This is a genomic window from Roseateles saccharophilus (assembly GCF_031458095.1).
GTDB classification, from domain to species: domain Bacteria; phylum Pseudomonadota; class Gammaproteobacteria; order Burkholderiales; family Burkholderiaceae_C; genus Pelomonas; species Pelomonas saccharophila_A.
In genome coordinates this window covers 56,614-114,284 of sequence record NZ_JAVDXU010000007.1, presented here as the reverse complement: position 1 = coordinate 114,284, position 57,671 = coordinate 56,614, and the positions used below count along the sequence as shown (strand labels likewise).

The following is a 57,671-nucleotide window of genomic DNA, read 5'->3' as shown; positions in this document are numbered from 1 at the left end:
GACCGTCCTGGCACAAAAGAAGAAGGAGGCCACGAAATGACTGAGGCCCAAGTCCAAGCCAAGAACACGCGCACCCTGGTGGGCCGCGTGGTCAGCGACAAGCGCGCCAAGACGGTCACCGTCCTGGTCGAGCGTCGCGCCAAGCACGAGCTCTACGGCAAGATCGTGGCCCGTTCCCGCAAGTACCACGCCCATGACGAAAAGGGCGAGTACAAGATGGGCGACGTGGTCGAGATCGCCGAAGGTCGTCCGATCTCCAAGACCAAGAGCTGGGTCGTGACCCGTCTGGTCCAGAAGGCCGAGATCGTCTAAGAAGACACCGGTCGCATGACCGCTGCACAACCGGCACGCTGGGCAACTGGCGCGCCGGTTTTTTGTTTGAAGAACACTCAATCAGGAGCGACACCATGATCAAGGTTGGCGACAAGCTGCCCGCGGGCAGCCTGCAGGAATTCATCGAAGTGGAAGGCGAGGGCTGCACCCTGGGCCCCAACAGCTTCGACATCGAGAAGGCCACGGCCGGCAAGACCATCGCCATCTTTGCGCTGCCCGGTGCGTTCACGCCGACCTGCTCGGCCAAGCATGTGCCTGGCTATGTGGAGTCTGCTGAAGCGCTCAAGGCCGCCGGTGTCGACGAGATCTGGTGCGTGTCCGTCAACGACGCCTTTGTCATGGGCGCCTGGGGCCGTGACCAGAAGACGGCCGGCAAGGTGCGCATGATGGCCGACGGCAGCGCCGCCTTCGCCAACGCCACTGGCCTGACGCTGGACCTGACCGCCAAGGGTATGGGTGTGCGTTCGCAGCGCTACTCCATGCTGGTCAAGGACGGCGTCGTCAAGACGCTGAACGTCGAGGGCCCCGGCAAGTTCGAGGTCAGCGACGCGGCCACGATGCTGGCGCAAGCCAAGGCTGCCTGAACCAACAGGCGCCGCTGCGGGTCTGCAACTGCCGGCCCTGCAAAAACTTCTGCGACAGGCATTGACGCCCCAAGGGTTCTCACTGCATAATGCGCAGCTTCGCCGAACGCCAGTGCACTTGCTACGCAAGCGCCCATGCTGGCTTCGGATCCGCCCTCAACCGTTGGGCAGCAAAGGCGCAATGCCTGAGCTGTTTGACTTACGGGCCCAAGACTGACCGACGCGCAGCTCGCTGCAACTCGGGGCAAGTTGGGGACAGACATGATCCAAATGCAATCGCGGCTTGATGTCGCGGACAACACTGGCGCCAAGTCCGTTCAGTGCATCAAGGTGCTGGGCGGCTCCAAGCGTCGCTACGCCCACATCGGCGACATCATCAAGGTCAGCATCAAAGAAGCTGCCCCGCGTGGTCGCGTGAAGAAGGGCGAGGTCTACAGCGCCGTGGTCGTGCGTACGGCCAAGGGCGTGCGCCGCCAGGACGGCTCGCTCGTCAAGTTCGACGGCAATGCCGCCGTGCTGCTCAATGCCAAGCTGGAGCCCATCGGCACCCGCATCTTCGGCCCGGTCACGCGTGAACTGCGTACCGAGCGCTTCATGAAGATCGTGTCGCTGGCGCCCGAGGTGCTTTGAGCCCCCACTGTCTGAGGTAAGCCATGAACAAGATTCGTACCGGCGACCAGGTCATTGTGCTGACCGGCCGCGACAAGGGTAAGCGCGGCACCGTGTCCGCCCGCACTGACGAAGACCATGTGGTCGTTGACGGCATCAATGTCGTCAAGAAGCACGTCAAGCCCAACCCCATGAAGGGCACCACCGGCGGCGTCGTCGACAAGACCATGCCCATCCATCAATCCAACGTGGCGATCTTCAACGCCGCTTCCGGCAAGGCCGATCGCGTGGGCGTCAAGCTCGTCGACGGCAAGCGGGTGCGCGTGTTCAAGTCGACCGGCGAAGAGATCAAGGCTTAAGAGGTCGTCATGGCTCGTCTGCAAACGCATTACCGCGAAAAAATCGTGCCCGGCCTGGTCGAGAAGTTCGGCTACAAGTCGGTCATGGAGGTGCCCCGCATCACCAAGATCACGCTCAACATGGGCGTGAGCGAGGCCGTCGCCGACAAGAAGGTCATGGACCACGCCGTGGGCGACCTGACCAAGATCGCTGGCCAGAAGCCCGTGGTTACCAAGTCCAAGAAGGCCATCGCAGGCTTCAAGATCCGTGACGGCGTGCCCATCGGCGCGATGGTCACCCTGCGTGGCGTCCAGATGTATGAATTCCTGGACCGCTTCGTGACGATCGCGCTGCCGCGCGTTCGTGACTTCCGTGGTATCTCCGGTCGCTCCTTCGACGGCCGTGGCAACTACAACATCGGCGTCAAAGAGCAAATCATCTTCCCCGAGATCGAGTACGACAAGGTGGATGCTCTGCGTGGTCTGAACATCAGCATCACGACGACTGCCAAGACGGACGACGAAGCCAAGGCTCTGCTGGCTGCGTTCAAGTTTCCGTTCAAGAACTGAGGTGAATCGTGGCAAAACTCTCGATCAAACAACGTGAGCTGAAGCGCGAGGCGCTGGTCGCCAAGTTCGCCAAGAAGTACGCGGAACTGAAGGCCATCATCGACGACAGCAAGAAGTCCGAGGAAGAGCGCTACGCCGCCCGCCTCGAGCTGCAAAAGCTGCCCCGCAATGCCTACCCCACTCGCCTGCGCAACCGCTGCGAGCTGACCGGTCGTCCGCGCGGCACCTTCCGCAAGTTCGGCCTGGCCCGTAACAAGATTCGTGAACTGGCCTTCAAGGGCGACATCCCCGGTGTCGTCAAGGCCAGCTGGTAATCGGCCGATAGGAGTATTCGCAAATGAGCATGAGTGATCCCATCGCCGATATGCTGACCCGCATCCGCAACGCGCAGATCGTCGAAAAGACGAGCGTTGCAATGCCGTCGTCCAAGCTGAAGGTGGCGATTGCCAAGGTCCTGAAGGACGAAGGCTATATCGACGACTTCGCCGTGCGTGGCGAAGCCGCCCGTCCGGAGCTGGAAATCTCGCTGAAGTACTACGCTGGCCGTCCGGTCATCGAGCGCATCGAGCGTGTCAGCCGCCCCGGCCTGCGCATCTACAAGGGCCGCCACGACATTCCTCAGGTCATGAATGGCCTGGGCGTGGCGATTGTGACGACCCCGCAAGGCGTCATGACGGACCGCAAGGCCCGCGCTGCCGGTATCGGTGGCGAGGTCCTCTGCTACGTCGCCTAAGCGAAGGAGTAGGAACAATGTCCCGCGTTGGAAAAATGCCGGTCAACGTCCCGCAAGGCGTGGATGTGACCGTCGCTGCTGAGTCGATCAGCGTCAAGGGCTCGCTCGGCACGCTGGTGCGTCCGGCGAACAAGCTCGTCACCGTCAAGAACGAAGCCGGCAAGCTGAGCTTCGTGCCTACCAACGACTCGGCCGAAGCCGATGCGATGAGCGGCACGATGCGCGCCCTGGTGGCCAATATGGTCAACGGCGTCAGCAAGGGCTTCGAGAAGAAGCTGAACCTGGTCGGCGTGGGTTTTCGCGCCCAGGCACAGGGCCAGAAGCTCAACCTGCAGATCGGTTTCTCTCACCCCGTGGTGAAGGACATGCCGGCCGGCATCAAGGTCGAGTGCCCCACCCAGACGGAAATCGTCATCAAGGGTGCTGACCGCCAGGTCGTCGGCCAGATCGCCGCTGAGGTGCGTGCCTTCCGTCCTCCCGAGCCCTACAAGGGCAAGGGCATCCGTTATTCGGATGAGAAGGTCACCATCAAAGAGACCAAGAAGAAGTAAGGAGCAGCGCCATGATGACCAAGAAAGAACAACGCCTGCGTCGTTCGCGCCAGACCCGCGCTCGCATTGCGATCCAGCGCGTGGCCCGTCTGACGGTGTTCCGCTCCAATCTGCACATCTACGCCCAAGTCGTCTCGGAAGATGGCGGCAAGGTGTTGGCTGCAGCCTCCACGGCCGAGAAGTCGGTCCGCGAACAGCTCAACAGCAACGGCGGCAACGTCGCTGCCGCCACGCTGGTCGGCAAGCTGATCGCCGAGAAGGCCAAGGCTGCTGGCGTCGAGAAGGTCGCTTTCGACCGCTCGGGTTTCGCCTATCACGGTCGTGTCAAGGCCCTGGCCGAAGCAGCCCGCGAAGCCGGCCTGCAGTTCTGACGCATCAAGGAATAAGAAATGGCAAAGTTTCAACCCCGCGGCGCTCAGGCTGAAGGCAACGACGACGGCCTGAAGGAAAAGATGATCGCGGTCAACCGCGTGACCAAGGTTGTGAAGGGTGGCCGTACGCTGTCCTTCGCCGCTCTGACTGTTGTTGGTGATGGCGATGGCCGCATCGGCATGGGCAAGGGCAAGGCCAAGGAAGTGCCGGTCGCCGTGCAGAAGGCCATGGAATCGGCCCGCCGCAACATGGTCAAGGTCAGCCTGAAGAACGGCACCATCCACCACAACGTGGTCGGCGAGCACGGTGCAGCTCACGTCATCATGGCTCCGGCTCCTGCCGGTACCGGCGTCATCGCCGGCGGCCCGATGCGTGCTGTCTTCGAAGTGATGGGCGTGACCGACATCGTGACCAAGAGCCACGGTTCGACGAACCCCTACAACATGGTCCGCGCCACGCTGGACGCTCTGAAGCGTTCGACCACGCCGGCCTCTGTCGCTGCCAAGCGCGGCAAGACGGTTGAAGAAATCTTCAACTGATCGCGGAGCACAACATGTCTGACAAGAAAACCGTGACGGTCAAGCTGGTGCGTAGCCCCATCGGCTGCCGCGCCTCGCACCGTGCCACCGTGGTCGGCCTGGGTCTGCGCAAGCTGAACAGCCAGAGCACGCTGGAAGACACGCCCGCCGTGCGCGGCATGATCAACAAGATCGCCTACCTGGTTCAGGTGCTGTGATGGAACTCAACACGATCAAGCCCGCAGAGGGCGCCAAGCATGCCAAGCGCCGTGTCGGCCGTGGCATCGGCTCCGGCCTGGGCAAGACCGCAGGTCGCGGCCACAAGGGCCAGAAGTCCCGCGCCGGTGGCTACCACAAGGTCGGCTTCGAAGGCGGCCAGATGCCCCTGCAGCGTCGCCTGCCCAAGCGTGGCTTCAAGTCGCTGACGCTGAAGTACAACGCCGAGATCACGCTGTCGGACCTGCAAGGTCTGGCTGGCGAAGAGATCGACGTGTCGACGCTGAAGGCTGTCGGCCTGGTGCCCCAGCTGGCCAAGTCGGTCAAGCTGATCCTGTCCGGCTCCATCGAGCGCAAGGTCACGCTGAAGGGCGTGAACGCCACGAAGGGCGCCAAGGCGGCCATCGAGGCGGCTGGCGGCTCGGTCGCTTAAATCTCAGCGCACAAGGAACTGACTCAGCGTGGCTACCAACGCGAATCAGCTGGCCAAGAGCGGCAAGTTCGGTGACCTGCGTCGCCGGCTTGTGTTCCTGCTGCTGGCTCTGGTCGTCTACCGCATCGGGGCGCATATCCCCGTGCCCGGTATCGACCCGAACCAGCTGGCCCAATTCTTCAAGGGTCAGGCCGGTGGCATCCTGAGCCTGTTCAACATGTTCTCGGGCGGCGCGCTGTCGCGCTTCACCGTGTTCGCGTTGGGCATCACGCCTTATATCTCGGCGTCCATCGTTCTGCAGCTGATGACTTACGTCGTGCCGACGCTGGAGCAGCTGAAGAAGGAAGGCGAAGCGGGGCGCCGCAAGATCACCCAGTACACGCGTTATGCGACGCTGGGCCTGGCTCTGTTCCAGAGCCTGTCGATCGCGCTGGCGCTGGAAGGCTCCGCCGGCCTGGTGCTGAACCCCGGCTTCGGCTTCCGCCTGACGGCGGTGTCCAGCCTGGTGGCCGGCACGATGTTCCTGATGTGGCTGGGTGAGCAGATCACCGAGCGTGGTCTGGGCAACGGCATCTCGATCCTGATCTTCGGCGGTATCGCCGCGGGTCTGCCGGGTGCGATCGGTGGCCTGTTCGAACTGGTGCGTACCGGTGCTATGGGTTACGGCTCGGCGCTGGTGGTGATCACGCTGGTGGTGCTGGTGACCTATGCCGTGGTCTTCGTCGAACGCGGCCAACGCAAGATCCTCGTGAACTATGCGAAGCGCCAGGTCGGCAACAAGGTCTACGGCGGCCAGTCGTCGCACCTGCCGCTGAAGCTGAACATGTCGGGTGTGATCCCGCCGATCTTTGCCTCGTCCATCATCCTGCTGCCGACCACGGTGGTGAGCTGGTTCGCGACGGGCGACGGCCTGCGCTGGCTGAAGGATCTGGCCGGTGCGGTGAGCCCGGGTCAGCCGATCTATGTGCTGCTGTACTCGGCCGCCATCGTGTTCTTCTGCTTCTTCTACACGGCGCTGGTGTTCAACAGCCGTGAGACCGCAGACAACCTGAAGAAGAGTGGCGCCTTCATCCCGGGCATCCGTCCGGGTGAGCAGACTGCCAAGCACATCGACAAGATCCTGTCGCGGCTGACGCTGGCCGGTGCGGTGTACATCACGCTGGTCTGCTTGCTGCCCGAGTTCCTGACGCTGAAGTACAACGTTCCGTTCTACTTCGGTGGCACGTCCCTGTTGATCATCGTCGTCGTGACGATGGACTTCTGGGCCCAGGTGCAGAGCTACATCATGAGTCAGCAGTACGAATCACTGCTGAAGAAGGCCAGCTTCAAGTCCTGAGGACTGAGAGCTGATCGTTAACCAAGATTGAATTCAACAACCCACACTTCAAACGTACGGCATGGCGAAAGACGACGTCATTCAGATGCAGGGCGAGATTCTGGAGAACCTCCCCAACGCTACGTTTCGTGTGAAGTTGGAGAACGGGCATGTCGTGCTCGGTCACATCTCCGGCAAGATGCGGATGCACTACATCCGCATCCTGCCTGGCGACAAGGTGACCGTTGAACTGACACCCTACGATTTGAGTCGTGCTCGCATCGTGTTCCGGGCGAAGTGAGCTGTTTGAACCCCCGGACGCGTCAAGAGCGCAAAAAGAGTTAGGCCAAGGAGCAGACCATGAAAGTTTCGGCATCCGTGAAGCAGATGTGCCGCAATTGCAAGATCATCCGCCGCAAGGGCGTGGTGCGTGTGATCTGCACCGACCCGCGCCACAAGCAGCGCCAGGGCTAATTGGCCGCACGACAGGACTAGAGGACCACCATGGCACGTATTGCTGGTATCAACATTCCGCCGCAAAAGCACACTGAGATCGGCCTGACCTCGATCTACGGCATTGGCCGTACGACCGCTCAGAAGATCTGCACGAACTGCGGCATTCCGTTCGAAAAGAAGGTCAAGGACCTGACTGACGGCGATCTCGAAAAGATCCGCGACGAAGTCAACAAACTGACCATCGAGGGTGACCTGCGCCGTGAGCAGTCCATCAACATCAAGCGTCTGATGGACCTCGGTTGCTACCGCGGTTTCCGTCACCGCCGTGGCCTGCCGATGCGCGGTCAACGCACCCGTACGAATGCCCGCACCCGCAAGGGTCCGCGCAAGTCGGCTGCGACCGGCAAGAAGTAAGCTGCCCGAACTGAAAGAAGGTCAATATGGCAAAGGCTCCCAACAATTCGGCGGCTCAGCGTGTTCGCAAGAAGGTCCGCAAGAACGTTGCTGACGGCATCGCGCACGTCCACGCCTCGTTCAACAACACCATCATCACCATCACCGACCGTCAAGGCGGCGCCCTGTCCTGGGCTTCGTCGGGTGGCCAAGGCTTCAAGGGCTCGCGCAAGTCGACCCCCTTCGCAGCCCAGGTGGCGGCTGAAGTGGCTGGCCGTGCGGCTCAAGAGCAAGGCATCAAGAACCTCGACGTCAAGATCAAGGGCCCGGGCCCGGGTCGCGAGTCGTCGGTGCGTGCTCTGGCAGCTCTGGGCATCCGCATCAACTCGATCTCTGACGTGACGCCTGTGCCGCACAACGGCTGCCGTCCGCAGAAGCGTCGCCGTATCTAAGCCCATTCACCCCTCGGTGACAGGGATATTGCAGATTCGGATGACAGTGCGATAATCGCGCGTTTTCCCGGAGCCGGCGGGCACTTTGTGCCGCGCCGGCTTCAGTCTTGAGTCGGCTTCATTCGAAGTCGCACTCATAAGCCCACCGTCCAAGCCCATAAAAACACCGGCTGGACTCGCGTCAGCAACCCTCAGCGGGGCCTGGCGTCAGATTGAACAAGGACACTCAAAGTGGCACGCTACCTCGGCCCCAAGGCCAAACTTTCCCGCCGCGAAGGCACCGACCTCTACCTGAAGAGCGCCCGCCGCGCCATCAGCGACAAGGCCAAGTTCGACAGCAAGCCCGGCCAGCACGGCCGCACCTCGGGTCAGCGCACGTCTGACTTCGGCCTGCAACTGCGTGAAAAGCAGAAGGTCAAGCGCATGTACGGCGTGCTGGAGCGTCAGTTCCGCCGCTACTTCGCCGAAGCCGAGCGCCGCAAGGGCTCGACCGGCGTGAACCTGCTGCAACTGCTGGAATCGCGCCTGGACAACGTCGTTTATCGCATGGGCTTCGGCTCCACCCGCGCAGAAGCCCGTCAGCTGGTTTCGCACAAGGGCGTGACGGTGAACGGCGAGGTCGTCAACATCGCCTCCTACCTGGTCAAGGCCGGTGACACCGTCGCCGTGCGCGACAAGGCCAAGAAGCAGCTGCGCGTCACCGAAGCCTTCAAGCTGGCCGACTCCATCGGCCTGCCGGCTTGGGTCAGCGTCGACGGCACGAAGCTCGAAGGCGTGTTCAAGAAGGCCCCGGACCGCGATGAGTTCGGCGCCGAGATCAACGAATCGCTGATCGTCGAGTTGTACTCGCGTTAATGTTTCCCCCCGCCGACCACGCCTGCTTTGGGCGCGGTCGGCGTTTCCTCGTCCGGGCATTTGCCCCTCGTAGGCTCTGCCCGGCTGGTCCTCAGCCTTATCGGTGTAACGAACCGAGGGTATTGAAAGAAAGACCTCATGCAAACCAACTTGCTCAAACCCAAGTCCATCAACGTGGAGCCCCTGGGCGGTCATCGCGCCAAGGTCACGCTGGAGCCGTTCGAACGCGGCTACGGCCACACCCTGGGCAATGCCCTGCGCCGTGTGCTGCTCTCGTCGATGGTGGGTTATGCGCCGACGGAAGTGACGATCGCCGGCGTGCTGCACGAGTACTCGGCCATCGACGGCGTGCAAGAGGACGTGGTTCACATCATGCTGAACCTCAAGGGCGTCGTCTTCCGCCTGCACAACCGTGAAGAAGTGACCCTGGTCCTGCGCAAGGAAGGCGAAGGCCCCGTCACCGCCGCCGACATCCAGACTCCGCACGACGTCGAGATCATCAATCCCGAGCACGTCATTGCCCATCTGTCGCAAGGCGGCAAGCTGGACATGCAGATCAAGGTCGAGAAGGGCCGCGGCTATGTGCCCGGCACGATGCGCCGCTTCGGCGACGAGCCGACCAAGAGCATCGGTCGCATCGTCCTGGACGCCTCGTTCTCGCCCGTCAAGCGCGTCAGCTACGCCGTCGAAAACGCCCGCGTCGAGCAGCGTACCGACCTGGACAAGCTGGTCATGGAGATCGAAACCAACGGCGCCATCTCGCCCGAGGAAGCGATCCGTGCTTCGGCCAAGATCCTGGTTGAACAGCTCGCCGTGTTTGCCCAACTGCAAGGCACCGACCTGGTCGACGCCTTCGACCAGCCGGCCCAGCGCTCCAGCAGCTTCGACCCGATCCTGCTGCGCCCGGTCGACGAGCTCGAACTGACCGTGCGTTCGGCCAACTGCCTGAAGGCCGAAAACATCTACTACATCGGCGACCTGATCCAGCGTACCGAGACCGAGCTGCTGAAGACCCCCAACCTGGGTCGCAAGTCGCTCAACGAAATCAAGGAAGTCCTCGCTTCGCGTGGCCTGACTCTGGGCGCCCGCCTGGAAAACTGGCCGCCGCAAGGTCTGGACAAGCGCTGATCCAGCGCTGAGAAATTGAAGAAATGGGCGGGGTGCTGACCAACCCCGCTCGGTGCACCCGGCAGTACCTGATACGGCTGCTGGCATTAACGAAGTGAAAGGAATAGCACCATGCGTCACCGTAACGGCCTCCGCAAACTCAACCGCACCAGCGCCCACCGCGCTGCCATGCTGCGCAATATGTGCGTGTCTCTGCTCGAGCACGAAGCCATCAAGACCACGGTCCCCAAGGCCAAGGAACTGCGCCGCGTCGTTGAGCCCCTGATCACGCTCGCCAAGGAACCCACGCTGGCCAACCGCCGCCTGGCTTTCGACCGCCTGCGCGACCGCGACATCGTCAGCAAGCTCTTCAACGTGCTGGGCCCGCGCTTCGCGGCTCGTCCGGGCGGCTACACCCGCATCCTGAAGATGGGCTTCCGCGTCGGCGACAACGCCCCCATGGCCTTCGTCGAACTGGTGGACCGCCCCGAAGGCGAGACCGCCGGCGAAGCCGCTGAATAAGCGCTTCCCGACTGCCTGATCAAGCCCGCCTCGTGCGGGCTTTTTCTTTGCCTATCGTCAGCCTCCTCCTACGTGAGGGACAAGCCTGGCCTGACGACGCGGCGAACCCGGCGCGTGCACAGTGGAAATCCAGCTTCCACTTCCCAGGAGCCGCCATGAGCCTGCATCCCACCATCGCGTCGTCCAAGGTCGAAGGCACGGCCGTCTACGACCTCGCCGGCGACAAGCTCGGCACCATCGACGACCTCGTCATCGACAAGCGCACCGGCCATGTGCGCTATGCCGCCCTGGAGTTCGGCGGCTTCCTCGGCATCGGCACCGACCGCTACCCGTTGCCCTGGGACCTGCTGAAGTACGACACCAGCAAGGACGGCTATGTCGTCAACCTGGACCGCGACCTGCTGACCGAGGCGCCGCGCTATGCCCGGGGCCAGCCGCCGGTCTACACGGAAGACTATGGCCGCGAGGTCTACGGCCACTACGGCCTCAACTGGCAGTGAAAGGGGACCGTCATGAGCAAGCCCCATCTCGGCCGCAGCCACAACGCCCAGTCCGGCCCGGTGCAGCACACTGCCAGCGAGTTTGCCACCAGCAAGGCCACGCAGGGGCAGACGCTGACTAAGCAAGCCAAGCCACCGGCCCGTGAGCCGGACGGCACGGCACGCGAGGCGCCCAAGGGACCGCCTCAGCACAAGGTCTGATGCTCAGCGGCGCAGCAGAGGCAGCCAGTGCAAGGCCGCGTCGCCCAGCACCGCCACCTGAGCGCCATGGCGCACGAGATCGGCGCGCCGCAGCGTCAGCGCCCCGGTGAGCCCACCAAAGGCTGGCAGCACCAGTGCATGTGGGTAGTGCACAAAGCAGGGCCGCCGCAGCCGGTCCCCGGCGCGGCTGCCGATGACAACGGCGGGATGCCAATGGCCCGCGAGCGTGAAACCCGGGGTGCCGGGTGGCGGCGGTTCATGTGCGGCGGTCAGCGGACCTAAATGGAGTGCTGTGCTGACTGCCTCCAGCGGCAAACCCGCGGGATGAATGCGCCTGTCGTGATTGCCCAGCACCAGCGAGGTGGGCAGCCGTTTGGCAAAGCGTTGTACGGCCTCCAGCAGCGCCGGCGTCAGTCCCTGCGCGCTGTGCCAGAAGTCGCCCAGCACAACGAGCCGGATCGCGCCATGCGACGACGCCAGCGCCTCCAGCCGCCGCAGCGTCCTGGCGCTCGTGCCGGCTGGCACCGCTTGCCCCTGCGCGCGAAAGGCGGCCCCCTTGCCCAGATGCAGGTCGGCAGCGAAGAGGATGCGCGCCGTGGGCCACCAGGCGGCTCCGTCCGGCAGCAGCCATAGGGTTTCGCCCGCCGCGTCGATGTTCAGACTCACCGGCGCCTCCTGCTTCGCGCGTTACCGCGCTTGGCTGACTTGTCGCTCTCCCGGCCAAAGGCCAGCTTCTCGCCCACATCCTGCGGCGCTGCGCCGCCGCCAGCGGCCGCCTCCAGCTCTGCCAGCATGCGCGCGAGGCGCTGCGCCAGCGATTCTGTCGTCACCCGTTCGCGCAGCATTTCTACCAGCAGCGGGAAGGCCAGCGGCGAGGTCCGCGGCGGGCGCTGCAGGTCCAGCGGGGTCGAGGCCAGCCGGTCCAGCGTGCGTGCCAGCGAGTCCTCGTCCAGCTCCGCCGACAGCAGCTCCTCTTCGGCTTGGCGCAGCAGGCGGTTGCCGGGGTCGTGCTGGCGAAAGACATCGAAATACAGCGAGCTTGAGGCCTGCAACTGGCGCTGGCTGCGCGCCTCGCCGGGGTGGCTCTGGAAGATCAGCCCCGAGATGCGCGCGATCTGCCGGAAGCGCCGCCGCGCCAGCTCGCTGGCGTTGATGCTGGCCAGCACCTCCTGGCGCAGCGTTTGGCGATCCACCGCCGCGAGCAGCCCCGGCAGGCGCGAGGCCCAGTCCACGTCGGTCGCGCTGAGCAGCTCCATGCCGTACTCATTGATGGCAACGGTGAAGGTGGCCGGCGTATCGCGCCCCACGCGCCAGGCGAGCAGCCAGGCCAGGCCCAGGTGCACGGTGCGGCCGGCAAAGGGATAGAGGAAGAGGTGGTGGCCGTCCGACGAGGTCTGCACCTCGGCCAGCAGCCGCTGCGGTCCCGGCAGGGCCGACCACTCGGCCTGCAGCTTCAGCAGTGGCGCCACAAAGCGCATCTCCCTGTCGGCATAGCGCCCCTGCGCCGCTTCGTCGAAGCGCTCCAGCATCGCGTCGGCCAGTGTGTCGGAGATGGGGAACTGGCCGCCATTCCAGCGCGGCAGCAGCGCGCGGCCGGGTTTGCCGACGCGCACATAGGCGGTCAGCCCCTCGACGCGCACCAGCTCCAGCGCCCGGCCTCCGAGCAGGAAGGCGTCGCCCGGCTTGAGTCGCGCGATGAAGTTTTCCTCGACGCTGGCGATGCGGCCGCCGCCGAGGAACTGCACGTTCATCATCGCGTCCGACGCGATGGTGCCGATATTGCTGCGGTGGCGCCGCGCCAGGCGGGTATCGGGCACGCGCCAGACGCCTTCTTCGTCGGGCACGACGCGCCTGAAGTCGGGGTAGGCGCGCAGGCTTTCACCGCCATGGCGCACGAAGGCCAGCGCCCATTGCCACGCCTCGTCGCTGAGATTGCGGTACGACGGCGCCGTGCGGATCTCGGGCAGCAACTCTTCCGGTCTGAAGCCGCCGCCCAGCGCGACCGTCACGAGGTGCTGCACCAGCACGTCCAGCGGCGCCGCCGGCGCATGCCGCGGCTCGATGCGGCCCGCCTCCACGGCCGCGCGCAGGGCCGAGGCCTCGACGATTTCCAGGCTGTGCGTCGGCACCATGGTGACCTTGGAGCGCCGCCCCGGCGCATGGCCGCTGCGGCCGGCACGCTGCAGCAGGCGGGCCACGCCCTTGGCCGAGCCGATCTGCAGCACCTGATCCACCGGCAGGAAGTCCACGCCCAGGTCGAGGCTGGCGGTGCAGACCACGGCCTTGAGCTGGCCCGCCTTCATGGCCGCCTCCACCCAGCGGCGCAGCTCGGCATCGATGGAGCCGTGGTGCAGGGCGATCGCGCCAGCCCAGTCCGGCCGCGCATCCAGCAGCGCCTGGAACCAGCGTTCGCTTTGCGAGCGCGTGTTCGTGAACACCAGGCTGCTGTTGGCCGACTCGATCAGCTCGACGACGGCCGGCAGCATGGTCAGGCCCATATGGCCACCCCAGGCGAAGCGCTCGATGCGCTGGGGCAGCAGGGTGTCGATGGCTATCTTCTTGTCCTGGGCGCCGCGCACCAGCACGGCTCCCGGCGCCAGCGCATCGCGGGCTTCGTCCAGATTGGCCAGAGTGGCGGACAAGCCCCAGGTCATCAGCGTCGGATTCCAATGCCTGAGCCTTGCCAAAGCAAGCTGCAACTGCACGCCGCGCTTGCTGCCCAGCAGCTCATGCCATTCGTCGACGACGACGAGGCGCACGCGCTTGAGCACGTCGGGCGCGTCGGCGCGGGACAGCATCAGGCTCAGCGACTCGGGCGTGGTGACGAGGGCGGTCGGCCAGCGGCGTTGCTGGGAAGCGCGTTCGCTGGTCGAGGTATCGCCGGTGCGGGCGGCGAGGGTCCAGTGCGGAGCGAGTGTGGAGGCGGCGTCTTGCAGGGCGAGCAGGGTGTCGTGGCTCAGGGCGCGCATCGGGGTCACCCAGATGACGGTCAGTGGCGCTTCGGTGTCGGCTAAGGCCTGCAGTGCGCCGAGCCAGACGGCCAAGGTCTTGCCGGAGCCGGTGGTGGCGTGGAGGAGGCCGGAGTGGCCGGCTTTCATTTCCTTCCAGACGGTTTTCTGGAAGGGGAAGGCTTTCCATCCTTTGGTTGTGAGCCACGCTGTGGTCGGGGTAGGCATCAGATGCTTCTGCCTGAATCGCGTTTGCTCGCTGCATTGCCGGGAGTCCGTCCCGGCGGCCGGGTAACTTTCTTCTGCGGGGCCAGAAGAAAGTCACCAAAGAAGAGGCCCTGAACCGCACTCGATTGCGACGACGCCACCAGCGGCGCGCGAAAACAACCAGCGGCATCGCGGGAAGAAGCGAACCGCTGCGCTCTCGCGTCTGACTTGTCACGAGCACCACTCATCGAACCTGCTGCCCGTCTGACGCGCGGCTGCACGCCGTGCTCATCAAAGCAGCCCAATGCAGCGTCGCTCGGGCGACGCGGCTGCCCGGTATTTCCTGATGAGCCCGGCGTGCAGCCGGCGTTAAGCGGCGTGAAGGAGCGATGGATGGTGTTCGTCATAGGGACAGCAGCGAGAGCGCAGCGGGTCGCTTGGGGGCGTGTCTCACTCCGAGCATCGCGAGCGCTTGATCCCGCTCGAGTGCGGATTGCATTAGCGCTCCTCTTTTGGTGACTTTTCTCTGGCGCGTCAGAGAAAAGTTACCCGCCCTGCCGGGGCGGACTCCCGGCTCACTGCACCGAGTCATGAGGCTCGCCGCAAAAGCAGCCATCAACTCACGGCCTCCATCAAAGCCCGCAACGACTCCAACGTATCCGCCTCCCACAACGGCTTGTCATCCCTGATCCGCAGCATGCGTGGAAACCTCACCGCGATGCCGCTCTTGTGTCGCGAACTCGCCTGGATGCCCTCGAAGCCCAGCTCGAAGACCATCGTCGGCCTCACCCTTCTTACCGGCCCGAACTTCTCCACCGTCGTCTTGCGGATCTCCCGATCCACCCGCTTGATCTCCTCATCCGTCAGTCCCGAATAGGCCTTGGCAAAGGGCACCAGCGTCAGCTCGCCGCCGGTCGCATCGAGCGCGGCTTCCGCCTCCGCCGCATCCCTTGGCGCACGGTTCCAGACCGCAAAGCTGTAGTCGGTATACAGGTTGGCGCGCCGCCCGTGCCCCGCCTGCGCATAGATCAGCACCGCATCCACGCTCAGCGGCGCGACCTTCCATTTCCACCACGCCCCCACGGTGCGGCCGATGCCGTAGGCCGACTCGCGGTGCTTGAGCATCAGCCCTTCGACGCGCCGTTCGCGCGAGCCCGCGCGCGCGGTCGCAAGGCCGGGCCAGTCCGATGCCTCCACCAGCGGCGACGTCGCGATGCCCAACTGCTCCAGCCTGGCGCGGCGGGCATGCATGGGCTCCTGGCGCCGGTCGATGCCTTCGCTTTCCAGCAGGTCATAGGCCAGCAGCCGCACCGGCGCCTCGGCCAGGATGGCCTTGGACAGCTTGGTGCGGCCAATGCGCTTTTGCAGCAGCGCGAACGGCGCCGGCTCGGCCTCGCCGTGGCGCCAGGCCAGCAACTCGCCGTCGACGACCGTGCCGTCGGGCCAAGTACTGGCCTCCAGCACGACCTCGGGGAAGCGTTCGGTGACCAGCTCCTCGCCCCGCGACCAGATCCACACCTGACCATCGCGCTTGACCACCTGGGCGCGGATGCCGTCGTACTTCCACTCGGCCAGCCAGTCGCTGCGCTCGCCGAGCGACGCCGGCTCCGCCTGGAGCGCATGCGCCAGGAAGAAAGGGTAGGGCTGGCCGCCGCGGGCGCCGCTCGTGTCTTCAGCCAGCAGCGCCTGGAAGCGCTCGGCCGTCGGCAGCGTGTCGATCTGGGTGTAGCCCATCATGCGCTGGGCGATGCCGGCGGCTTCGGCGCCCGACCATTCGGCCAGGGCCCGCTGCACCAGCAGCTTGCTGACGCCGACGCGAAAGCCGCCCCCCACCAGCTTGACGAACATGAAACGCTCATCCGCCGACAGCCCGCGCCAGGCGGCCAGCACGCCTTCGCGGCGGCCAGCCATGTCCAGCGCGCGCAGCGGCAGGATGCGGCCTTCCATCCATTCGCTCAAGCGTTCGTCCAGCCTGTCCTCGGGGTCGGGCAGTACATAGGCGATGGCTTCGCCCAGGTCGCCCGTCGCGGCATAGCCGGCCTCGAACAGCCATTCCGGCAGCCCCGCGGCCTCGCAGGCCAGGGCGCGCAGCTCGCCGGTCGGCACCGCACGGCGCGGCGTACCGCCTGCCAGTAGATAGACGGCCCAGGCCGCATCGCGCGCCGGCGCCTCGGCCAGGTAGCGCTTCAGCGCCGCCACCTTGGCCAGCGTCGACGTGCTGGCGTCCAGCGCCAGATAGAGGGCGACAAAGCGCTTCACGCCTCGCCCCCTTCGCCTTCATCGCCATACTCGGTGGCGAAGGTTTGCGCCTGCAGGCCCAGCTCGCCCAGGTAGCGCACCAGCGCGCCTTCGTCGCCATGCGTGACGATGACGCGCTGGGCACCGGTCGATCGAATGGCCGACAGCAGCCCCGGCCAGTCCGCGTGGTCGCTGAAGACAAAGCCGCGGTCCACGCTGCGGCGCCGGCGCGCGCCGCGCAAGCGCATCCAGCCGCTGGCAAAGGCGTCGCTGTGCGGGCCCAGGGCCTTGGCCCAGCGGCTGTTCTGCACGGCCGGCGGCGCGATGACCAAGGCGCCGCGCAAGGCCTTGAAGTGGGTCTCCGGCGTCACCGTCCCGACCTCGGGCAGGGCGATGCCGGCCGCGCGATAGGTGTCGTTCAGCCGCGCAACGGCCGCGTGCACCAGCAGCGGCCCGGGCGCGTCGCGCGTCGCCAGCCCGGCCACCAACCGCTGGGCCTTGCCCAGGCTGTAGCCCATCAGCAGGGCGTGCTTGCCCTGGGCCGCGCAGTCGGCCCACCAGGCGCGCATCTCGGCCAGCACCTCGGTCTGTGGCGCCCAGCGGTAGATGGGCAGGGCAAAGGTGGCCTCGGTGATGAAGACATCGCAGCGCACCGGCTCGAAGGGCGCGCAGGTGGTGTTGGCGTCGCCAGCGCCGCTGACGAAATAGTCGCCCGACACCACCCAGACCTCGCCGCGGTGCTCCACGCGCACCTGGGCCGAGCCCAGCACATGGCCGGCCGGATGCAGGCTGATCGTCACCTCGCCCAGTTGCAAGGGCTCGCCATAGGCCAGGCCGTGGAAGACCATGTCGGGCCCGACGCGTGAGCGCATCAGCCCCTCGGCGTCGCGGTGCGCCAGATAGGCGCCGTGGCCCTCCCGGCAGTGGTCGGCATGGGCATGGGTGATGACGGCGCGCGCCACCGGCCGCCAGGGGTCGATGTAGAAATCGCCCGGCGGGCAGTACAGGCCCTCGGGGCGGCGCTGGATGAGGTCTTCGCGGGCAGGGAGGGCGGTCATCTCAACCCTGGTGGCAGGCGGCGTGCCTGGGTCGCGCCGCCGTCAGGGCAGGCGCACGACGGCCTGCACCGGCAGGTGATCGGACGGGAAGCGGCCCTGGCGCGAGTCGGTCAGCGCGGCCCACTTCAACACCTCGATGCCCGGCGTGTGGAAGATGTGGTCGATGCGGTCCTGCTCGGCCAGCGGCGCGTCGATGCGAAAGCCCTGGAAAGTGCCTTCCGGGCCATAGGGCGGCGTGCGGCTGCTGTCGCGAGCGTCCCGCAGGGCGGCGCGCAACAGTTGCACGGGCTCGCTGCCCGGCGCGGCGTTGAAGTCGCCGATCACCAGCGCCGGCGCGTCGCCGGCCAGGGCCTTCCAGCGGCTCAGCAGCAGCCGGGCCGATTCGCGCCTTGCAACCACGCCTTCATGGTCGAAATGGGTGTTGAAGAGGAAGAAGCTGCCGGCCTGAGGCGCCTGGCGGTCGCGCAACTCCGCCCAGGTCACGATGCGGTTGCAGCAGCGCGCATCCCAGCCCTTGGAAGGGCGCTCGGGCGTCTCGCTGAGCCAGAACGTGCCCTGGCGCAGCAGTTCCAGCCGTGACGTGCGGATGAACACGGCGGCATGCTCGCCGCGGCCGGCGCCGTCGTCGCGGCCCACGCCGACACGCCGATAGCCGGGCAGCTGCTCCAGGTCGGCCACCTGCTCGGGCAGGGCCTCCTGGGTGCCGAACAGGTCCCAGTCGTGGTACTGGATCAGCGCCTTCACCAGGGCCTTGCGGTGGGGCCAGTCATTGGGCGCGTCGCTGGCCAGGTTCAAGCGCAGGTTGAAGGTCGCCACGCGCAGCGCTTCCCCGGCGCGCGCCGTGGCGGTCGTCAGCAAGAGCAGGGCGGCCGCAAGGCCCACCCTCCAGCTTTTCGGCATGGCAGAAATCCGGTCGCCGTGGCAGTCCCACGCCTGCCAGCCTACGCCATCGGGGCCGGGCATCCGCTCATTTGCGGGACTTGCGCGGAACTCAAACGCCGCCGCCGTGACTCACCACGGGTGCGACCGCCAGGTCATGCCCGCCGCCACTGCTACGGACCCGACCTTGCTGCCCGACCCCCGCCACTGCCGCCGCTCGCCCTTGCGCCTCAGCCTGCTGGCCGTGCAGTTGCTGGCCGGTGCTTCGTGCTGGGCCGCCGGCACGCCGCCGGTGGTGCCAACGCCGGCCGAGCTGGCCCGGCCGCCCGAGGCCGCCCGCAACACCGAGCTGCCGCCCGAGCGCCCGCCCGTGGCGCGCGAACTCGGCAAGCCCGACGACGAGCTCAAGATCGACGTGCCGGCCTACAGCCTGGCGCCCGACGCGCCGGCCGCCCTGCGCGAGGCGCTGCCGCGGCTGACGGCGGCCTTTGTCGGCAAGGAGCGCGGCTTCGAGGATCTGGTCAATGCCGCCAACGAGGTGACCCGCTTCCTGCAGCGCGACCTCGGCTACTACCTGGGCTATGCCTACATCCCCGAGCAGGTCTTCGACGGCCAGACGGTGCGCATCGCCATCCTGGAGGGGCGGCTGGATCGCGTCGTGCTGAACTGGAGCGATGGGCTGCCGGTCGACCGCGAGGTGGTCGAGGCCTATCTCGCGCGCCTGAAGCCGGGGGACGTGCTGACGGTGGACGCCGTCGAGCGCACCGTCTTCCTGATCAATGACCTGCGCGGCATCGTCACGCGGGCCGAGGTCAAGGCAGGCTCCACGCCGGGCACGGCCATCCTCGAGTTCACGCCCCGTGCCGAGGCGCGCTACAGCGGCAGCATCGACGGCGATCTGAACGGCTCCAAGGTCATCGGCGCCCAGCGCCTGGGGGTCCAGGTCGTCATGGCCAGCCCGCTGGGCCGCGGCGACGGCCTGTCGGCCTCGGCGCTGGCCTCGACCGGCGGTGGCCTGCTGTTCGCCTTGCTGGGCTATACCAGCCCGATCGGCGCCGACGGTTTCAAGGCCGGCGCCTCGCTGTCGGCGGTGCGCTACCAGCTCGACAAGAAGGAATTCCCCCTCGGCCTGGACGGCACCGGCACGACGCTCAACCTGTTCGCCCTCTACCCCTGGGTGCGCTCGCGCAACCTCAACCTGTTTGCTCTCGGCGCCGTCGACGCCAAGTTCTACGTCGACAACGTCGCCGCCCTGTCGACGAAGAAGCGCGTGGACGACGCCAGCGTCGGCGTCAGCGGCGACTTCCGCGACAGCCTCTTGACCGGCAGCGTCAACACCTTCGAGCTCAACCTGGCCCAGGGCCGCCTGAGCTTTGCCGACGGGCCGCCGCCGAACAGCGACGATGCGGCGAGTTTCCGCAAGCTCACGTTCGCGGCCTCGCGGCTGCAGAACGTGCTCAGCAACCGGCTGCTGGCCTACTTCACGATGCGCGGCCAGTGGGCCCTGTCCAACCTCGATTCGACCGAGCAGTTCCGCGCCGGCGGCCCCAACGGCGTGCGGGCGTTCGCGCCGGGCGAGGGCACGGGCGACAGCGGCCTGGTGGCCAGCCTGGAGCTGCGCTGGCTGCCGCCGGCCAGCCTGTTCGGGCGCTGGGCCAATGAGCTGGTGCTGGCCGCCTTCTTCGACGGCGCCGCCATCCGCTATCGCCACGATCCCGACCTGGTCCTGCGCGAGCCTGGCTATGTCAACCGCGCCTATTTGGGCGGTGCCGGCCTGTCCCTGGTCTGGGCCCGCAGCAACGAGTACGCCTTTCGCATGAGCCTGGCCAAGCCCACTCACGGCCATGCCGTCGGCGAGGCCGACTCGCGCAAGCTGCGCTTCTATGCCCAAGGTTCCTGGAGCTTCTGAACATGCGGCGCCTGCAGCCCCTCGCCCTTGCCCTCTGCCTCGCGGCGGCCTACCCGGTCGCCCAGGCCCTGCCCCAGGGTGCCCAGGTCGTGCAGGGCCAGGTGGCCCTCAGCCCGGGGCTGATCCAGCAGGGCAGCGACAAGGCCATCGTCAACTGGCAGAGCTTTTCCATCGCCGCGGGCGAGGGTCTGCGCATCCAGCAGCCCAGCATCAACTCGGTGCTGCTGAACCGCGTCGTCGGCGGCGACCCCTCGCTGATCCTCGGCCAGATGCAGGCCAATGGCCGCGTCTTCCTGATCAACCCGCGCGGCATCGTCTTCGGCAAGGGTTCTCAAGTGGATGCGGGCAGCCTGGTCGCGTCCACGCTGGACCTGTCGGACACGCAATTCCTCGCCGGCAACTACCGCTTCTCGGCCGGCACCGGCACCGGCGCCGGTGCGCTGCAGGCCGATGGCAGCATCAATGCGCCGGGCGGCACGGTCGCCTTGGTGGCGCCTCAGCTCAATATGAGCGGCAGCATCGCCGCGCGACGCGTCGGCCTGGGGGCGGCGTCCACGGTGCAGGTGGACGTCGAAGGCGACGGCCTCGTCCTCTTCAATCTGCGCAACGACGACAACCGCGACGTCGCGCTGAAGTTCAGCGGCCGGGTGCGGGCCGACGGCAGCGCCGAACTGCGTGCCCAGGCCCGTGCCGGGGCGGTCGCCCAGGTGCTGAACATGGATGGCATCGTCCAGGCCCGCGGCTTCAGCCAGCAGGGCGGCCGCATCGTCATCGACGGCGGCACGGCCGGCATCACCAGCGTCAACGGCAGGGCCGACGCCAGCGGCGAGACCGGCGGCGGCATCACCGTGCTGGGCCAGAAGCTCGCCCTGCTGGACGGTGCGCGCCTGGACGCCTCCGGCCGCCTCGGCGGCGGCAGCCTGCAGGTGGGCGGCGGCTTCGAGGGCAAGGGCACCGCGCACAACGCCGAGCAGACCTGGGTAGGCGCCGGCGCCGAACTGCGCGCTGACGCTACCGAGCGGGGCGAGGGCGGCCGCATCGCCATCTGGGCCGACGGGCGCACCGACATGCTGGGCAGCATCTACGCGCGTGGCGGGGTGCTCGGCGGCAACGGCGGCACGGTCGAGACCTCGGGCCGGCAGCGGCTCAACCTGCTCGGCAGCGTCGACGCCAGCGCACCGCAGGGCCGGCCGGGCCAGTGGCTGCTTGACCCCAACGACGTCGTCATCAAGGCCAACGCCGGCACCAACACCAATGTCGGGGCGGCGCCCAACTTCGCCAGCACCAACGACGGCGCCGTGGTCGATGCCGGCGCCCTCAACAACGCCCTGTCCGGCGGCACCTCGGTGACGGTGCAGACCACCTCGTCTGGCACCGACGGCGAGCATGGCGACATCGACGTGCAGGCCGCCATCGTGCCCACCGGCGCGGCCACGCTGAACCTGATCGCCCTGCGCAACATCACGTTCAGCGCCGCGGGCGGCAGCATCGGTGCCGGGGCGGGGGCGCTGAACGTCAGCCTGCAGGCGGGCGGCAATATCACCGGCACCACGATCAACACCGGCGGAGGCACGCTGGCCGCGACGAGTTCCGGCGCAGGCACCATCGGCCTGGGCAGCGTCACCAGCGCCGGGCTGACCATCAACACGGCCGGTGGCGACGTCGTGCTGCCCAGCGGCACGGTGAGCGGCAATCTCGGCGTCACCAGCAGCGGTGGCGCTGCCATCACCCAGGCCGGCGCGCTGACGGTGACCGGCACGACGGGCGTCACCACGGGCTCCGGCAACATCACGCTGACGGCCGCCAGCAACAACCTGCAGGGCGCCGTCAGCCTGACGACCACCGGCGCCAGCCAGATCAGCAATGGCAGCGGCAATACGCTGACTCTGGGCACGCTGAACACCCACGCCCTCACCGCCACCGCGACAGCGGCCAACCTGAACCTGGGCAGCGGCACGGTCACCGGCAACCTCAACGCGACAACGACTGGCAGCGGCACCATCACCCAGGGCGGTGCGCTGACGGTGACGGGCACGACGACGTTGAGCAATGGCAGCGGCAACATCACCCTGGCCTCGGCCAACGACCTGCAGAACGCGGTCAACCTGACGACGACCGGCAATGCGCAGATCGTCAATGGCAGCGGCAAGGCGCTGAGCCTGGGCACGCTGAGCACCGCCGGCCTGACCGTCAGCACCAGCAATGCCAATCTCGACCTGGGCAGCGGCGGCGTCACAGGCAATCTGAGTGTGACGACCAGCGGCACGGGCACGATCACGCAGAGCGGCGCGTTGACCGTGACGGGCACGACGGGCCTGAGCAATGGCAGCGGCAACATCACGCTGACCACGGCCACCAACGACCTGCAGGGCGCGGTCAGCGTCACCGCCACCGGCACCACGCAGCTCAGCAATGGCAGCGGCAAGGCGTTGACGCTGGGCACGCTGAACACGCATGCCCTCACGGTCAGCACCAGCGGCGCCAACCTGGACCTGGGCAGCGGCACGGTCACCGGCAACCTCAGCGCCACGACGACGGGCACCGGTACCCTCACCCAGAGCGGCGCGCTGACGGTGACCGGCACGACGACGCTGAGCAACGGCAGCGGCAATATCACGCTGACTTCGGGCAATGACCTGCAGGGCGCGGTCAGCATCACCAGCAGCGGAGCCACCCAGCTCAGCAATGCCAATGGCAATGCGCTGACCTTGGGCATGCTGAACACCGGCAACCTGACCGTCAGCGCCAACCATGCCGACCTGGTGCTGGGCAGCGGCACCGTCGGAGGCAACCTCAGTGCAACGACGACGAACAACGGCAGCCTCACGCAGAGCGGCGCCCTGACGGTGACGGGCACTTCGACGCTGAGCAATGGCAGCGGCGACATCACGCTGAGTTCGGCCAACAACCTGCAGGGCGCCGTCAGCGTCACGACGACCGGTACGACGCAGATCGCCAATGGCAGCGGCCATGCCCTGACCCTGGGCACCTTGAGCACCCGCGATCTCAGCGTCAGCACCGCGGCCGCCAACCTGGACCTGGGCAGCGGCACGCTCACCGGCAACCTCAGCGCGACCACGACCGGTGCCGGCGCCATCACGCAGACTGGCGTACTGACGGTGACCGGCACCAGCAGCCTCAGCAGCGGCAGCGGTGGCATCACGCTGGCCGCGGCCAACGACCTGCAGGGCACGGTCGGCATCACCAGCACCGGCAGCAGCCAGATCGTCAACGGCAGCGGCAATGCCTTGACGCTCGGCACGTTGAACGCCGCGGCCCTGACCGTCAGCACCAGCAATGCCGACATCGACCTCGGCAGCGGCACGGTGGGCGGCAACTTCAGCGCGACGACGACGGGCAACGGCACCCTCACCCAGAGCGGTGCGCTGACGGTGACCGGCACCAGCGCGTTGAGCAACGGCAGCGGCAACATCACGCTGGCCTCGGGCAACAACCTGCAGGGGGCGGTCAGCGTCACGACGACCGGCACCACGCAACTCGTCAATGCCAGCGGCAACGCGCTGACCCTGGGGACGCTGAGCACTCACGCCCTGACCGCCAGCACCAGCAATGCCAACCTCGGCCTGGGCAGCGGCACGGTCACCGGCAACCTCGGCGCGACGACGACGGGCAGCGGCACCCTCACCCAGAGCGGCGCGCTGACGGTGACCGGCACGACGACGCTGAGCAACGGCAGCGGCAATATCACGCTGGCCGCGGCCAACAATCTGCAAGGCGCCGTCGGCATCACGACGACCGGCACGACGCAGCTCGTCAACGGCAACGGCAATGCGCTGACCCTGGGCACGCTGAGCACCCATGGCCTGACGGTCTCCACCAGCAATGCCAATCTGCAGCTGGGCAGCGGCACGATCACCGGCAACCTCAGCGCCGCGACGACGGGCACCGGCACCATCACCCAGGGCGGGGCGCTGGTGGTGACCGGCACCTCGGCCTTCAGCAACGGCAGCGGCAATATCACGCTGACCTCGGCCAACAATCTGCAGGGCGCGGTCAGCCTCTCCACCACCGGCACGACCAACCTCGGCAATGGCGGCGGCAACCCGCTGACCCTGGGCACGCTCTCCACCGGCAATCTGACGGTCAGCACGACGGCCGGCGGCAATCTGAACCTGGGCAGCGGCAGCATCAACGGCACGCTGAACGCGAGCAGCCATGGCGGCGCCATCAGCCAGAGCGGTGCGCTGTCGGTGAGCGGCGTGGCGACGCTGGACGCCACCACGGCCGGCGACATCGGCCTGCCCAACACGGGCAACCAGTGGAACGGGCTGAACCTGGTCGGCAACTCGCTGGATCTGCGCTCGGCCGGCGACATCAACATCCTCAGCCTGACCCAGCCCGCCAACCGCGCGCTGACACTGTCGGCCGGCGCCAACCTCATCCTCGGCCCCGTCGCCAGCATCAACACCGGCACGGCCGACCTGACGCTGACCAGCGGCGGCAGCTTCACCATGGGCGGCGTGCTGGCCGGCCACAACGTCGAACTCGGCGCCCAGACCGGCCTGGTGCTGAGCCAGAGCATCACGGCCAGCGGCACGCTGAAGCTGACGACGGCCAGCGGCGACGTCAACCAGACGGGCGGCAGCCTGCTCGTCACAGGCGCCACCACCGTGTCGGCCGGCGCCTCCAACATCAGCCTGAATCAGTCGACCAACCATTTCGGCGGCGCCGTCAGCCTCAGCGGCGCGATCACCGGCGTGACCGACAGCGGCGCGCTGACGCTGGGCACGCTGAACACCGGCGACCTGACGGTCACGTCGAGCGGCCTGCTCAACCTGGGCCAAGGCACGGTCAACGGCACGCTGAACGCGACGAGCAACGGCTTCGCCATCTCGCAGTCCGGTGGTCTTACGCTGACGGGCGTGACGACGCTGGACGCCGGCACCGCCGACATCACGCTCAACCAGGCCACCAACGACCTGCAGGGCGCCATCACCGCGACCGGCGGCGCGGTGTCGCTGCGCAGCGCCAACAACCTCAACCTGTTCGCGCTGACCCAGCCGGGCAACCGCGGCCTGGAGCTGGAGGCCGGCGGCACCCTCATCCTGCCGGCCGGTACGAGCAATATCGACACCGGCACCGAGGCCCTGACCCTGTCCAGCGGCGGCGTCTTCGCCACCTTCGGCACGCTCAAGGGCGGTGCCGTCACGCTGAAGGGCCAGTCGGCCACGCTGGCCCACGACATCACGGCCAGCGGCGCCCTCGTCGTGGCGGCCACCAGCGGCAGCATCGACCAGACCGGCGGCCGCATCGTCGCGGCCAGCACGAGCAGCTTCGATGCCGGCGGCCAGCCCATCACGCTGAACTCCGCCGCCAACCAGTTCAGCGGCGCGGTCTCGCTGACCGGTGGCAACACGCTGATCAACAACCTGGGACCCCTCAACCTGGGCGCGGGCAGCATCACGGGCACCCTGGGCGCCACCAGCAGCGGCGCGATCTCGCAGTCCGGCGGGCCGCTGAGCGTCAGCGGCGCCGCGAGCTTCGACGCTAGTGGCGCCGACATCACGCTCGGCGACACGGGCAACAGCTGGGGTGCCGCGGTCGCCCTGAGCGGTCGCAACCTCATCCTCAAGGGCGGCAGCGCCATCACTTTGGGCGATGTCGGCGCGACCTCGCTCACCCTGGCCAGCGGCGGCTCCATCAGCCAGGGTGCCGGCACGGCCGTCACGCTGAGTGGGGCCCTTGGTGTGGATGCCGGCAGCGCGGCGATCACGCTGGCCAACGCGGGCAACCAGCTGGGCGGCACGGTCACGCTGAAGGGCGGCACCACCCAGCTGCGCACCAATGGTGCGCTGACGCTGGGCACGCTGGACACGGGCGCCCTGACGCTGAACGGCGCGGGCGCCCTGAACCTGGGCCAGGGCAGCGTCGCCGGCAATCTCTCCGCCACCAGCGGCAATGGCCTCATCACCCAGGCCGCCGGCGGCCTGAACGTGAGCGGCACGTCCAGCATCAATGCCGGCACGGCTGACATCACGTTGAACGACGCGGCCAACAGCTGGACTGGCGCCGTCGGCCTGACCGGCCGTGATGTGCAGCTCACCGGCAGCGGCGCCGTTGCCCTGGGCACGGCCAGCATCCGTTCGCTGGTGCTGAAGAGCGGCGGTGCCGTGACCCAGAGCTCGCCGCTGAGCCTGACCGGTGCGCTCAATGTCGACGCGGGCAGCGCGCTCATCACGTTGAACGACGCCGGCAACCAGCTCGGCGGCCTGGTCACGCTGAAGGGTGGCATCACCCAGGTCCGCACCGCGGCCGGGCTGACCTTGGGGCCGCTGAACACCGGTGACCTGACGGTGACGGCCTCCGGCGCGCTGAACCTCGGCCAGGGCAATGTCAGCGGCGATCTCGTCGCGAGCAGCGGCAATGGCGCCATCACGCAGACCGCCGCCCTCCAGGTGAGCGGCGCCGCCAGCTTCACGTCGGGCACGGGCAATATCACGCTGTCCAACAGCGGCAACCAGTTCCTCGGCGCGCTGAGCCTGACCGGCAACGCGGTGACCATCTTCAACCAGCCCAGCCTGAACTTCGGCACGCTGAGCTTCAACAGCCTGGACGCCACCAGCAACGGCAGCATCGTGCTCGGCAGCGGCACTCTCAGCGGGGCACTGACCGCCAAGGCCCTGGGCGGCTCCATCACGCAGATCGCTGGCGGCCTGACGGTGGCCGGCAATGCCACGCTGCAGGCCAGCACCGGCATCACGATGACGGATGCGGCCAACCACCTGGATGGCACGGTCAACCTGAGCGGCGGCACCAGCTCGGTCCGCAATGCCGGCAATCTGCGCCTGGGCACGCTGGCCACCGCGGGCCTGACGCTGAACGTCGCTGGCACGCTGAACCTCGGCAGTGGCACGGTGGGCGGTGCGTTGACCGCGGTCAGCACGGGGGCCGTCAGCCAGACGGGCGCGCTGGCGGTGACGGGCGCCACCAGCCTGAATGCCGGCAGCGCCAGCATCACCCTGGGCCAGGCCGGCAACAGCTTCACCGGCAGCGTGGACCTGCGCGGCGGCACCACCGTCATCACGGGTGCGGGTGCCCTGAGCCTGGGCAGCCTCAATGTCGCGGGGCTGTCGGCCTCGGCCTCCGGCGCGCTGCGCCTGGGGGCGGGCACGGTGGGTGGCGACCTCCATGCCAGTGGCAATGCCATCACGCAGGCGGCCGGCGGCCTGGCTGTGGCCGGTGCGTCCACGCTGAACACCGGCAGCGGCAATATCGATCTCGCCGAGGTGGGCAATGCCTTTGCCGGCGCGGTCAGCCTGGTGGGCGGGGGTGTGACGCTGGTCAACGGCGGCGCGCTGCGCCTGGGCAGCTTCTCGGCCCGCGATCTCAAGGTCAGCGCCGGCGGTAATCTCGATCTCGGTGGCGGCACGGTGAACGGCGAGCTGACGGCCACCACGCGGGGCAACATGATCAGCCAGTCCGCGGCGCTGACGGTCCGGGGTGTGGCCAATTTCGTCGCCGACGGCGGCCTGGCGACCCTGGTGCTGGACCAGCCCGGCAACCAGCTGCTGGGCGGCATCACTATGCACGGCATCAATGGCGGCAGCTTCGCCAGTGCCGACATCAGCAGCGCCCTGGACCTGACCTTCAGCGGCGACGTCAGGACCCTCAAGCTCAGCAGCGGCGGCCTGCTGACGCTGGGCGGCGGCCACAACGACACGCTGAGCGCCGCGGCGGCCAACGGCATCCTGCTGACCGGCCCGCTGGAAGTGACCGGACTGACGACGCTGATTGCCAACGGCACGAATGTGCCTGTCGACCTGGCCACGCACGGCGCCGACAACGACCTCAACCGCGTGGAGCTCAAGGCCCAGCCCGGCGCCAGCCTGGGCCGCGTGCAGCTGCGCGATGGCGATGCCGCGCGCCACGACGGCCTCAAAGTCACGGGTGACGCCGCACAGCTCGAGCTCACTTCAGCCGGCACGCTGGACCTGGGCGGTGGCAGCTATGGCAGCCTGAAGATGGACACCGCCGCCACCGGCGCCGAGATCAAGCAAAGCGGCGCGCTGACGGTCAGCGGCCTCACGACGATCAAGGCGGGCGCCGGCCAGGTCACGCTGGACCGGCCCGATAACAACCTGCCCAGCTTCACCCTCGACAGCGCCGGCATCGCCGGCCTGGCCAGCCTGGGCGACTACACCCTCAACACCAGCCAGGTGTCGACGCGTCTGGAGCTCGGCGGCGCCGGCGCCATCAGCCTGGTGGGACCGCTGTCGGGCACGGGCGAGCTGGTCATGAAGGGCAGCGGCAGCCTGACGATGACGACGGCCCAGGGCTACGGCGGTGGCACGCGCATCGAGTCCGGCACCGTCGTGTTGGCGGGGCCCCTGGCCCAGGCCGGCAGCGGCGCCGTGCAACTGCAGAGCGCGGGCCAGCTGGATCTGCGCGACGGCGCGGTCATGGGCGCCGAGCTGGTGGCCAACGGCGGGCGCGTCATCAACACCTCGGGGGCCGGCACGCTGGCTGGTGGGGTGACGCTGAAGGCGCCGATCACGGAATTCCTGCCCGGCGCCGGCGGCCTGACGGTCAGCGGCTCCATCAGCGACGGCGGTGCCGGCTTCGGGCTGCGCCTGGCCAGTGGCGGCACGCTGACGCTGGCGGGCAGCAACCATTACAGCGGCATCACCGACGTCGCCTCTGGCACCCTGCGCATCACCGGCGAGCTGCCGTCGACGAGCGCGGTGCAGCTCGCCAGCGGTGCGGTGCTGGCCTTGGGCAAGGACCAGGCCATCGGCTCCCTGGCCGGTGCCGGCCGCGTCGAGCTCGGCAGCTTCACGCTGGGCACGGGCCTGGACGGCAGGGACAGCAGCTTCTCGGGCAGCCTCGTCGGCACAGGGGGCCTCACCAAGCTGGGCAGCGGCCGCTTCACGCTGAGCGGCAGCGGGGCCCACACCGGCGCGACACGCGTGGCGGCGGGCGAGCTGGTGCTGGCCAGCGCCACCGCGCTGAACGACGTCACGGCCGTCAGCGTGGACGCCGGCGCGACGCTGACGGTGCAGCAAAGCCTCAACCTCGGCTCGCTCGCCGGCGCGGGCACCGTGGACGTGCAGGCTGCACTGCTGGGTGTCGGCAGCAATGGCAGCAGCACGCGCTGGGACGGCGCCATCACCGGCCCCGGTGGCCTGGCCAAGCTGGGCGCGGGCGTCTTCACTCTGGCCGGCCACAACACGCTGGCGGGCGATCTGCAGGTCAATGCCGGCACGCTGCAACTCGAAGGCGCAGGCGCCGTCAGGCCCCTGGCCGCTGGCTTGGCGACTGGGCCCGTCGTGCCCACCTCGGCCGGCGTCAGCGTGGCCGATGGCGCGACGCTGGAGCTGCTGAGCGACATCGACCTCGGCGCCCTCAGCGGCGCAGGCCAGGTGCAGCTCAACAGCAACACGCTGAGCCTGGGCGCGAGCGGACGCAGCAGCCGCTTCGACGGCGTCATGGCCGGCAGCGGCGGCCTGACCAAGACCGGCAGCGGCACGCTGACCCTGGGCGGCACCAATCTCTACAGCGGCACCACGCGCGTCAGCGGCGGCAGCCTGGTGCTGGACGGGCCCCAAGCCCTGGCCTCGGCCAGCGCCCTCGTCATCGAGGCGCCGGGCCAGGTCCAGGCCCATGCCCGCCAGACCGTTGCCTCGCTGAGCGGCAACGGCGCCCTGGTGTTGGATGGCGCTTCCCTGGCCGCCGGTGCCGACGGCAGCGACAGCCGCTTCGACGGGGTGGTCAGCGGCAGCGGCGGCCTCATCAAGCAGGGTGCCGGCACGCTGACGCTGACGGCCGCACACAGCAACAGCGGCGCCACCGTCATCGAGGCTGGCGCGGTCCAGCTCAGCGGCAACGGCGCCCTGGGTTCGGGCGAGATCCAGAACCAGGGCGAGCTGCGCCTGTCGCGCAGCGAGGCCTTGACCCTGGACCAGGCCATCAGCGGCCGCGGCAGCCTCGTCATCACGCAAGGCCAGGTGACGCTGAACAGCGCCGCCAACAGCTACAGCGGTGCCACGCAGGTGCAGGGCGGCAGCCTGATCACGACAGCCGTCGAGCGCCTGTCCGACGCCAGCGCCGTGCAGGTCGCGGCCGGCGCCCAGTTGCAGCTGGGCGGCAACGAGACCATCGCCTCCCTGCAGGCCGCCGGCAGCGTCAAGCTGGCCGGCCATCTGACGACGACAGCCGAGCAGGTCTACACCGGCAGCCTGACCCTGAGCAGCGCCAACGGGCAGACGCTGACCGGCACGCTGATCGACGCCAGTCGCAGCAGCAACCAGTTCGGCAGCGCGCCGCTGGCTCTCGCCGGCGGCCAGGCCCTGGTGACGGTCAAGGACAGCCTGCAACTGGGCGACGTGAACCTCAGCAACGGCGGCCGTATCGAGGCCGATCGGCTGGCCGTCAACGGCAAGCTGCAACTGACCGGCGGCAGCCTGGCCCTGGTGGCCAAGGCGGCGCCCGACGACGCCAAGGCCACGCTGCAGGGCACGGCCCAGGTGCCGGTGGCCGGCCAGTCCCTGGCCATCGCCGAGGCCACCGTGCAGCAGGGCAGCGCCAGCACCATCACGGTGGCCGAGAACGCCAAGCTGCAGGTGCAGGCCGCCGGCGGCGGCTCGGTCGTCCTGGCCCAGGACGCCAACAGCTTCAAGGGCCAGCTGTCGGTCCTCAGCGGGGCCAACTTCAACACCGCCTGGCTGCCCAACGCCAAGGGCAACCAGGCCGTGCAGTCGCAGGTGCGCGTGTCCGGCCAGCAGGTCATGGTGGGCGGCAGCGGCATCGAGGCCGATCTGGTCTATATCCGCGCCGACCAGCTCGCCACCGTCGGCGATGCCAAGCTCGTCGCCCGCATGCCCTTCGACGAGATCGTGCTCGGCAAGGCCCTGTCGGCGCCGGGCATGCTGCTGGAGCTGGCCCCGGGCGCCTTCGGCACACCCGGCAGCTTCGGCTCGATCAACGGCCAGCCCATCCGCGTCGAGGTCGGCTCGACGCTGACCGGCAATCGCACAACCGGCCCCAACGCCGGTTATCTGAGCCTGCTGCCCAAGGCCGGAGCGCAAGGCTCGACGGCCGTCGTGCTGGTCGGCCCCGAGGTCGGCAGCGCGCCGGCCAGCGGCGGCCCCGGCTATCGCTTCTTCCACGATGGGGCCAGTCAGGCAACGGAGATCCCGGTGGTCTATAACGGAGTCCTGCCGCTGACGCCGGCGGCCTCCGGAGCCCTGTCCTCCATCAACGGCGACGCCGAGGACGCCCGCCGTGCCCGCTTCCAGGAGACCGTGCGCACCGAGAACGTGACGGTGCGCCTGCGTTCCGGCGTCATCGCCGAGGTCGGCCCTGGCCGGCCGTCCACCCAAGGCAGCGAGGGCGCCAAGCCGCCCGAGCTGTGCGACCCCGCGGCCCAGCCGGTGCTGGGCTGCAAGCCTGCGAATCCATGAGCCCGTCCGAACCCGATCGCCTCCCGCGCCTGGCGCGCCGCCGCTTCCTGTGGGGCTCGCTGCTGGGCGCCGGACTGGCCGTGCGGCCCGTCGCGCGCGCCGATGCGGCCGCCGAGTCGCAGCTGCCCAGCACCGAGATCCGCCTGGCCCTGCTGCTGGGCAACCGCAACTACCCCCAGCCCTTCGACCTGCCGCCCATCCCCAAGAACCTGCGCGACCTGGAGGCGGTGCTGGAGAGGCGCGGCTTCAAGGTCACGTCGGCCCTGGACCTGGACCTGCCGGCGGCGCGTCGCGCCCTGGAGGCCTTCATCGCCGAGGCCGCCGCCAGCCCGGCGGATGCGACGGTGTTCTTCTACTTCAGCGGCCACGGCGTGCAGGTGGATGCGTCCAATCTGCTGCTGCCGGCCGGCCTGAATCCGTCGGCCAAGGGCGAGCTGCTGCAGAACAGCAGCATGCAATTGCTCAGCGACGTGGTGCGCCGCCTGCCGCCGCGCCGCGATGGCATGGTCATCGCCGTCGTCGATGCCTGCCGCACGGGTTTGCGCGCCGGCGAGGTCGTCGGCCTCAACCAGGTCGAGGCGCCGCCGGGCTGCCTCATCACCTTCTCCACCGGCGCCGGCAAGCCGGCCATCGCGCCGGCCGTCGAGACGCAGAACACCTTCTACACGGGCAGCCTCGTCAAGCTGATGGGCAGCGTGTCCGACCAGACCACCTTCCCCGAGCTGATGCAGCTGGTGCGCAGCGATGTGCGCGAGACCATGCTCAACCATCCGGTCGCCGCCATCCGCCAACTGGCGCAAGACCCCTTCATCGCCGACCACACCCGTGTGCGCCTGACCGTCGAGCCCAAGCGCGCCGGCGCGGCCGCGCCCGCCGTGCCCGACATCGACGAAGAGGCCGAGCTGAAGAAGCTGGAGAGGTTGGCCTGGCCGGCCGAGGTGCTGCAGGTGGCCGAGGCCTTTTTGAAGGCCCGCCCCGAGAGCCCGTTTGCCCCCGGCGTGCAGGTGGCGCGCGACGGCGCGCGCACGGCCGTCAAGGCCCTGCAGCGCAGCGATGTGCGCCTGTACCGCGCCGCCTTCGCGCTGAACGATGACATGCCGGCCGAGCAGCGCCAGGACCTGCTGCGCTGCGGCCGCGGCGACAAGGACGCGGCGGCCCGCATGGCCTGGCGTTCCAAGAATGGCAGCAGCGGCGCCAGCTTCGGCAGCGGCTATGGCTCGTCGGCCACACAGTCGCGCTACGAGGGCTGGCTGCAATACGCCGTGGCCCTGGGCAACGGCATTGCCAGCTATGAGCTGGCCCTGCATTTCCGCAACACCGGCCAGCCCTTGCTGGCCTCGCAGTTCGAGGCCCGCGCCCGCGACCTGGGCTACACGCCGCCGCCGGATCTGGACAACGTCCGTAAATAGCAACCGCATGGAGCGTGGGCGCCTCGGTATTCGGGCCGAGCGCTGGGCCGCTCCCGAGCCGGCCCGCCACGGCGATGTGCTTGCCGGTCGATCCGGCAAGCATCGCCGTCCCCGCGGGGGACCGATCAGCTTGGCCAGCTTTCAGCGCGGCCATGCTGGGCGAGGGGCAAGCAGTCAGCCGGCCTTCATCGCGGCGCCCAGCTTGCCGAGCGAGCTGACCGAATCGACGGCCGTCGTCAGCACGTCGGTGTTGACGTACTGCTTCATCGACTCCACCAGGGTGCGCGTGGGCACGACGGGGATCTTGCTCAGGTCACCCATGACGACGCGGGCCTTGTCGATGAACTCCTCGAAGGCCTTGTCGCGTGCCAGGGCCGCGTCGAGAAACTTCTGGGCCTTGACCTGCTCCTCGGCGATCTTCTTGACGGTGGCGGCCTGCTTGGCGATGCCCTTGAGGTCGCCGGCGGACTTGAGCTGGCCCAGCTTGGCGTCGGCCTCCTTGGCCTTGCCGCCGAGTTCGTCCAGTTGGCTGCGGGTTTCCTGGATCAGCACGCGGCGTTCGGTGCACAGGCGCGAGGCGTCGTCCAGGTGCTTGGGCATGCCGGCGGTCTTGCTGAGGATGCTGCCCAGATGCGTGAGAACGGCCTTCAGGTCGTTCTCCAGGTTGACCAGGGCGCGCTTTTCCAGGTCGTACTTGCCCTTGATGTCGGTGCCGACCTTGTAGAGGGCTTGCAGGCCGCCCATGCTGGCAAAGGCCACGCCCACGGCGGCGATCAGCGGGGTGGCGGCGCCCAGGGTCGCCACGCTCAGCGCGATGGCCGCGGCGGCGCCGCCGAGGATCAGCGCCCCCTTGACCACGGCGCCCATGACATGGCGCACCTTCTTCCATTTGATGTCGCTCTTGATCTTCTTCTTGGCGGCGTCCTCGGCTTCCTTCTCCAGCGTCGGCGCCCAGGCCAGGATCTGCTGCTGGGCCATGTTGCTGACGGCCGCGGAGAGATAGCTGGCGTAGTCCTTGATCTGGTCGTCCAGGGCCTTCTTGAGGTCGATGGCCTTGTCGATCTCGTCCTTCAGCTTGAAGGGGTCGGTGGCCGTCGTCACCGCGTTGTAGGCGGTCCTGAGCTTGTCGATGTCCTTCTGCATGGACTGCAGCGGCACCGCGAAGGCGTCGATCTGCTTGCGGAATTTCTTGCGCATGGCGGATTCGAAGTTCTTGACGATGTAGTCGAACTTGACCCGCTCATGCTCCTCGCTGCCCGAGCTTTCCACCTCGTAGGTGAGCTCCAGCTTGGGCGGCTTGAGGTCGGCCGTGCCGGGGATCTCCTCGATGATGGTGATGCTCTTCTTGCCCATGGGGTGTCCGGTAGCGGCTCGGTGCGTTGAATCTGTGTGACGCGGCCGGCGGGGAAGTTCCCAAGGGAACTCGCGGCGCTGCCGCGTCACTCAGCTAGCCACGACGATCACCAAGGATCACACGATGGCTCAAGTCAAACTGCCGGCGCCGCTCACCACGGCCTCCTGGGACAAGCAGAAGTCCGCCCTGGCCAAGGCCGCCAAGCCGCCCGCGACGAAGCTCCCGGATGAACTCAAGGAGCTGGCCAAGCTCAATGGCGCCGTCGGCTGGGACGAGTTCGACGCCGACAACTACGACTCCGAAGGCGAGATCGCCGCGGTCACCGGCGAGCTGGACAAGGCGGTCGGCAGCTCCATCAAGGCCCTGCTGGCCCAGCTGCAGGCCGTCGAGAAGTCGGCCACCAGCTTCGAGACCGAAGCCAAGAAGGACAAGACCTTCCCCAAGGAGGTGCTGACGGCCGTGGCGGCCATCATCAAGGCGGCCAAGGAGCACCGCGACGACGTCAATGCGTCGGTGGAAGCCGCGAAGAAGTCGCTGAAGGCCAAGGGTGACAAGATCGCCGCCGAGCAGAAGAAGGCCGGCGCCGGCGGGCCGCCCCCGAAGCTGGTGGCCATGGCCAAGAGCCGCCTGCTGTCGACCATAGCCCTGATGGTCAAGCCCGGCGGTGCGCCCAAGACCGTGCGCTTCATGATCGTGCAGGGCAAGAAGACGACGGCCCTGGCCCTGGCCTACGCCGTCGGTCCGGCCCAGGAAAAGCTGCTGAAGGGCCTGCTGCCGGGCGAGGCGCCCTACAAGGTGCTGAAGGACCCCAAGGCCCAGGTGGTGTGGGAGAACAAGTCGCTCACCTTCGTCAGCGACAAGCTGTCGGGCACCCTCCTGAAGAAGATCCAGCTCTGGTTGAAGAAGCAGTTCAAGCTCAACCTGAAGATGCGGGTGCGCAAATCCAACGGCCAGGTCGAGGAAGGCGATGCCGGCGAGGACATTCCCGACGACCTGCTGAAGCAGGCGGCGAGCGCCGGCAGCGGCCTCACCACGGCCGAGGTCTCCAAGCGCCGCGCCGACATGGCGGACGACATCAAGAAGGGCCTGGCCGGCCCGGCCCAGGCGCAGATCAAGTCCCTCTACGCCAGCATCACCGAGCTCATCAAGGCCGGCAAGGCGGATGAGGCCGACGAGGCCCTCGACGAGATGGAAGCGCTGCTGCATGCCGACGACGGCGGCGGCAATGACGTGCTCGACGAGGAGGCCGACGAGACCGAGGCCGAGGAGACCGGCAGCGGCAAGCCCGCGCGGCGTGCGGTGCAGGAAGACGAAGCCGACGAGGTCGAGACGGAGGAGAAGCCGGGCGCGGCCTTCACCAAGCGCATGGCGGCCATGGGCGCGGCCATCAAGGCCGGCCTGGCGGGCCCCGAGAAGGCCCGCATCAAGCTCGGCCTGGAGAAGATCACCGAGCTGACCGGCAAGAGCAAGTTCGCCGATGCCGGCAAGGTGCTGGACGCGATCCAGGCCCTGCTGGGCAAGGGTGGCGGCGACGCGCCGACAACGACCGGCGACGGCGGCGGCAAGGGCGCCGCCGCGGCCCTGGACGAGTGGAAGACGCGCCGCGCCGCGGCCGTGACCTCGCTGAAGGCGGTGGCCACCCAGGTCGCCAATGCCAAGCACGCCAGCTCGGCCAAGGCCATCATCGAGTTGCAGGCCGTCATCAAGAACCTGACGGAGGCGCCGTCCACGGTGCAGCAGGTGAAGGACCTGGAGCGTTGGCTGAAGGACGACGACGTCGTCACCGACGTCTGCGAACTGGCCGAGGACATCCGCACGCCGCTGCTGGGCGCCCTGGGCAAGCTGCGCGACGCCATCGCCGCCTGATCGCCACCCGCCATGTCCCGACCCCCCGAGCATCTCGGAAGTTCAGAAAGCCCGCCGATCCGCCGCAAGAGCAGCGTCGGCGAAGTGCTGCAGGCCATCAACAGCCAGGCGGTCGAGGTCCCCAAGCCCAGCGAGTCCAGCAAGCCGCCGCCCAAGGTCGATGCGGGCGCGGCGCTGCAGAAGCTGGCTCAGCAGCTCAAGGGGTTGAGCGCCGACGCCGAGCTGCTGCCCGACGAGGCCGATGCCGTCGGCGACCTGAAGCGCCGCCGCGAGGCGCTGGCGGGGGAGTTGACGCCGCAGCTGGAATCGACGCCGCGCGACTTCGACCCCTGGCTGCTGAAGCTGCGCCAGCTCGAGAAGGACGTGGCGGACGCCCAGCTGAAGATCGACGGCCTGGCCAGGAAGAAGGCGGCCGGCTACGAGAAGCCCTTCAAGGAGCAGCGCGCCAGGCAGGCCCAGGACATCGAGCGCTTCGACAAGGCCGATTTCGGGTCGCCGCCGCCGGCCGACCTGAAGGCGGCCTGGGAGATGTACAGCGCCGAAAGGCCGCGGCTGAAGCTGGCCGAAGAAGCGGGCGACTATCTGCGCGCCATGTCCGCGCTGACCAAGGTCATCGAGGGCATCAAGGCCATCAACAACGCCTTGCCCCAGCTTGAGGGCAAGCTGAAGAACGCCGAGAAGATCGCGAAGTCGGTCGACGACTACCAGGGCGACGAGGCCTTCAACAAGCCCGCGGAAAAAGTGAAGGCCGCCCTGGCCCGTGCCAACAAGGCCTACGAGGGCAACAATTTCGCCACCGCCTATGAGGCCCTTGACGCGATGGAAGCGGCGCGCGGTGAACTGCGCGAGGCCAGCGCCAATGCCTTGCTGAACACCAAGGGTGCCAGCCGGGCCGAGGTGTTGAAGAAGGCCATGGCCTTCGTCGACAAGGACCCGGGCATGCTCAAGACCCTGGTGGCGAAGAGGCCGGCCGGCGAGAAGCTGCTCGACGAACTGGTCGAGTCCCTGGGCGGCAAGGCCACGGGCAAGGCCGGCGAAGGCCAGAAGGCCTTCGTCAAGCAGGCCATCATCGCCCGCTACGGCCTGGAGGAAGAAGGCCTGACCGGCATCCTCAGCACCAAGGCCCTGCCGCGCCTTTACAAGGTCATGGGCATGGTGCCGAACACCCACACCCAGACCAACGATGCGCTGAAGAAGGTCGAGCGCCGCCGCGAGGGCGACGAGTCCTTCTACAAGGCCTCGACCAAGGAGGTCGTCGTCACCTGCAAGCGCACAGGCTGGAACGCCGACACCTCGACCTTCGACCCCGACGCGGGCAAGAAGACCAAGGTGCCGGCCTTCGATGCGCACACCCTGCACGAGATCGGCCACGCCGTGGACGCCAAAGAGACCTTCATGGACGGGCCCAAGGGCAAGGAGAAGCAGCATGGCGGCTGGGAGCAGGGCCTGACGCCCGAGGGCATCGCCGACAAGCTGTATGGCGATACGAAGTTCAAGTTCGCCGCCAAGTGGGAAAAGGCCGGTTGTTCGCCGGCCTTCCTGAAGGCCTATCTCGCCGCGGCCCTGAAGGGCAATGCGGCCAAGGCGGCCGGCGCCGGCAAGATCAGCAAGGAGGACCTGCTGGCCGACGCGGCCGTCAAGAGCGCCGCGGAGGCCGCCGCGGCCCTCGCGCAAAAGCCCAAGCCCACCACGCCCGATGCGATCAAGAAGCTCGAAGCCGCCAAGCTGAAGTTCGCCAAGGCGGCGGTCGGCAAGTCCAAGTCCAAGGATGCCGACGTGAAGAACCTGCTGCTGCAGGTGGCCACCCTCATCCTGGATGGCAAGAAGGCGGCCGAAGCTGTCAAGGAAGCGCTGGCCGAGGTCAAGATCGCGTCGGCTCCCGACCAACTGGACTGGGCCGCGCTGGCCAAGGACGAGGCCGTGAAGTGGTGTGAGGCGGTGCGGCTCAAGGGCTCGTCCACCGGCCTGTGGGAGGGGGGCGCCAGCAGCGCGACGGCGAATGCCCTGTCCGACTCGCGGGTCTACCAGGAGGCTTACCGCGGCACCTGGGTCAGCTATGACCTGACCGCCCGCGGTGCGGGCATCAGTTCCTACCAGTTCCGCGCGCCGGGCGAATGGTTCGCCGAGGCCTATGCCGCCTTCTTCCTGCAGAAGCTCAAAACGGGCCATCCGCTGTACACCTGGCTGCAGACCCAGCTGCCCGCCGACCACCCGCTCAAAGCGAAGGCCGCCTGACCATGTCCCTGCTCCAGACCGAGGCAGTCAGCTGCCCCCACTGCGGCGAGGTGTCGGACGTCGACGTGGTCTACAGCGTCTACGCCGATCGCCGCCCCGACCTGCGCCAGGCCGTCCTCGACGACAGCCTGCAGCGCGAGACCTGCCCGCATTGCGGCGCCGGCTTTCGCATCGAGCCGGTGCTGACCTTTCTGGACATGAGCCGCAAGCTGTGGCTGCTGCTGCAGCCCGCCGAGAACCTGAGCCTCTGGCCCGAGCTCGAGCAGTCGGCCCGCACCACCTTCGACATGGCTTATGGCCAGCGCGCCATGCCGGCGGCGCAAGCCCTCGCGGCCGGCCTGCAGGCACGCGTCACCTTCGGCTGGCCGGCGCTGCGCGAGAAGGTCCTGTGCACCGAGCACGCCCTGGACGACGTCGTCCTTGAGCTGGCCAAGCTGGCCCTGATCCGCAGCCAGCCCCAGCTGCGCCTGAGCGACGACGTCGAGCTGCGCCTCACCGAGGTGGGCCGCGAGCAGCTGGTGTTCTGCTGGGTGAATGCGACTTCGGAGCTGGTCGAGGATGAACTGCTGGTGCCCAGGCAGGTCTACGACGGCATCGCGGCCAACCAGAAGCCGTGGGCGGCCCTGCGCAGCGAGCTGACGGCCGGCCCCTTTGTCGACGTGCATCGCCTGCTCGTGCCGGCAGCTGATTGATAGGAAAACTACATGCCAAAAACAAGTCTGCGGGAAGTTCTGGAGGCCATCGCTTCCAAGGAGCCGGGCATCAGCAACGAGAAAGACGCGGTCGCACTGCTGGACCTGCACCTCGGCCTGGTTCAGGAATGCCAGCACACCGACGCGCCGGCGAAGCTGATCAAGGTTCGCGACGGCGCCAGGAAGGCGCTGCAGACCACCTTCCAGGTGCGCACCGAGAGCATGCTGGCGCGCTCGCATGCCGATCCGCTGGAGAAGGCTCTGGCCCCGCTGGAGCGCCTGATCGAGCGCACCCAGACCGAGGAGAAGCCGGAGCAGGCGCGCTTCGACAAACGCTGGGACCAGTTGGGCGAGCGTGTCGGCAAGCTGCTGGTGGACATCGAGAAGTCCAAGTTCGGCGGCTCGCCGGGCAAGCCGATGGAAGATGCCCTGCAGGCCTTGCAGCGCGATGCCAAGGCCGTCATCGCCTTGAAGGCCGAGCTCGATTTCACGCAGGCCAACAAGATGCTCGATCAGGTCGAGAAGGACCTGCTGGCCTTCGACAAGGCCTTTGTGCCCATCAATGACAAGGCCAAGGACGAGTACCTCGAGATCAAGGCCAAGCTGCAGGCCACCATGGCCAAGATGGACCCGGCCGTGGCGGCCGACAAGTTCGGCAGCCCGCCGCATCCGCACTTCGACGTGGCCGTGGACTTCTACGTCAAGATGCGCGCGCTGATGGACAAGGGCGAGCAGGACAACGACTACCTGGTCGCCAAGCGCGGCGCGAAAGGCATCAATGATGCGTTCTCCAGGCAGTTGCGGGACAGCTTCGCGTCGCTGAAGACGGACTGGCAGAAGAGCAGCGGCCCGGCGCAGAAGCTCATCGACGGCATCGCCGCCGGCGCATTTCCAGGTGCCGATGGCAAGGCGCTGAAGACGGCGATGAGCCAGGCCACGGAGGCGATGAAGCAGGTCGAATCCAGCTACGAATGCGCGGCGGCCGGTGCGCTCATGGCGGCGCTGGACAAGGCGGTCGCCGCTGTGCGGATCACGGTCGCCCAAGGTCTCATCAAGGCGGGCACCAAGACGCCCAAGGAGGCGCGCAGCAAGGTCGTCGCCATGCTCAAGCATGACCCCGAGGCCATGAAGGCCCTGGCCGATGAACCGGGCGGCAAGGAGTGGCTGGACGCCATGGTCGGCGGCCTCGGCGGCAAGGCCAAGGACGCCGACAGCAAGGCCTTCGTGAATGCGGCCATCACGGCGCGATTCGGCCCCGAGCTGCAGGGCAAGGTGCTGACCACCAAATACCTGCCGCGCCTGTACAAGGTGCTGGGCATGGTGCCGGCGTCGCACACGCTGAGCAACGACATGCTGGCGACCATCAACCGCACGCGCACCAAGCTGGAAACCTCGGGCGACTATCAGGCGGGTCATATCAACCTGAAGGCGCCGCGCACCGGCATTGGCGATGCGATGGTGAGCTTCGGCGCCTGGGTGCTGCCCGAGAAGCTGATCGGCAAGCAGTTGCCGGGCGGCGTGTCGCAATTCGACCAGCTGACCCTGCATGAGGTCGGCCATGCGGTGGACGACAAGAAAAAGTTCATGGACGGCAAGACGGGCGCCGTCAGCTTCGGTGGCTGGCAGAAGCACAAGATCGAGGAGGTCGCCCAGGTCCTTGGCGACGCGCTGGGCTTCTTCGACGCCTTCGCCGAACTGGGCAAGCCCTTCCTCAAGGCCTATCTGACGGCGGTGCTGCAGAAGAAGAAGGCCCAGGAGGACGGCACCGTCACCGCGGCGCTGCCCAATGGCGCCAAGCCGGACTGGAAGAAGCTGGCCAAGCATGCGGCCGTCGATCATGCCGAGAACATCCGCCTGAAGAGCGACAGCAAGGGCCTGTGGGACCGCGGCGATTCGGGGGCCGCCAAATACGCCATCGGCGGCTCGGTCTTCCAGCAGTCCTACGGGCATGAATGGGTCAGCTATGCGCTGTCGGCACGCTCGGCCAAGGTCACCGACTACCAGTTCCGCGCCGATGGCGAGTGGTATGCCGAGGCCTATGCGGCCTTCTTCCTCGGCAAGCTCAAGGAGAGCCACCCGCTGCACGCCATCCTGACCAAAGACAAGCAATCGACCGAGGCCGCCAAGCGCGCCGCGCGTTGATCGGAGAGCCCCATGTCACGCCTGCATTCCGAGACCTTTCCCTGCCCCCATTGCGGCGCCGAACTGGAGATGGGCATCGTCGCCAGCATCAACGCCGACCGCCGCCCCGACCTGCGCCAGGCCGTGCTGGACGACAGCTACCAGCGCGGCAGCTGCGAGTCCTGCGGCAAGGGCTTTCGCCTCGACCCCGACCTGACCTATCTGGACGCCGCCCGCGGCCAGTGGCTGCTGGTGCGCCCGGCCGAACACCTGGACGAATGGCCGCTGACGGAGGCCCTCGCCAACCAGGCCTTCGAGCGCGCCTATGGTGCGCAGGCTTCGCCCGATGCCCGCGAGCTCGGCGCCGGCATGCAGCCGCGCCTGGCCTTTGGCTGGGCGGCCTTCCGCGAGAAGCTGCTGTGCGGCGAGCATGGCATGGATGACATCGCGCTGGAGCTGACCAAGCTGGCCGTCATGCGCGCCGTGCAGGACATGCCGCTGGCCGACGACATGGAGCTGCGCCTGACCGCGGCGACGGCCGATGAGCTGGAGCTGACCTGGGGCATGTCCGGCGGCGACCTGGCCGTGGAGAAGATTGCCGTGCCGCGCGCGCTCTACGACGAGATCGCCAGGGACAAGGGCAAGGGTTGGGCCGAGGCGCGTGCGGAGCTGGGCGCCGGCGTGTTCGTCGACGTCAACCGCATCCTGGTGCCTGCGGACGAAGAAGCCTGATGCCGAAAACCAATCTGCGCGAAGTCCTGGAAGCCATCGCCGCGACGCCCGAGGGCCTCACCGATGAACAGGACGCGGCCGCCCTGCTGGACATGCACCTGGGCCGCATCCAGGCCTGTCAGCACACCGATCCCCTGGCCCAGCTGATCAAGGTCAGGAACGAGGCCGAGAAGGCGCTCAAGACCACCGCCAAACTGGCGGGGACGAGCAAGCTCGTCCAGTCGCACCGGCTGCCGCTGGCGGACGCCCTGGAGCCGCTGAAGCGCCTGATCCCCAAGCTGCAGGAGGAGCAGGCCAAGGAAGTCGAGGCGGCGCGCCGCAAGTCGGAGAACGAGCGCGGCCAGATCAAGCAGGCCATGACCCGGCTCACGCAGCAGCATCCGGTCGACCTGAAGAAGCTGCGCGAGCTGGCCGCCTTCGAGTTCGCGCGGGCGAGCAAGCTCGACGCCGTTTTGAAGCAGGCCTCGGCCGACGAACTGCCGATCACGCCGTCGCCGGCCAAGGTCAGCTTCGCGGACAACAAGTCCGCCAAGGAATGGACGCGTGCCGTCTGCGAAGCCGCCTTCCAGAAACACACCTGGTTCGAGTTCAAGGACCTGCGCAAGTCGGGCCAGGAAGTGGACCTGCCAGGCCTGGTGGAGCAGAAGACCGTCACCGACGAGGTGATGTGGAAGCTCTACCAGTTCCGCCGTCATGTCGTCGATGGGCTGATCGCGCAGCTGCATGCCGAGTTCCCCAAGTCGGGCCTGATGTTCAAGAGCAGCGGCAGCGAGGACATCGAGTCCGACCTCGACATCACGGTGGCGTCCAGCCCGCCGGGCGACGACGTCAAGGCCATGAGTCGCTTCAACGGCGAGATCAAGCGCATCTTCGGCCGCCCGCCGGGCCGGGTCTTCGACACCAACCTCTATGCCCGCGACTACCGCGCCATCGAGGACAACATGACCCAGGGCCGCGAAGGCGCGCCGCCCCAGGACCGCGACATCGACGAGCCCACCGGGCCGATGGCCAATATGAGCGGCATCGACCAGGACGTCGCGACGCTGATGAAGCAGCGCCGCTTCCTCGACGAAGCCAGCTTCACGGCCATGTGGCAGGAGCTGCGCGACAGCATGAAGACGCAGGAGGATCGCCAGCGCATCCAGCAGCGCTTCGAGGAGGCCGAGGCGGTCTATCTGCTGACGGCCCAGGAAAAGGTCGAGGCCATCGAGAAGAAGATCGAGGCCAGGCGGGCCGCGCTGCTGAAGAAGCGCCAGCCGACGGCCGAGGAGGCCGAGACCTTCAAGGCCTTCGATGCTGCCAGGAAGCAGTTCGAGAAGGCGCGCGCCGACCATGACCTGCACCAGGTGCAGGCCCTGCTGCCCGAGTTCCTCGACCTGATGGAGGAGAAGTTCCCCGACGAGGTCATGGACGTCACCGACGACCAGTACGCCGAACGCATGGCCAAGCTGCGTGAGGACCAGGCCCTGGTCGAGTCCAGCGAGGCCACGCACCAGCAAGAGGGGCCGGACTGCGCCCAGGTGCACCCGGGCAAGACCCACGCCGTCTGGGCCGCAGAGATCAATGCGCTGAAGGCGCGCATCAAGCAGGCCCAGTTCACCAATATCGTCTTCGCCAACGAGGCCTATGTGAGCCAGGGCGCCATCACCCACATCGTGGCCGGCGCCCAGGCCTCGACGCCCGAGAAGAAGCAGGCGGTGCTCGGCAAGATCAAGCCGGCTGAGCTGCTGCAGTCCACCAACGAGCAGCTCGCCGACTTCTTCAAGGACATGAAGCATATGGAGCATGCCGAGAAGGCCGCGGCGCCGGGCACCGAGCGCCGCCGCGCCACCGGCGAAGCCTTTGTGCATGCCTCCAAATACCTGTCGCGCATGCTGGATGGCGCGGCCATGCTGCAGGAGAAATACCAGGGCAATGCCGAGGCCACCGAGCTGCTGTCGGGCAAGCCGTTTGCACTGTGCACCCGCGCCAAGCTTGCAACGCCACGCCTGCTGCAGGCCAGGATCGACGAGCAGCTGGTCAAGCTGCGCAAGTCCTCCAGCATCCCGGGCGACGCCAAGGCCGAGCTGGCCGTGGAGGATGTGAAGACGCTTTTCAACGTCGGCAGCGTGGCCGAGTTGCGCGCGCTGATCACGCAGTTCAGCATCGAGTTCAACCACCGCGTGCGCCACCTGGCCGAGTTCCAGGCTGCGCAACATGTCGAACTCGACACCGAACGCCAGTACTTCCGACCGGCGAGCTGAGCGCGGGCTCAGCCGCCGCGTTTTCAGCTCAGCTTGGCCACGGACTCGTCGAGCACGAGGCGGCCGCGCTCGACCTCCACCTCGTCCTTGGCGCGCACTTCGTCGGTCTGCTTGGCCTTGTCGCCGCTGGCCTCCCAATCCTGCTTCTCGAGGACGGCCTCGAAGATGGCCTTGCGTTCCTCGGCGGTGAGGTCGCTCAGCGCCTTCTTCTTGTGGCGCTTCTTGGTCAGAGCGGCCATCTCCTGCTCCACCTCGGCCTTGGCGACCCGGCGGCCCAGCAGGGCCGTGGCGTCCAGGTCCACGAGCAGGGTGTACTCGTCGATCACCTCCTGGATCTGCAGGCGCTGGGTCGGCGACACGCCGGGCACGCCTTCCAGCGTCAGCTTCTTGTCGCCGGCTTCCTCGCCTTCCCACTCGTCGACATAGATGCCGTGACGGTCGGCCAGGCGTATGCGGGCCGGCGAGGTGCGTGACATCGAGGTGACCACCCACAGCTTGTTCTTCAGCCCCTTGCCCGAGTCGAAGCTGCGCTTGGGCGGCGGCACCAGCAGGGCCGTCGCCGACTTGCCGCCGAAGGTCCAGGCCTGTTCCTCGACCGGCTGGTGCCGGTAGGGGCCGTCGTCGGTGGAGTAGCTGCGCAGGTTCTCGGAGAACAGCTCGGCCTGCACCTTCATGGCCGGCAGCGCGGTCGGCCCCTTGAGCTTGGCCTGGTGCTGGGCGGTGAAGGGCCCGGTGCCCCTGAACTGCGCGATGACCATCATCTGCCAGGCATGCGTGTTCTCGTGCAGGATGGTGTCCATCATCTCCTTGAAGTCGCCGATCATGTGGTGATCGGAGTTGATGGTGATCTCGGCGGGGAAGCGGGGCGAGGTCTCACCGAAATCGGAAGGGCTGAGCTTCTTCAGCTTGACGGTGACCGGCGGGCTGGGGAACTTGGGCGGTGGGTTGTCGGGATCGAGGCCGGCCAGTTTCATCAGCTCCTTGAACTGCTTCTCGGCGATCTGCTGGCAGATGGCCTGCAGCTTGGAGATGTCCTTGGCCTTGGGCTGCTTGGGGTCCTTGCCGGCCCAGGCGGCCCAATGCTTCTCGTTCTCGGCCCATTCCTGCTTGGCCCGGATGCTCTCGGGCGTGGCGTTCTTGCCATCGTCGCCGCGCAGCATCTTGACCACGTCCTTGAGCACCTTCTGCTCGGCCTTGACGAAGTCCTCGTCCAGGGCCGGGTTGCCGAAGATGGCAGCGCGAGCCTCCAGGTTGTCGTCCGAATCGGGCGGGATCTTCTTGACCAGGGCCAGTTGCTGCTTGGCGGTCAGGATCTTCAGCAGGCCTTCGGCCTTCAGGTCCTCGACCACCTGCCGGGCCTGGTCGTCGTCTCCGGCGCCGCCGATGTCGTTGTCGATGGCTTCGCGCCGCTTGTCGAGCAGGGCCTTCATCAGGCGGGCGCATTTGGCGAGCTCGACATTGGCCTCGCGGAACCGGCCGCCGTCCTGCAGCCTGACGACGCGCTGGCGCGAGACGTCATAGGCCTGGCGCTCGGGCTTCCAATCCATGTCGGTGCCGGCGCCGTCGTCCTCGGGCAGGGTGTCCGCCACCTGGATCTCGGGCGTCATGCGCTTGAGGGCGGCGAAGTACTTCCTGACCTCGTCGTCGTGTGCGCGCAGCAGCGGCGCGGCCGCGTCGATCTTCTGGCGCAGCTCGCTGATGGCGGCCGTCGCCGTCTTGGCGGCCTTGTCGCGCGCATCACCCTTGGCGGCCTTGTTGAAGCCGTCCAGCTGGGTGCGGGCCTCCTTGCGCGCCGCGTCGACGGCCCGGGTGGCCTTGCGGATGGCCGAGGAGCGGTACTCGGCCGGATAGTTCAGCACGTCGTCTATGCGCAGCTTCAGGCGCTCGAACAGCACCGTCGGGTCGGCGGCCGTCACTTCCAGCCTGCGCTCGATCGCTTCGATGGCGTCATGCATGGGCTTGGCGAGCTTGCGCGCCTGCTCGATCTTGGCCGCCGTCAGATCGCCGTCCATGGCCTTGAGAGCCAGGTCGCGCAGGGTCTCGACCTCCTTCTTCTCCTTGGGCGTGGCCTCCTCGGGCAGCTCGGCATTGATCTCGCCGCGCAGGATCTCGGCGACGCGGTCCAGCCCCAGGTCCTCGCGCATCTGCGCGCCGGCGCACACCGCACTGAGCTGGTCGACTTCGTCGGCCGCTTCGTCCAGCTTCAGCGCGGCGATGTCCTCGGCGATGCTCAGGCGCAGCAGGCGGGCATGCTCGCGCTCCTCGTCCGTCATGCCGGGCGGGTCGACGTAAAGGGCCGCGTCCTCCTGGACCGCGATGCTGGCCTCGATGTCTTCGCGATAGGCGTCCAGCAGCCGGCGCGCCTCGTCGTAGTTCTTGGCCTTGGCCAGCTCGCTGATGTCGTCGCGCCTGTCCACCAGGCCGCCATTCAGCGAGATGCCCGCCGCGGCGCCGCGGCGGTACAGCGTGACCGCCTCGCCGCCTATGCTGAGGGCCTCGGCATCGACCGTCGAAGGCCTCTCCTTCTTCTTCTTGAAGGGATTGAGGGTTTCCAGCACTTCGCGGATGGCGGTCTTGGACATCGTTGCTCCAGCAGGGATCAGACCTGGCTGAGTGAACGAATGGCCGCGCTTGGTTCCCCCGCGCGACGCGCATCAGCGCGTTAGGGGCTCAGCCCAGGGACTTCAGCAGGGCTTCGAGATCCGGGTCCATGGCGTCGTCGCTGCTCTCGGCGGCGGCAGCGGGCTCGGCGGCAGCCGGCGCGTCGTCGTTGAGGCTGGCCAGCAGGGCGTCGAGGTCGTCGAGGTCCGAGGTGTCGGCCGCCGCGGGCGCGGGGGCGGGTGAGCTGTCGCCGCCGCCGGCCAGGTCGGCCAGCAGGGCGTCCAGGTCTGAGCTGTCGTCAGACGCGCTGGCGGCCGGTGAGGCTTCGTCCTCAGCCTCTTCGAGCTTGGCTGGCTTCGCGGCCTTCGCTGCCTTGGGGGGCGCGGCGGCCTTGCGCTCCTCGGGCTCGGCCAGCTTGCTGCGGACGGCCATCTCCACGCCCATGCGGGCGCCGGGCTTGGACGCCACGGCGGCTGGCGGCGTGAAGGTGCCGGCGACGGTGTCGGGGCCGGTCAACTGCACCAGGGGTTCGCCCTTGTGGGCCATCAGGGCCTTGAGGCCATAGCGGGCCATCTCGGTGGCCACGGCGGTGGAGATGAAGCGCTCGGTGCAGGGCAGGGCCGTGCTGTCGCCATCGGCATCGACGAAGTGATGGAAGGGCAGGTCGTCCACATTGGGCTTGCCGCCCTGGCCGGCCAGCACCGTCAGGGCCAGCAGGGCGGGGTGGCCCCACAGCAGGGCACCGAGGCCGTCGGCCATCGTGAACTCTTCGAAGGCGAAGGACGAGATCGGGTCGCTGCGCTTGCCATAGGGGTGGCGCAGCAGGAAGCGCGGGCCCAGCAGGGCCAGGCGCTTGGCCTCGGGCAGGCCGCGCAGGGCGGCGAAGGCGTCGATGACGAGCTGGTGCGGCGGGTTGCGCGGGTTGCTGAGGTCGTCCACCGCCATGGACGTGAAGAAGGTGGAGCCGGCGGCGTTGGCGATCTTGGCCATGCGGCCCAGCAGCTCGGTGTGGGGCGGCGTGGCTTCGAACTGGTAGAGGCCTGCGACATAGGTATAGCCGCCGTCCTTGGTCTCGGCCTGCTTGCCGACGAGCAGCTGGTAGAGACCGCTGTCCGTCAGATCGTCACTGGCGCTGAGGTCGGCCGCGAACTCCTCGGCGCTGATGTCGATGAGATGGACCTGCAGCATGGGCCCGGTCTCCAGGCGGCGCAGCAGGAAGTCCACGCCGCGCCACAGCGACTCGGCGGTCTGGAAGTCCGGCTGGTGCAGCACCGCGCGCATGCCGTCGGCAATCGATTCATCGAGCACCTTCAGCAGGCCGACCTTCTCGGGCTTGGCCGCCGGCACGACGAAGGGGCCGATGACATTGCGCAGCAGGGCGTCGATATTGCCGCCACCCTCGGGCGCACTCGTGCGGCCGGTCAGGCGGGCGAAGTCGCTCAGCTTGGCGCCGGCTGACGGCGCCGAGCCGCGGGCGCGGGCACCGTGTGCGGTGCGCGAGGCCTTGCGGGCCGAACCACCACCCATCTTGGCGACCTCGGCCGCGGCCTTGTCGAAACTGGCCGTGTTGTTGAGACGCTTGCGCAGGTCATTGAGCTTCTTGAACAGCTCCAGCTCGCGGAACAGCGTGTCGGGGTGGAAGGACTCGAGGTCGGCCAGCGGGATCTCGACTGGCGCGCCATCCGCACCCACCGGCAGGTTCAGCGTGATGTTCTGTTGGCCCAGCCAGTCTTCCAGCGAATCGAATTCCACCGAACGCGGCTTGCGGCGGGCCAGGTCGGCGCCGGTGTCCAGGCGGCCGGCAGCGGCGCCGGCACCGAAGTCGCCGAGCAGGGCGATGCGGATGGGGCGCTTGGCGGCCCAGGCTGGGGCGGCGGCCGAGAGTTGGCCGTAGTTGGGGGTCCAGTCGCTCATGGCGTCCTCAGTTCGGTCGGAAGAGGGCAGCGAAGGCTGCACCTCGGGGTAGAGCGGGCTGCACGCTGGGGCCGGCGCCGGCATGCAGCCACAGGCTGCAGCCTTGCAGGCCATCCCAGGCGGCCTGGCTCAGCAGAGCAGCGAGGGCCGGCGGCAGGGTCGTATCGGATGTCCCGGTCGGAGCTGGCGCGTCGGCGAGCGCGGCATCGAGGGTCTCGGCGCTCCAGTCGTCGTGCAGGGCGTTGACGGCGATCTCCTCGATCTGTCCGGCCCATTGCCACAGCGCGGCCACCTGGGCGCCGTCGTTGGGGCGCTGCAGCGGCGGGCTGACGACGACGAGGGGAAAGTAGCGGCCCACGCGGTCTACCGAGGGAATCATCACGCCGACACGTAGGCCCTCGCCCGAGCCATCGGGCAGCGAGCCCGGCAGCAGCGCAAAGCGCCAGGCCGGGCTGGCCAGGTAATCGTTCAGCCAGGTGTCGGGCGCGATCTCGCGCAACTGGTGCAGGCCGGCGGCCAGCCAGCCATCCCATTGCGCGATCCACTCCGGCGTGAGGCGCCGCGACGCAAAGTCACCCAACGCCGGCAACTTCCCATACCACCCTGCGATTGCGTTCACAGCGCCCCCGGGCAGCGGAACTGCTGCAGCTCGCGCAGCCGGAAGGGGTTGAAGACGCTGCTGGCCGTCACTTCCAGGCGGGCGCGGTGGCCGTCCAGGTTCATGACCACGACGAAGCGCTCGGGCTGCTGCGGCGAGCCCTGCACCTCGAAGCGGTCGAAGAGGCGGAACAGCGCCCAGGGGCCGTCGAAGGTGACGGGCGCACCGCCACCCGGCGCGGCGCTGAGCTTGATCTGCGAAGACAGGCGCGCACCCGGCCATTGCAGGCTGACGGACTGGTTGCTGCCGGCGCTGAACTTGCTGACCTGGCCGTCGATGTCCAGCGTCAGCTCCTTCAGGCCATCGGCCAGCTCCAGCACGCGCACGTCGACGCGGAAGGCCGGGGCCTTGCCGCCGCCGCGGAAGAAGACCTCGCGCACCCGGGCTGCGCGCTGGAAGTCGGCGAGTGCGGCGGGCGAGACCGGCTTGCTGCCGTCGCCCGTGGGCCGGAAGCTCCAGGGGTTGGTGCCGACGTCGACCAGAGGCGCGAGCTTGCGCGTGAAGAAGTCGTCCATCATGCCGCCGGGGGCGAAGAACTGGCCAAAGTCCTCGGGCAGCACATCGACCTTGGAGCCCTGGGCGACCGGATAGCGGCCCGCGATGGCGCGCGAGCAGAACTCGCTGACGGGTTGCAGCTCGCCGGTCAGGCTCTGGCGCTCCACCAGGCGGCTCTGGTTGTCGGCCGCTTCGGCCAGGGTCTCCAGCGCGCCGCGCAGGGGCTCGGGCTGCTGGCCGGCGGCGGCCTTCAACTTGCCACCGCCACCACCGGCGGGCGGCGGCGACTTGCTCTTCAAGGCTTCCTGCACGGCGCTGAGCTGCACATAGACCTCGTTGAACATCTTCATCACGTCGTCCAGTGGCGGCGGCGTGCCGGTGACGAGGCGGCGCAGCGCGGCGAAGTGGTCGTCGACGATCTTCTCCAGCGGGCCGTCCGACGAGATGGCCGTGGGCGCCTTGGCCTGGTTGCCCGCCAGGCGGGCCAGCTCGCCGCCCTTGGCGAAGACGGCATCGTCAGCACGCTTGTTCAGCTCCTTGCCGATGGTGTTGTCGTTCGTGACCGGGTCGATCAGCGTCGTCTCCTTGGACGCGGCGCGCAGGAAGGCGGCCAGCGGCGAGTCCACCGCCGACAGCAGCCGCGACACGGCGATGCCGCGGTCCAGGCCGTTGAGCTTCACGAGGCGCACGTCGGCCAGGTAGTTGTCCCAGACCTTGACGTACTCCTCCAGGTAGAGGCGGCGCACGCGGTTCACCAGGGTCTTGTCCTCGGCCAGGCGCTTGGCGGTGGCGGGGTTGGTGCCCAGCACCCAGGCTTCTTCCTCGGCGAGCTGCTTGGCCGTGCGGTCCACCGAGGTCTGGAAGGCCTTCTTGTAGCCGTCCTTGGTGAACATGCCCGGGATGCCCTGGGTCAGCGACGCACCGCTGGCACGCACAAACACGTTAGGGCTCTGCGGGCCGGCCGCGGCCGCCACCGTGAAGGGCGGCAGGTCGCCGTCGATCTGGGCACGGCGCAGGCGGCTGAAGATGCGGTATTCGAGCGGGTAGGCGCCCAGCATCTCGCGCACGCTGGCCACCAGGGTCTTGTCCATGGGCTGGGCCACCTCGAAGCTGCCGCGCGACAGCAGCGCGTCGAGGTGGTTCTTCAAGAGGGCCACTTTCTCGGCACCGAGGCTGCCTTCCAGGTTGGCGTCCCAGTCCAGGCCCACCCAGGCCTGCAGGCCGGGCTTGTCCAGATGCTCGGGCGTGTAGAGCATCAGATAGGCCTTCAGCGACTCGTAGGCGAATTCGAGGTTGTCGCGGTTGGCGGTGCGCAGCCTCTCCTCCAGCCGGGCCGCGACGCGCGGTGCGAGGGCGCGCTGCAGCAGGCGGTGATAGGAGACCTGGGCGCCGGCATCGAGCTTGTCGCCCTGGAAGAGGCCGAAGCCCAGCGACAGCGGCGGGTTGTCCAGCGCAAAGCCGGGCGGCTGGGCGGCGTCGCGAATGGCGGCCAGGGCTTCGGGCAGGGCCGAGGGGTCGCTGCCGCTGGTGGGCGGCAGGGCGGTGACCGTGTCCTTCAGCGCCGGCAGCTTGGCCTCGATGTCGGCGATATAGCGCTTGTTGCCGAAGTAGCTGAAGCCCCAGCCGACCAGCAGGGTCAGCGTGATGACGCCCACCGTCGCCAAGCCGGCCAGGCGCAGCCTTGCGCTGCGGCGTTCGACCTGCGCGTTCTGGCCCACCAGGCCTTGCTCGACAAAGATGACCTTGCGCAGCAGATGATTCAGGAAATAGCTCTTGCCCTTGGCCGCGGCCGGTGGCGTCAGGCGGCGCTCGACGCCGAAGGTGCGGGCCAGGGCCCCGAGCACGCGGTCGATGGGCGTGCCTTCCTGGGTGCCGCTGGTGAAATAGACGCCGCGCAGCCGCGGGGCTTCATCCAGCGCACCACCGCCGCCGAACACCGTTTCCAGATAGCCGCCGAGCAGGCCCTTCAGGCCGCCGAACTGCTGCGGGAAGGCGAAGATGGTGGCGCGCTTGAGCGTGTCGCTCTCGGCCTCCATGCGCTCGATGAGGCGCTCGCGCAGGCGCTTCTCCAGCGACGCGAATTCGCCGCCGAAGTTGGCCATGATCTCCTCGCCCGGCTGCGTCGCCAGCGGGAAGGTGAAGCCGAAGACCTGGTCGCGCTCCTCCTTGCCCATGGGGCCGAAGGTCTCGTTGAAGCCGGCCAGCAGGTCGCACTTGGTGACCATCACATAGACCGGCACCTTGACGCCCAGGCGCTGCTGCAGCTCCTGCATGCGGCCGCGCATGCGCGAGGCCTGTTCCTTGCGCTGGTCGGGCGGCAGGGCCAGCAGGTCCTGCACGCTGATGGTCAGCAGCACGCCGTTGATGGGACGGCGAGGGCGGGCCTTGCGCAACAGGCCGAGGAAGGTGTCCCAGGCCGCGGCGTCGGTGTCCTTGTCGGAGTCCTGCGTGGCGTAGCGGCCGGCGGTGTCGATGAGGACGGCCTCGTCGCTGAACCACCATTCGCAGTTGCGCGTGCCGCCCACGCCGCGCACGCTGGCCTGGCCGAGCTTCTCGGTCAGCGGGAAGTTCAGGCCGGCATTCAACAGCGCCGTCGTCTTGCCCGAGCCCGGCGCGCCGACGAAGACATACCAGGGCAGCTCGTACAGCGAATTGCCGCCGCCGAACAGACCCTTCTTGCTGCCCGGTGCCTTCTTCAGCAGATCGATGGCCTGGGTGAAGCGCTCCTGCAGCACGCCCTCTTCCTTGGCGGCTGCCGACGGCCCGGCATTCATGCCCTTGACCAGGGCCGCGTTGATGCGGCGCCGCCGCATCTGCGACCACACCAGGCGCAGGCCGCCCAGCAGCCAGATGATGGCCAGCGTGATCCAGCGCGCCAGGCTGGTGTCCAGCGGCCGGTGCTCGCCAAAGGCGATCAGCGGGCCGACCCACCAGACCAGGGCGGAGATGACGCCCAGGAAGAAGATCCCGAGGGTCAGCGGATGGAACAGGAAGGAGAGAACTTTCTTCATGATCAGCGACCGTCCTGGACCATCAGCGTGACTTCGACGCGGCGGTTCTTCGCGCGGCCGGCGGGGGTGGCGTTGTCGGCCACGGCTTCGGCATCCGCGCGGCCTTCGGCACGCAGGCGGCCGATCTCGACGCGCTCGGCCAGCAGGTTGCGGAAGGCCTCGGCGCGGGCCTGGGACAGATGCCAGTTGGACGGGAAGCGCAGCGAGCGGATGGGCTGGTTGTCGGTGTGGCCGGTGATCTGCACCTGGCCCTTCATGCGCTGCAGGGCTTCGCCGATGCGCAGCACCAGGGGGCGCAGCTCGGACGACACCTCGGCGCTGCCAGGGCCGAACAGGCCGTCGCCCTTGATGATGACGATGGAACGGTCGGCGAGGTCGTTGACCTGGATGAGGCCGGCCTTGATGTCGTTGTCCAGCAGGCCGGCCAGGCGCGGCGCGGCCGGGGGCGGCGTGGGGGCGGCAACGGCGGCGGTCTTCACGTCATAGCCGCGCAGGGCGGTGAAGACGTCGTCCGACGCGCCGTTGATGCTGAAGCGCAGGCCGATGTAGACCAGCAGCAGCACCAGGGCCGTGGCGGCGGCGATGGCCCAGACCGGCACTTTCTGGCGCAGGCTGGACTGGCCGGGTTCGGCGCCCTGCCAGCGCGGCGACAGGGCCGGATCGGGGTTGCTGCCTTGGCGCAGCATCTGCGCCAAGCGGGCGCGCACGCCGTCGAGCTGGGCGCGGCCGTTGTCGACGACGCGGTAGCGGCCCTCAAAGCCGAAGGCCAGGCAGACGTAGAGCAGTTCCAGCAGGTTGCGGTTTGCCGGCACGTTCTCGGCCAGCTTGGCCATCAGCGCGAAGACCTTCTCACCGCCCCAGGACTCGTTGTGGAACTGCACCAGCAGGCTTTGTGATGCCCAGGCGCCCGAGCCGCCCCAGGGCGTGCTGGCGGCGGATTCGTCGAGCAGGGTGCACAGGATGTAGCGGCCGGCGATGACCTGCTCGTTGGGCAGGCCTTCCGCACGCGCCTTGGCCTCGAAGCTGCGGATGCCTTCGGCCAGGGCTTCCTTCAGCCCGGCAGGATTGGGATGCTGGGCGCTGTGGCGCACGCGCGGCGCGGCCGACAGCAGGGGCATGGCGGCGGCCACCAGCGGGTTCATGCTGGCCGTCGTCAGCGCCTCCAGGGCCATGGGGGCTTCCTTGCCCATCGGCCCGGCGGGCATGCCGGCGGGCTGTTGGCCCATGGCGCCGGCGGGCCGGGCCGGCGGCTGGGGCGTGGTCGCCGCCGCTCGGCCCGCGCTGGGCTTGATGACGGTGCGGTCCTGCCCGAAGGCGGCAAAGGGATCGTCGTTGTTGGGATCGCTCATGAGGCGGACCGATCAAAAAGGGTTCGTCAGGCTCGAATCGCCCAGAACTCGAGTTCGAGTCCCGGGAACTCGCCGGCGATGTGCATGGCCAGGCCGCCCGAGGTCTCGAGCTGCTTCCACAGCTCGTTGCCGCGGGTCTCGAGCTCGAAGTAGTTGTGGCCCGCGTGATAGGGGATCTGGCGCGGCGCCACCGGCAGCGGGCGCAGCGACACGCCGGGCAGCTGCAGGTTGACGAGATCGCGGATGCGCTCGACCGGGCCGATCTTGACCTGGGTCGGGAAGCGGGCGCGCAGCGCGTCGCCGGGCAGCTGGGCCGACACCGCCAGCACGAAGGTGGCCGTGCGCTGCAGGCCGACGTCGGGAATCAGCGCCACGCGCACGCCGTAGGCGCGATCCTGCAACTCGATCGGAATCGCCGTCTGCTCCATCACCATGGACAGGGACTGGCGCAGGTCGTCGATGACGGGCCGGAAGGTGGCCGCCAGGTCATCGTGCAGATAGTCGGCGTATTGGGCCGGGCGGCGGCTGTCGCGGAAGGTGGCCAGGTCGCCGGCCAGACTCAGGCATTCGCTGTACAGGCGCTCCGGGTGCAGTACCGACACGGCGCGCAGGTGGTTGAACAGGGCCTGGTTGCGGTTGACGGCTTCCAGCAGCAGGAAGTCGGCAATCTCGCCGACGCCACCGCGCCCCGGCGCGGCCAGGCGGGCGGCCAGGGCCTCGCCGCGCTGGTTCAGCAGGCCGCAGAGTTCGCGCACATAGCCGTCCAGCACCGGGTGGGCCGGCGCGTGCAGCAGCGGCGGCACATAGCTGGGATCGAGCACGACGCGGTTGTCGGCGCGGCGCTCGACGACGCGGGCCACGCCCAGGGTGGCATAGCCCTCGCCGGCGTCGCGCTGCAGCATCAGGCGCAGGTTGAGCCGCCCGATCTGCAGGGCGGCGTCGCGGTCGAGCTGGGAATTGCTGTCACCGACATTGACCTCGGCCGTCGTGAAGCGCGGGCCCATGGCGCCGGCGGCCTGTTCGGCGTCGGTCTCGACGACGCCGGGGCGCTGCAGGGTCACGGCCAGCACGACGATCTCGTTGCGGGCATCGGGCGGGATGTCCACCGCTGCCGGCGTGGCGTCGCCGCCGGGGGCGGAGAAAGCCGTGCCGTCGGGCAGCAGGCCTTGCGCCGCGGCCAGGCCGACCTTGCCCAGGGTCAGGGAGGCCTCGTCCAGGCTCAGGGCCGTGAAGCCCCAGGCATAGGCCACGGCCTGTTGCAGGCGTTGGCGCCACTGGTGCTCCCAGTGGCGGTCGTGCTGCTGGAAGTGCTGCGGCTGGAGGAACATGCCCTCCGTCCAGATCACTCGGTCACGCCAGGTCATGGATGGGATCGCCTCGATGGAGCAAGAGAAAACAGGGGGAAGCAGCCACGGCGGCCTGCGATCAGGCCATGAGTGACTGGCGGCGGCGCTTGGTTCCCCGCTCCTTCGGGAACCAATCGACGCGGGTGGTCACTCAGTCAGCGGTTCATCCTGCCGACCAAAGAGCGCCCGTCATGAAGAAGTTTCGCCCCCTCCTGGTTCTTTCCTTGTGCGGTCTCACCCTGAGTGCCTCCGTGGCCGCTCAGACGCCGGAAATCCCGCCGCCTGCCGCCTCGGCGGCTGAAGTCCTCGACCTGGGCAAGACCGTGCCGACGGCCGAGGCCATCAACGAAGGCCTGTTCCCTGACGACAAGTGCAAGGAACTGGAGGCTTCGGGCTTCAAGTGCATGGGTTTCAAGCCGGCCATCAAGTATTCCCTGCCGGCCACCTCCTTCAAGGTGGGCTCGGCCGAGCTGCCGACAACGCTGAAAAAGCAGCTCGACGTCTTTGCCGACGTGCTCAAGACCAAGAAGAACAGCGACCGCAAGGTGCGCGTCATCGGCCATGCCGACGCCTCCGGCACGCCGGCGGCCAACCAGGCACTGTCCGTCAAGCGCGCCGAGTCCGTGCGTGACTACCTCGTCAGCAAGGGCGCCGACCCGGCCCTGCTGCTCATCGAGGGCGTGGGTGCCAGCGAACCCAAGAATCCGGCCAAGCCCAAGGCCGACGAGAACCGCCGCGTCGAGATCGGGCGCAAGTGAGCCGACCCGGCTCCAACCAAGGCCGCCCGAGGGCGGCTTTCTCTTTGCCGCCGGGTCGGAACAGGGCGTGGCGCTAAACTGGCCTTGCCATGTTGCGCCGCTCCACCCGTCGCCTGACCACCGCCTTCCTCGTGGTGGTGTCGCTGCTGTTCGCGCAGCTGGCGCTGGCGCGCTATGTCTGCCCGCAGCAGGCAGACCCGGCCGCCATGGCGGCCATGATGGCGGCCGGCCTGCCCTGCGAAGGCCTGGACGCGGACCAGCCGGCCCTGTGCGCCGAGCATTCCTCCAGCGCCGCGCAGTCCTTCGAGGCCGCCAAGGTCCCGGCCGTCTCGCTGCCCATGGTGGTCCAGGTGCTGGAACTGCCGCTGCTGCTCGACGCCGTCGAGGCGGCGATCGTCCCTGCCCAGGCCACGACCGAGGCCCAGCCGCCTCCGGACCCGCTCTTCCTCTCCACGCTCAGACTCCGAGTCTGACTCCCTCCGTCGACTGACAGGCGCCGCTGCGGCATGTCCGCATCCGGCAAGGCCGCCGCTCGTCCACGGAGTTTTCATGCCATCCCCCAGTTTTTTCCTGCGGTCAGTCGCCCTGGCTGCTGCATTGCTTCCCGGCCTGAGCCGGGCGGCTCCCCTGACGCTCGACCAAGCCCTCGAACGGGCCGTCCAGCGTTCCGAATCCGCCCGCGCCGCCCGCGCGGGTGCCACCAGCGCCACCGAGGCCGCACGTGCCGCCGGCCAGCTGCCCGACCCCGTACTGCGCGCCGGTGTCGACAACTTGCCCATCTCCGGCACCGACCGGCTCAGCTCCCGCGACTCCATGACGATGAAGCGCGTCGGCATCAGCCAGGAATGGCTGTCGGCCGAGAAGCGTGCCGCGCGCCAAGCCGCCGCCGACGCGATGGCTGGAAGGGAAGCGGTCGCCGTGCAGGCCACGACGGCCGAGGTCCGCCTGCAGGCCGGCCTGGCCTATCTCGATGCCTGGTTCGCTGGCGAGACGCTCAAGCTGACGGCGCTGACGGAACACCACGCCCGCGAAGAACTCGAGGCCGCCCGCGCCCGGCTGGCTTCCGCGACCGGCAACGGCCAGGAAGTCCTGGCGCTGGCGGCCGCCCAGGGCGTCGCCGAGGACGAGGCGGCCGAGGTGAGGCAGCAGCAGGCCGCTGCACGGGCGGCG

Annotated in this window: 48 protein-coding genes (2 of these 48 only partly in view); 35 read left to right on the top strand and 13 right to left on the bottom strand. The window is 68.2% G+C overall.

Going from position 1 to position 57,671, the window contains the following annotated elements; genetic code table 11:
* The 23 genes from rpmC to J2X20_RS28515 all read left to right on the top strand — a co-directional run.
* A protein-coding gene (gene rpmC / locus J2X20_RS28625; RefSeq protein ID WP_310273048.1) for a 50S ribosomal protein L29 crosses the window boundary here: on the top strand, window positions 1-40 show its 3' end. 161 nt of this gene lie to the left of the window's left edge; the window shows 40 of its 201 coding nt (coding positions 162-201); its start codon lies off the left edge, out of view; it ends in the stop codon at window positions 38-40.
* Window positions 37-312: a 30S ribosomal protein S17 gene (rpsQ, locus tag J2X20_RS28620; RefSeq protein ID WP_310273046.1), complete on the top strand. Its 276-nt coding sequence runs from the start codon at window positions 37-39 to the stop codon at window positions 310-312. The genes rpmC and rpsQ overlap by 4 nt, the downstream gene beginning before the upstream one ends.
* Window positions 313-407: 95 nt before the next feature.
* The gene (locus tag J2X20_RS28615) at window positions 408-917 is read left to right on the top strand and encodes a peroxiredoxin (protein ID WP_310273044.1); all 510 of its coding nucleotides are present in this window, start codon (window positions 408-410) and stop codon (window positions 915-917) included.
* A 261-nt stretch (window positions 918-1,178) separates the two neighbouring features.
* Window positions 1,179-1,547, top strand: coding sequence for a 50S ribosomal protein L14 (gene rplN / locus J2X20_RS28610; protein ID WP_056194233.1), 369 nt, complete (start codon window positions 1,179-1,181; stop codon window positions 1,545-1,547).
* 23 nt (window positions 1,548-1,570) lie between these two features.
* Window positions 1,571-1,885 (top strand): 50S ribosomal protein L24, encoded by a 315-nt coding sequence (gene rplX / locus J2X20_RS28605; RefSeq protein WP_310273042.1) that lies wholly within the window; start codon window positions 1,571-1,573, stop codon window positions 1,883-1,885.
* Between the two features lie 9 nt (window positions 1,886-1,894).
* Window positions 1,895-2,434 carry a 50S ribosomal protein L5 gene (rplE, locus tag J2X20_RS28600; RefSeq protein ID WP_132576749.1) on the top strand — a complete coding sequence of 180 codons (540 nt, stop codon included), beginning with the start codon at window positions 1,895-1,897 and terminating at the stop codon, window positions 2,432-2,434.
* 8 nt (window positions 2,435-2,442) lie between these two features.
* Window positions 2,443-2,748 (top strand): 30S ribosomal protein S14, encoded by a 306-nt coding sequence (gene rpsN, locus J2X20_RS28595; protein WP_233374013.1) that lies wholly within the window; start codon window positions 2,443-2,445, stop codon window positions 2,746-2,748.
* Window positions 2,749-2,771: 23 nt separating this feature from the next.
* Window positions 2,772-3,167, top strand: a complete 396-nt coding sequence (rpsH, locus tag J2X20_RS28590; protein ID WP_088484489.1) for a 30S ribosomal protein S8 — start codon at window positions 2,772-2,774, stop codon at window positions 3,165-3,167.
* Between the two features lie 17 nt (window positions 3,168-3,184).
* Window positions 3,185-3,718: a 50S ribosomal protein L6 gene (gene rplF / locus J2X20_RS28585; RefSeq protein WP_310273037.1), complete on the top strand. Its 534-nt coding sequence runs from the start codon at window positions 3,185-3,187 to the stop codon at window positions 3,716-3,718.
* An 11-nt stretch (window positions 3,719-3,729) separates the two neighbouring features.
* On the top strand, window positions 3,730-4,089 hold the full coding sequence (gene rplR / locus J2X20_RS28580; RefSeq protein ID WP_310273035.1) for a 50S ribosomal protein L18: 360 nt from the start codon (window positions 3,730-3,732) through the stop codon (window positions 4,087-4,089).
* An 18-nt stretch (window positions 4,090-4,107) separates the two neighbouring features.
* The gene (gene rpsE / locus J2X20_RS28575; protein WP_056194212.1) at window positions 4,108-4,629 is read left to right on the top strand and encodes a 30S ribosomal protein S5; all 522 of its coding nucleotides are present in this window, start codon (window positions 4,108-4,110) and stop codon (window positions 4,627-4,629) included.
* Between the two features lie 14 nt (window positions 4,630-4,643).
* Complete coding sequence (gene rpmD, locus J2X20_RS28570) at window positions 4,644-4,826, top strand: 50S ribosomal protein L30 (RefSeq protein ID WP_056877725.1); 183 nt, start codon at window positions 4,644-4,646, stop codon at window positions 4,824-4,826.
* Window positions 4,826-5,257 carry a 50S ribosomal protein L15 gene (gene rplO / locus J2X20_RS28565; RefSeq protein WP_310273030.1) on the top strand — a complete coding sequence of 144 codons (432 nt, stop codon included), beginning with the start codon at window positions 4,826-4,828 and terminating at the stop codon, window positions 5,255-5,257. Before rpmD ends, rplO begins: the two co-directional genes overlap by 1 nt.
* Window positions 5,258-5,285: 28 nt before the next feature.
* Window positions 5,286-6,593, top strand: coding sequence for a preprotein translocase subunit SecY (secY, locus tag J2X20_RS28560; protein WP_310273027.1), 1,308 nt, complete (start codon window positions 5,286-5,288; stop codon window positions 6,591-6,593).
* 61 nt (window positions 6,594-6,654) lie between these two features.
* The gene (gene infA / locus J2X20_RS28555; protein WP_009855680.1) at window positions 6,655-6,873 is read left to right on the top strand and encodes a translation initiation factor IF-1; all 219 of its coding nucleotides are present in this window, start codon (window positions 6,655-6,657) and stop codon (window positions 6,871-6,873) included.
* A gap of 59 nt (window positions 6,874-6,932) precedes the next feature.
* Window positions 6,933-7,046 carry a 50S ribosomal protein L36 gene (rpmJ, locus tag J2X20_RS28550; RefSeq protein ID WP_056194202.1) on the top strand — a complete coding sequence of 38 codons (114 nt, stop codon included), beginning with the start codon at window positions 6,933-6,935 and terminating at the stop codon, window positions 7,044-7,046.
* Between the two features lie 30 nt (window positions 7,047-7,076).
* A complete protein-coding gene (gene rpsM / locus J2X20_RS28545) occupies window positions 7,077-7,442 on the top strand; it encodes a 30S ribosomal protein S13 (RefSeq protein WP_310273014.1) in 366 nt (121 codons plus the stop codon).
* A gap of 26 nt (window positions 7,443-7,468) precedes the next feature.
* Window positions 7,469-7,873: a 30S ribosomal protein S11 gene (rpsK, locus tag J2X20_RS28540; protein WP_056194196.1), complete on the top strand. Its 405-nt coding sequence runs from the start codon at window positions 7,469-7,471 to the stop codon at window positions 7,871-7,873.
* Window positions 7,874-8,104: 231 nt separating this feature from the next.
* Window positions 8,105-8,728, top strand: a complete 624-nt coding sequence (rpsD, locus tag J2X20_RS28535; protein WP_310273003.1) for a 30S ribosomal protein S4 — start codon at window positions 8,105-8,107, stop codon at window positions 8,726-8,728.
* A 138-nt stretch (window positions 8,729-8,866) separates the two neighbouring features.
* The gene (locus tag J2X20_RS28530) at window positions 8,867-9,856 is read left to right on the top strand and encodes a DNA-directed RNA polymerase subunit alpha (RefSeq protein WP_056194188.1); all 990 of its coding nucleotides are present in this window, start codon (window positions 8,867-8,869) and stop codon (window positions 9,854-9,856) included.
* A 111-nt stretch (window positions 9,857-9,967) separates the two neighbouring features.
* The gene (rplQ, locus tag J2X20_RS28525; protein ID WP_310273000.1) at window positions 9,968-10,357 is read left to right on the top strand and encodes a 50S ribosomal protein L17; all 390 of its coding nucleotides are present in this window, start codon (window positions 9,968-9,970) and stop codon (window positions 10,355-10,357) included.
* A 155-nt stretch (window positions 10,358-10,512) separates the two neighbouring features.
* Window positions 10,513-10,857 (top strand): PRC-barrel domain-containing protein, encoded by a 345-nt coding sequence (locus tag J2X20_RS28520; protein ID WP_310272998.1) that lies wholly within the window; start codon window positions 10,513-10,515, stop codon window positions 10,855-10,857.
* Window positions 10,858-10,869: 12 nt separating this feature from the next.
* Window positions 10,870-11,058, top strand: a complete 189-nt coding sequence (locus J2X20_RS28515; protein ID WP_310272996.1) for a hypothetical protein — start codon at window positions 10,870-10,872, stop codon at window positions 11,056-11,058.
* A gap of 3 nt (window positions 11,059-11,061) precedes the next feature.
* Here J2X20_RS28515 and pdeM read toward each other — a convergent pair whose 3' ends face one another.
* The 6 genes from pdeM to J2X20_RS28485 form a co-directional block, all read right to left on the bottom strand.
* Window positions 11,062-11,724, bottom strand: coding sequence for a ligase-associated DNA damage response endonuclease PdeM (gene pdeM / locus J2X20_RS28510; RefSeq protein WP_310272994.1), 663 nt, complete (start codon window positions 11,722-11,724; stop codon window positions 11,062-11,064).
* Window positions 11,721-14,234, bottom strand: a complete 2,514-nt coding sequence (locus J2X20_RS28505; RefSeq protein WP_310272993.1) for a ligase-associated DNA damage response DEXH box helicase — start codon at window positions 14,232-14,234, stop codon at window positions 11,721-11,723. The genes pdeM and J2X20_RS28505 overlap by 4 nt, the downstream gene beginning before the upstream one ends.
* Complete coding sequence (locus J2X20_RS28500) at window positions 14,234-14,620, bottom strand: hypothetical protein (protein WP_310272991.1); 387 nt, start codon at window positions 14,618-14,620, stop codon at window positions 14,234-14,236. Before J2X20_RS28500 ends, J2X20_RS28505 begins: the two co-directional genes overlap by 1 nt.
* Window positions 14,621-14,828: 208 nt before the next feature.
* Window positions 14,829-16,472 (bottom strand): ATP-dependent DNA ligase, encoded by a 1,644-nt coding sequence (locus J2X20_RS28495; RefSeq protein WP_310272989.1) that lies wholly within the window; start codon window positions 16,470-16,472, stop codon window positions 14,829-14,831.
* A complete protein-coding gene (locus J2X20_RS28490; RefSeq protein WP_310272986.1) occupies window positions 16,469-17,509 on the bottom strand; it encodes a ligase-associated DNA damage response exonuclease in 1,041 nt (346 codons plus the stop codon). The genes J2X20_RS28495 and J2X20_RS28490 overlap by 4 nt, the downstream gene beginning before the upstream one ends.
* Before the next feature lie 42 nt (window positions 17,510-17,551).
* Window positions 17,552-18,409: an endonuclease/exonuclease/phosphatase family protein gene (locus J2X20_RS28485; RefSeq protein WP_310272983.1), complete on the bottom strand. Its 858-nt coding sequence runs from the start codon at window positions 18,407-18,409 to the stop codon at window positions 17,552-17,554.
* A 166-nt stretch (window positions 18,410-18,575) separates the two neighbouring features.
* Here J2X20_RS28485 and J2X20_RS28480 point away from each other — a divergent pair, with 166 nt between their 5' ends.
* The 3 genes from J2X20_RS28480 to J2X20_RS28470 are packed head-to-tail and all read left to right on the top strand — an operon-like array spanning window position 18,576 to window position 33,126.
* Window positions 18,576-20,297 (top strand): ShlB/FhaC/HecB family hemolysin secretion/activation protein, encoded by a 1,722-nt coding sequence (locus tag J2X20_RS28480; RefSeq protein ID WP_310272981.1) that lies wholly within the window; start codon window positions 18,576-18,578, stop codon window positions 20,295-20,297.
* Window positions 20,298-20,299: 2 nt separating this feature from the next.
* On the top strand, window positions 20,300-31,717 hold the full coding sequence (locus J2X20_RS28475; RefSeq protein WP_310272979.1) for a two-partner secretion domain-containing protein: 11,418 nt from the start codon (window positions 20,300-20,302) through the stop codon (window positions 31,715-31,717).
* Window positions 31,714-33,126, top strand: coding sequence for a caspase family protein (locus J2X20_RS28470; RefSeq protein WP_310272976.1), 1,413 nt, complete (start codon window positions 31,714-31,716; stop codon window positions 33,124-33,126). The genes J2X20_RS28475 and J2X20_RS28470 overlap by 4 nt, the downstream gene beginning before the upstream one ends.
* A 174-nt stretch (window positions 33,127-33,300) precedes the next feature.
* On the opposite strand, the gene J2X20_RS28465 is transcribed toward J2X20_RS28470, so the two are convergent.
* Window positions 33,301-34,479, bottom strand: a complete 1,179-nt coding sequence (locus J2X20_RS28465; protein ID WP_310272974.1) for a hypothetical protein — start codon at window positions 34,477-34,479, stop codon at window positions 33,301-33,303.
* Between the two features lie 124 nt (window positions 34,480-34,603).
* Between J2X20_RS28465 and J2X20_RS28460 the strand changes: the two genes are divergently transcribed.
* From J2X20_RS28460 to J2X20_RS28435, 6 genes are read left to right on the top strand one after another with little or no spacing between them, the layout of a single operon-like run.
* Window positions 34,604-36,346 (top strand): hypothetical protein, encoded by a 1,743-nt coding sequence (locus J2X20_RS28460; protein WP_310272972.1) that lies wholly within the window; start codon window positions 34,604-34,606, stop codon window positions 36,344-36,346.
* A gap of 12 nt (window positions 36,347-36,358) precedes the next feature.
* The gene (locus J2X20_RS28455; RefSeq protein ID WP_310272970.1) at window positions 36,359-38,581 is read left to right on the top strand and encodes a hypothetical protein; all 2,223 of its coding nucleotides are present in this window, start codon (window positions 36,359-36,361) and stop codon (window positions 38,579-38,581) included.
* Between the two features lie 2 nt (window positions 38,582-38,583).
* Window positions 38,584-39,273: a CpXC domain-containing protein gene (locus J2X20_RS28450; RefSeq protein WP_310272967.1), complete on the top strand. Its 690-nt coding sequence runs from the start codon at window positions 38,584-38,586 to the stop codon at window positions 39,271-39,273.
* A gap of 12 nt (window positions 39,274-39,285) precedes the next feature.
* Window positions 39,286-41,415 (top strand): hypothetical protein, encoded by a 2,130-nt coding sequence (locus tag J2X20_RS28445; protein WP_310272964.1) that lies wholly within the window; start codon window positions 39,286-39,288, stop codon window positions 41,413-41,415.
* Window positions 41,416-41,427: 12 nt separating this feature from the next.
* The gene (locus J2X20_RS28440) at window positions 41,428-42,126 is read left to right on the top strand and encodes a CpXC domain-containing protein (protein WP_310272962.1); all 699 of its coding nucleotides are present in this window, start codon (window positions 41,428-41,430) and stop codon (window positions 42,124-42,126) included.
* Window positions 42,126-44,369: a hypothetical protein gene (locus J2X20_RS28435; RefSeq protein WP_310272960.1), complete on the top strand. Its 2,244-nt coding sequence runs from the start codon at window positions 42,126-42,128 to the stop codon at window positions 44,367-44,369. Before J2X20_RS28440 ends, J2X20_RS28435 begins: the two co-directional genes overlap by 1 nt.
* A gap of 23 nt (window positions 44,370-44,392) precedes the next feature.
* On the opposite strand, the gene J2X20_RS28430 is transcribed toward J2X20_RS28435, so the two are convergent.
* The 6 genes from J2X20_RS28430 to tssK all read right to left on the bottom strand — a co-directional run bounded on the left by J2X20_RS28430 (window position 44,393) and on the right by tssK (window position 55,761).
* Window positions 44,393-46,951, bottom strand: a complete 2,559-nt coding sequence (locus J2X20_RS28430) for a hypothetical protein (protein ID WP_310272958.1) — start codon at window positions 46,949-46,951, stop codon at window positions 44,393-44,395.
* 88 nt (window positions 46,952-47,039) lie between these two features.
* Complete coding sequence (locus J2X20_RS28425) at window positions 47,040-48,884, bottom strand: type VI secretion system contractile sheath domain-containing protein (RefSeq protein WP_310272956.1); 1,845 nt, start codon at window positions 48,882-48,884, stop codon at window positions 47,040-47,042.
* A 7-nt stretch (window positions 48,885-48,891) separates the two neighbouring features.
* Window positions 48,892-49,503, bottom strand: a complete 612-nt coding sequence (gene tagF, locus J2X20_RS28420; RefSeq protein WP_310272954.1) for a type VI secretion system-associated protein TagF — start codon at window positions 49,501-49,503, stop codon at window positions 48,892-48,894.
* Window positions 49,500-53,048, bottom strand: a complete 3,549-nt coding sequence (tssM, locus tag J2X20_RS28415) for a type VI secretion system membrane subunit TssM (RefSeq protein ID WP_310272952.1) — start codon at window positions 53,046-53,048, stop codon at window positions 49,500-49,502. Before tssM ends, tagF begins: the two co-directional genes overlap by 4 nt.
* A gap of 2 nt (window positions 53,049-53,050) precedes the next feature.
* Complete coding sequence (locus J2X20_RS28410; protein WP_310272950.1) at window positions 53,051-54,397, bottom strand: DotU family type VI secretion system protein; 1,347 nt, start codon at window positions 54,395-54,397, stop codon at window positions 53,051-53,053.
* A gap of 26 nt (window positions 54,398-54,423) precedes the next feature.
* A complete protein-coding gene (tssK, locus tag J2X20_RS28405) occupies window positions 54,424-55,761 on the bottom strand; it encodes a type VI secretion system baseplate subunit TssK (protein ID WP_310272948.1) in 1,338 nt (445 codons plus the stop codon).
* 233 nt (window positions 55,762-55,994) lie between these two features.
* Between tssK and J2X20_RS28400 the strand changes: the two genes are divergently transcribed.
* The 3 genes from J2X20_RS28400 to J2X20_RS28390 all read left to right on the top strand — a co-directional run.
* A complete protein-coding gene (locus J2X20_RS28400) occupies window positions 55,995-56,501 on the top strand; it encodes an OmpA family protein (protein WP_310272946.1) in 507 nt (168 codons plus the stop codon).
* 89 nt (window positions 56,502-56,590) lie between these two features.
* On the top strand, window positions 56,591-56,974 hold the full coding sequence (locus J2X20_RS28395; RefSeq protein WP_310272944.1) for a hypothetical protein: 384 nt from the start codon (window positions 56,591-56,593) through the stop codon (window positions 56,972-56,974).
* Between the two features lie 76 nt (window positions 56,975-57,050).
* On the top strand, window positions 57,051-57,671 hold the 5' portion of the coding sequence (locus J2X20_RS28390) for a TolC family protein (protein WP_310272942.1). It continues 615 nt past the right edge of the window; only the first 621 of its 1,236 coding nucleotides appear in the window; its start codon is at window positions 57,051-57,053; its stop codon lies off the right edge, out of view.

Bases quoted from the DNA above. Each gene is read 5' to 3' on its own strand.
- rpsQ (WP_310273046.1), top strand. From the start codon at position 37: ATGACTGAGGCCCAAGTCCAAGCCAAGAACACGCGCACCCTGGTGGGC.
- J2X20_RS28615 (WP_310273044.1), top strand. From the start codon at position 408: ATGATCAAGGTTGGCGACAAGCTGCCCGCGGGCAGCCTGCAGGAATTC.
- rplN (WP_056194233.1), top strand. From the start codon at position 1,179: ATGATCCAAATGCAATCGCGGCTTGATGTCGCGGACAACACTGGCGCC.
- rplX (WP_310273042.1), top strand. From the start codon at position 1,571: ATGAACAAGATTCGTACCGGCGACCAGGTCATTGTGCTGACCGGCCGC.
- rplE (WP_132576749.1), top strand. From the start codon at position 1,895: ATGGCTCGTCTGCAAACGCATTACCGCGAAAAAATCGTGCCCGGCCTG.
- rpsH (WP_088484489.1), top strand. From the start codon at position 2,772: ATGAGCATGAGTGATCCCATCGCCGATATGCTGACCCGCATCCGCAAC.
- rplF (WP_310273037.1), top strand. From the start codon at position 3,185: ATGTCCCGCGTTGGAAAAATGCCGGTCAACGTCCCGCAAGGCGTGGAT.
- rplR (WP_310273035.1), top strand. From the start codon at position 3,730: ATGATGACCAAGAAAGAACAACGCCTGCGTCGTTCGCGCCAGACCCGC.
- rpsE (WP_056194212.1), top strand. From the start codon at position 4,108: ATGGCAAAGTTTCAACCCCGCGGCGCTCAGGCTGAAGGCAACGACGAC.
- rpmD (WP_056877725.1), top strand. From the start codon at position 4,644: ATGTCTGACAAGAAAACCGTGACGGTCAAGCTGGTGCGTAGCCCCATC.
- rplO (WP_310273030.1), top strand. From the start codon at position 4,826: ATGGAACTCAACACGATCAAGCCCGCAGAGGGCGCCAAGCATGCCAAG.
- infA (WP_009855680.1), top strand. From the start codon at position 6,655: ATGGCGAAAGACGACGTCATTCAGATGCAGGGCGAGATTCTGGAGAAC.
- rpmJ (WP_056194202.1), top strand. From the start codon at position 6,933: ATGAAAGTTTCGGCATCCGTGAAGCAGATGTGCCGCAATTGCAAGATC.
- rpsM (WP_310273014.1), top strand. From the start codon at position 7,077: ATGGCACGTATTGCTGGTATCAACATTCCGCCGCAAAAGCACACTGAG.
- rpsK (WP_056194196.1), top strand. From the start codon at position 7,469: ATGGCAAAGGCTCCCAACAATTCGGCGGCTCAGCGTGTTCGCAAGAAG.
- J2X20_RS28530 (WP_056194188.1), top strand. From the start codon at position 8,867: ATGCAAACCAACTTGCTCAAACCCAAGTCCATCAACGTGGAGCCCCTG.
- rplQ (WP_310273000.1), top strand. From the start codon at position 9,968: ATGCGTCACCGTAACGGCCTCCGCAAACTCAACCGCACCAGCGCCCAC.
- J2X20_RS28520 (WP_310272998.1), top strand. From the start codon at position 10,513: ATGAGCCTGCATCCCACCATCGCGTCGTCCAAGGTCGAAGGCACGGCC.
- J2X20_RS28515 (WP_310272996.1), top strand. From the start codon at position 10,870: ATGAGCAAGCCCCATCTCGGCCGCAGCCACAACGCCCAGTCCGGCCCG.
- J2X20_RS28505 (WP_310272993.1), bottom strand. From the start codon at position 14,234: ATGCCTACCCCGACCACAGCGTGGCTCACAACCAAAGGATGGAAAGCC.
- J2X20_RS28500 (WP_310272991.1), bottom strand. From the start codon at position 14,620: ATGACGAACACCATCCATCGCTCCTTCACGCCGCTTAACGCCGGCTGC.
- J2X20_RS28490 (WP_310272986.1), bottom strand. From the start codon at position 17,509: ATGACCGCCCTCCCTGCCCGCGAAGACCTCATCCAGCGCCGCCCCGAG.
- J2X20_RS28485 (WP_310272983.1), bottom strand. From the start codon at position 18,409: ATGCCGAAAAGCTGGAGGGTGGGCCTTGCGGCCGCCCTGCTCTTGCTG.
- J2X20_RS28475 (WP_310272979.1), top strand. From the start codon at position 20,300: ATGCGGCGCCTGCAGCCCCTCGCCCTTGCCCTCTGCCTCGCGGCGGCC.
- J2X20_RS28470 (WP_310272976.1), top strand. From the start codon at position 31,714: ATGAGCCCGTCCGAACCCGATCGCCTCCCGCGCCTGGCGCGCCGCCGC.
- J2X20_RS28465 (WP_310272974.1), bottom strand. From the start codon at position 34,479: ATGGGCAAGAAGAGCATCACCATCATCGAGGAGATCCCCGGCACGGCC.
- J2X20_RS28460 (WP_310272972.1), top strand. From the start codon at position 34,604: ATGGCTCAAGTCAAACTGCCGGCGCCGCTCACCACGGCCTCCTGGGAC.
- J2X20_RS28455 (WP_310272970.1), top strand. From the start codon at position 36,359: ATGTCCCGACCCCCCGAGCATCTCGGAAGTTCAGAAAGCCCGCCGATC.
- J2X20_RS28450 (WP_310272967.1), top strand. From the start codon at position 38,584: ATGTCCCTGCTCCAGACCGAGGCAGTCAGCTGCCCCCACTGCGGCGAG.
- J2X20_RS28445 (WP_310272964.1), top strand. From the start codon at position 39,286: ATGCCAAAAACAAGTCTGCGGGAAGTTCTGGAGGCCATCGCTTCCAAG.
- J2X20_RS28440 (WP_310272962.1), top strand. From the start codon at position 41,428: ATGTCACGCCTGCATTCCGAGACCTTTCCCTGCCCCCATTGCGGCGCC.
- J2X20_RS28435 (WP_310272960.1), top strand. From the start codon at position 42,126: ATGCCGAAAACCAATCTGCGCGAAGTCCTGGAAGCCATCGCCGCGACG.
- J2X20_RS28430 (WP_310272958.1), bottom strand. From the start codon at position 46,951: ATGTCCAAGACCGCCATCCGCGAAGTGCTGGAAACCCTCAATCCCTTC.
- J2X20_RS28425 (WP_310272956.1), bottom strand. From the start codon at position 48,884: ATGAGCGACTGGACCCCCAACTACGGCCAACTCTCGGCCGCCGCCCCA.
- tssM (WP_310272952.1), bottom strand. From the start codon at position 53,048: ATGAAGAAAGTTCTCTCCTTCCTGTTCCATCCGCTGACCCTCGGGATC.
- J2X20_RS28410 (WP_310272950.1), bottom strand. From the start codon at position 54,397: ATGAGCGATCCCAACAACGACGATCCCTTTGCCGCCTTCGGGCAGGAC.
- tssK (WP_310272948.1), bottom strand. From the start codon at position 55,761: ATGACCTGGCGTGACCGAGTGATCTGGACGGAGGGCATGTTCCTCCAG.
- J2X20_RS28395 (WP_310272944.1), top strand. From the start codon at position 56,591: ATGTTGCGCCGCTCCACCCGTCGCCTGACCACCGCCTTCCTCGTGGTG.